This window comes from Saccharomonospora sp. CUA-673 (genome assembly GCF_001942305.1).
Classification (GTDB): Bacteria; Actinomycetota; Actinomycetes; order Mycobacteriales; family Pseudonocardiaceae; genus Prauserella.
Map to the genome: position 1 here is coordinate 1 of NZ_MKKE01000044.1, position 54,933 is coordinate 54,933.

Genomic DNA, 54,933 nt, shown 5'->3' on the forward strand with positions numbered 1-54,933 from the left:
TTCCCGGCCGACGTTGGCGCGTCGGCCATGCTTGGAACCTTCATCCGGTCACCGGGAAGGTACGCCCTCCCGGCCATCCACAGGTTTCAAGCATTGCTCGTGAGTGGTCCGTTGTCGGCATGGCGGCGCGCGGCCTTACCGTGGACAGCATCGAACGACAGTCCGGGGGTTTCCGGCGACCAGCGAGGACTCGGCAGGATCACCATCGCGTCCGCCTTCGTGTCCGGCTCCTCACTACGGTTCACCGCTCTGCGGCAAGCCGGTCGGACTCATGACGGGTTCGGGTCGGTCGTCATCGGGCCAAAAACGGGTGCCACGCAAGACCCGCAGGAAGGGCAGCAACTCGTCGCGAAGTCCCGGCGTGGTGGCGATCGCGCACCGGGAACGGGTGGTGTGAGGGCTGGCGTCGGCATCCAAGACGAGGGCTCCCGCCTCGCGGGCGATGACTGCCCCGGCCGCGGTATCCCAGGTCCGGTTGCCGAGCAGGACGCAGGCGTCAAGGGTGCCGTCGGCGACCCAGACGAGGTCAAGTGCGGAAGAGCCGTAGCGACGAAGCCCTTGTGCCCGTGCGGTGAGTTCCCGGTCCACAGTAGAGCAGAGCACGTCTCGCAGGGCAGTGTCCTGGCCGCTGCCATAGTCGCTGAACCCGATCAGGGCTCGATCGAGCGACTCGGTGGCCGAGACGGCGATGAGTTCTCCGTCGCGGTAGGCGCCTTGCCCGTCGGTCGCCCAGTAGCGGTGCCCGAGAAAAGGAAGCGCGGTGACGCCGAGGATGGGCCGGTGGTTGTGCACGAGCCCGAGGGCGATCGCACACAAGGGACTGCCGTGGTGGTGGTTGATCGTGCCGTCGATGGGATCGAGAACCCAGTAGGTCTTCTGGCTACCAACCGCGCCGGTTTCCTCTCCGAGGAACCCGATCTCGGTGTGCCCGTCGGCAATCAACCGTTGGCGGACAACGTGTTCGACGTCCTCGTCCACTTCGGATACAGGGTCGCGGTCGCCCTTGTACCGGATCGAGCGAGGACGGTGGCTGAGGACATGCTCGACCGCAAGATCGATCGCGGCCTGTGCCGCGGGCAGGGCAGTGGTGAGGTCGGGTGCCGACAGCATGGTTCCTTCGGTTCTTCGGGCATACCCGGCTCGCATAGCAGCGCCGAATGGACCGGGCCGTGGACGGTGAAGGTCAGGAGTGGTGCGGCCACCACGGGTGTTCGACGGTCAGCGCGTCGCTTCGCAGTCGTTCCGCGATGACTGCGGGGCGCAGCTCGATTTGGTGGAGGTCCGCTTCGGTGAACCACCGCAGTTCGTGTTCGCTGGACCGGGCGGCTTCGGGGTCGGCGAGAGTCACGTCGAACAGCAGGGCCAGTTCGTAGAGGGCAGGCCCGTTTGGTGAGGTGTGGTCACGCAGTTCGACGGTGGCGCAGAAGTCGAGGTAGGCGAGGTCGACGTCGGTCTGTTCCCGCAGGGAGCGCCGCAGGGCGTCCTCAACGGATTCACCGGGTTGTACTCGACCACCGGGTAGCCGGAAGGCACTGGCGTCCCGGTCTCGGACGAGCAGGAGGCGCTCCTCGTGCCCAACGAGGCCGTATGCCCCGACAAGAGGACCGAGAGCTGGAGTGGTGGTGGAGGTCATCATGGTGCTCTCACGATCGATGGACAGGACGATAACCGAGGTGACGCCTCGAAGAGGCCAACGTGGTGGTCCTCATCGCACTACCGGGGCCACCAGGCTCGACTGGTTGTCGACCGGCGCGGGTGAGCGTGCTGGTTGCACCTCGCGCATATCCACTGAAGCAAGCTCACTTTCCGTAGCGAGATGTCGCTTCCGGCTGAATACTGACCCTCTGGTTCCGCGCGAACTTTGACCCACCCCATGACGATCATGAGGTGCTGAACGTGGAGGACTGGGCGGAGATTCGCCGGTTGCATCGGGCGGAGGGGATAGCGGTTCGGGCTATCGCCCGCCGGCTCGGGATCTCGAGGAACACGGTGCGGAAGGCGCTCGCGTCGCACGCACCTCCGAAGTACGAGCGGCCGGCGAAGGGCTCGATTGTGGATGCGGTGGAGCCGCAGATCCGGGCGCTGCTGGCGGAGTTCCCGGACATGCCCTCAACGGTGATCCTTGAGCGGGTGGGCTGGCAGCGCGGGAAGACGGTGTTCTTCGAGCGGGTGCAGCAGCTGCGGCCGCTGTTCAAACCGACCGATCCGGCCTCGCGCACGGAATACCAGCCGGGCGAACTGGCGCAGTGCGATCTGTGGTTCCCGCCTGTGGACATCCCGCTCAGATTCGGGCAGGTGGGCCGCCCACCGGTGTTGGTCATGGTCTCCGGCTACTCGCGGATCATGGCCGCCCGGATGCTGCCCTCGCGGCAGAGTCCGGACCTGCTGGCCGGGCATTGGGCGCTGATCAGCGACTGGGGCCGGGTGCCCAAGGCGCTGGTGTGGGACAACGAGGCCGCTGTCGGGCAGTGGCGCGGCGGCAAGCCGCAGCTGACCGAAGCGATGAACGCCTTCCGCGGAACGCTCGGCATCAAGGTGATCCAGTGCCGCCCGGCAGACCCGGAAGCCAAGGGACTGGTCGAGCGGGCCAACGGCTATCTGGAGACCTCGTTCCTGCCCGGCCGCGCCTTCACCAGCCCCGCCGATTTCAACACCCAGCTCGAGGACTGGCTGGTGCGGGCCAACACCCGGCAGCACCGTCGGTTGGGCTGCCGCCCGATCGACCGCTGGGAGGCCGACAAGGCGGCGATGCTCGAGCTACCGCCGGTCGCCCCGGTGGTGGGGTGGCGCAGCACCACCCGGCTCCCGCGCGACCACTACGTGCGGCTGGACTCCAACGACTACTCCGTGCACCCCAGCGCCGTCGGTCGCCGGGTGGAGATCAGCGCCGACCTCGACGCGGTCGTGGTCACCCTCGCCGGTGTCGAGGTCGCCCGGCATGCCCGTTGCTGGGCCGATCACCAAAGCATCACCGACCCGGTGCACGCCGCCGCGGCCGCCGAACTACGGCAGGCCCGTCGACTGGTCGCTGTCGCTCCGGTGCAGACCGCTGTCGAGCAGCGCAGCCTGGCCGACTACGACCGACTGTTCGGCCTCACCGACACCCCGGTCAGCGCCGAGGGGGTCGCGTGATGGCCAGCAAGACAAGCAACGGCAACGGCCGCAATGTGGCATCCGAGATCGCCTACCTGACCCGGGCATTGAAGGCACCCTCGCTGGCCGGGTCGGTGGAGCGGCTGGCCGAACGGGCCCGCGCCGAGACCTGGACCTATGAGGAATTCCTGGCCGCCTGCCTGCAACGCGAGGTCGCCGCCCGCGAAGCCCACGGCGGCGAAGGCCGCATCCGCTCGGCCCGATTCCCGTCGCGCAAATCGCTGGAGGAGTTCGACTTCGATCACCAGCGCTCGCTCAAGCGGGACACCATCACCCACCTCGGCACCCTGGACTTCATCACCGGCAAGGACAACGTGGTCTTCCTCGGCCCACCCGGCACCGGCAAGACCCACCTGTCCATCGGATTAGGCATCCGGGCCTGCCAGGCCGGGCACCGTGTCGCCTTCGCCACCGCCGCCGAATGGGTCGCCCGGCTGGCCGACGCCCACCACGCTGGCAAGCTGCAAGAGGAGCTCGTCAAGCTCGGCCGCATCCCGCTGCTCATCGTCGACGAGGTCGGCTACATCCCCTTCGAAGCCGAAGCCGCGAACCTGTTCTTCCAGCTGGTGTCCAGCCGCTACGAACGAGCCTCGCTGATCGTCACCAGCAACAAGCCCTTCGGCCGCTGGGGTGAAGTCTTCGGCGACGACGTCGTCGCCGCCGCGATGATCGACCGCCTCGTCCACCACGCCGAAGTCATCTCACTGAAGGGAGACAGCTACCGACTCAAGGACCGAGACCTCGGCCGCGTCCCAGCGGCCACCAAGACCAACGACTAACAACCTCCCGGGGTGGGTCAACCTTCACCCGGAACAACCGGGTCAGGATTCAAGCGGCGTTGACACGAGAGGGTGGCTGAGACCGGTATGGCCTGCGGTGGGCGGTCGGGGGTCGCCCACCGCAGGCCGAATCCCAGTCAACGACGCCGCCCTTGCCGATCACCAGAGCGGCCGTGCGGCGAGAACGAGGCGTCAACGGGGCGACCCAGGCGCTGACCAGCGCGCTGTTGGTCTGCTGGAGCGAGGGGCTTCACCCAGATGGGCATGCAACTGCGATTGGCGATCAGTCGGGTCGTCAGCCGTGGTCGAGAACGGAGCGGCCATGAGGCAGCGATGAGGCGACACCCTCCCTACGCTGCGAAAACCGGCGAGTACTGTGCGCTATGGAGGGTCTGGAAGGAGGGACAACGCGATGGCAGCACGGCCTCTCACCCCGCTCGCCGTTGCCCGCGAGGCCGCTGGTTATACCCAGGAAGCCCTCGCCGTCACCCTGAAGGTCGAACGGACCACCATCGGGCGTTGGGAACGTGGGGTCCAGTCACCTCAGCCTTGGCAGCGGCGCGGCCTCGCCACCGCCCTGCAGGTCTCGCTCGACGTACTCGACGACCTGCTGCGACGTACCCTTCGGCGACCTGCTGCCAACATCACGACGGTCCTGGTCTCACCTTCGTCGAGCCTGGTGACGGCCCCCGTCGAGCGGACCGTTCACGAGGACGGACCGGCGCCCGAGGCCGACGTCATCCATGCCGCTATCCCGCGCCTGCGCCGCGCGCTTGACCGGCTGGACCTGCCCGACGACGGACCAACCAGGTCTCTGGACGACCTGCACGGCGAGATCATCCGAGCCAGCGACGACCGGCTGCAGTCGCGCTACGGCAACCTCGCCCGCCGCTTGCCCGACCTCATCGCCGAACTCGCCCGCGCCGGTCAGCTCGGCGACGCGGCAGGCCAGCGCCACGCCGCCGCCCTGCTGACCTTGGCGTTGCGGGCTGCTGACGGCGTGGCGTTCAAGTTCGGCTACCTGGATTTGTCCGCCAGACTGATCGACTTGATGCGCTCGGCCGCCCAGATCGCCGAGGACCCGCTGCTACTGGCCGCTGTGGCGTACGTGCGCACCGAAACCTTCTTTGCCACCGGCGACCTGGACACCGCCGCCCGCGCTCTCGAACTTGCTGTTGACCACGTGCCCGATCTCGATACGACTTCCTCCTCAGCCGCGTTCGGTGCCTTGCACATGCGCGCCGCAGTCGTGGCCGGCCGGGCGGGCAAAGCCGACGTCGCAGCTGATCACCTGCGCGAGGCCCGCCGCGCTGCGGGCAGGGCGCCCGAGGGAATCTACGTCGGCACCGCGTTCGGCCCGGCCTCCCTACGCATCCACGAACTCGCAGTCGCCGTCGAACTTCGAGATCCACTGGGTATCGAACGCGCGGCGTCCTGGCACCCGCCCGACGAACTTCCCGCCGAGCGTCGCTCCCACTACTTCATCGATCTGGCCCGCGCCCAGCTCACCCTCGGTCGCCACGAAGACGCTTACCTGTGCCTTCAGGCTGCACGCCGTGCCGCGCCCGAGCACACCCGCACCCACCCGCAGGTCCGCCAGTCCCTCTCGTCCCTGCTGCGCACCCACAGCACGCCCAGCGCCGGCTTGCTCGACCTCGCCGCTTGGGCCCGCGCTCGCTGAGCCGCCACCAGCCGCTCAGCGCAGGGACAACAGATCCGGCAGGTCGTAAAGGGAGTCGATTACCCAATCCGCGTCGCGACGGACCAGTGGGTCGTCAGCCCACAGGTAGCCCCACGGGCCCCGCCGGATCAACGCCGTGCAGAAGCCCGCTGCCTTCGCGGCAACCACGTCGTTGTCCCGGTGGTCACCCACGTACACCGTCTCGCCCGGCCCGTCGGGGACCATCTCTGCCACGCGGGCGAAGAACTCGGACGACGGCTTGGCGGCACCCCATTCCCCCGAGGTCGCGATCCGGTCCACCGGCAGCTCCAGCGCACGCAACAGCTCGGCCGCGCGAGCGGTCTGGTTCCCAGCTACCCCGACCCACAAGCCGCGTTCTCGCAGCGCAGCCAGGCCGGGCCGCACATCGCTGTAGAGGTCGCTGTCCTCGATGCGCTCACCCAGGCCAGCCTCCTCGCGCAGCCGCCGTTCCCGTGCGACGTCGAAGCCCGGCTTGAAGTACTGGAACGTCTCGGCATTGTCCCGGCCAGCGGCGGTGACCGCACCCAGCACCGTCGAGAAGGTATGGCGGGAAACGCCGATCCAGTCGGCCCACGCACCCCACTCCCGCGAGTCGTCCAGCAACGTCTCGCCCACGTCGAACACCACCGCGGTCACCATGCTCTTACTCCTACGTCACGTACAGCCACCGCGCGACAGCGAGGCCCTTCGGCCGCCCAACCCACTGAGATTCGGGTCCTGGCACCCGCCCGGCGTCCGCTTCCCGGCAGCTTGGTCGACGCAGTTCGAACAAACGGTCAGCCCGAGCCTCGGCCTGACGTCCGCAGCAGCACAGCGGCAAGGAGACTAGCGGCTAGGTCACCTAGTCAGGTCGCCGTAGGTTAGGACAAACCTGCTGTGTGTCTTGTCGATGGCGGGCCCGCCAGTTCGCTGTCCGGGGTATCAGCCGGATAGACGATGAGCGATGGCGTGTGCTGGTTCCGCTCGGGCGCCCAGGATCGGATCTCGTCGCAGAGGTACTGGGTCAGCTCGGCGGCGGCTGGCCCGTGACCGATCGCGCCCAACTCCCAGTGCACCTCGTCGCCGGATTCCAGTCTGCGGGCGGTGAGGGAGACCAGCGTGTTGCCCTCGGCCAGCGCCATGCGCCACCAGTCCGGTGCCGGGTTGCATACCTGGGTGGACGTCGGCGCGGACCTTGAGCGCTTCGACGATCGATGGGGCATGTGGGCTCGATCAGGTGAGGGGAAGCCCGAAAAGTGCGGCGGTGGCGCCGAGACCGGCGCAGACGGCCAGGGTGCGCAGCATCGGCCAGCGCAGCGCGAACACCAGGACGAGGGCGATGGCGGTGATCGCGGCGGCCACGGGTCGGAAGCTGGCTAGTTCGGGCAGGTTCACCTGCACCGGCCCGAATCGGTGGACATCGCTGGTGGTGAAGAGGGTGTGCAGGGCGAAGTACAGGGCGAGGTTGGCGATCACACCGACGACAGCGGCGGTGATGCCGGTCAGTGCGGTGGAGATGCCGCGGTTGTGGCGGAGGCGTTCGACGTAGGGGGCGCCGAGCAGGATGAACAGGAAGCAGGGCACGAAGGTGACCCAGGTGGTCAGCAGCGCCCCGAGCACCCCGGCGACCCATGGGTCGAGGCTACCGGGGTGGTGGTAGGCGCCGAGGAAGGCCACGAACTGCACGACCATGATCAGCGGGCCGGGGGTGGACTCGGCCAGAGCGAGGCCCCGCACCATGTCTTGGGCGGAGAGCCAGCCGTAGACCTCGACGGCGCGCTGGGCGACGAAGGCGAGCACGGCGTAGGCGCCGCCGAAGGTGACCACGGCGGTGCCGGAGAAGAACAGCCCCTGCGTGGTGAGCGTGCTGCCCACGCCGGTGAACACCGCCACCGCGGCGATCGGGGCGGCCCAGAGCAGCAGACCGACACCGAGCACGGTCAGGCTCCGCCGTGTAGAGGGGGCTTCGTGGTGCAGGGCGTCGTCGGGGATCAACGGTGCTGGTCCGTCGGCGGCGCCGTTGGTGGGCGGGGGTTTGATCGTGCGGGGTGCGAACCGGCCGAGTGCCCAGCCGATGGCCGCTGCTGCGGCGATGACGATCGGGAACGGGACCGCGAACACCGCCAGCGCCACAAAGCCGGCGGCGGCGATCCCGATGAGCGCGGGGTGGTGCAGGACGCGTTTGCCGACCCTGGGTACGGCTTGGGCGATGATCGCGACCACCGCGGGTGCGAGCCCGGCGAAGATCGCGGTCACCAGGGTGGTGTCGCCGAACGTCACGTAGATGGCCGACAGCGCGAGCAGGGCAACCATGCCGGGCAGCACGAACAGGGTCCCGGCGATGATCCCGCCGCGGCGGCCGTTGAGTAGCCATCCCACGTAGATGGCCAGCTGCTGGGCTTCGGGGCCGGGCAGCAGCATGCAGTAGTTCAGCGCGTGCAGGAAGCGTTGTTGGCCGATCCAGCGTTTCTCCTCGACCAGGGTGCGTTGCATGACCGCGATCTGCCCGGCCGGGCCTCCGAACGTCTGCAGCGAGATCAGAAACCACGCCCAGGTCGCGGTACGCAGTGGGATGACGTCCCGGTTCGCGGTTTCGGACATGGGTGAGCGTCCCTCCTCGTTCAACTCCACGCGCAATGTAACCATGGTTGCACTAGTGCGGTGGAGGGGTGTCCAGGTGGCGGGATGCGGGCTGGCCGAGGCGGTGGGAGTGGTCGGTTAGTGGGGTTCGGGGAGTGGGATGAGGCGGTGGGCGTGGTCGAACAGGGCGTGTTCGACGAGCCGGGCTGCGGTGAGAGCGGCGAGTGCGGTGGCGGCGAGCAGCATGTACATGACCACGATCTGGTAGCGGATGGCGGTGAGGGGGTCGACGCCGGCGAGGATGAGTCCGGTCATGGCTCCGGGCAGGCTGATCAGGCCGACGACCTTGGTGGAGTCGATCGCGGGCAGCAGCGCGGTGCGCAGCGCGGAGCGTTGGTGGGGCAGGAAGCGTCGCGGGCGGGGAGCCCGAGGCAGAGCCGGGCTTCGATGGCTGGGCGGGCCTGCTGGGCGTCTTCGCGCAGGCGGCGCAGGGCGACCCCGGCGGCCTGCATGGCTCCGGAGACGATCATGCCGCCGATCGGGACGACGACCCGCGCTTGGGTGGAGATGATCCCGAGGCCCAGCAGCGTGGCGAGGGTGACGAGGCTGCCGACGGCGACCCCGAGGGTGGCTGCCCACCGGGCTCGGGGCAGGCCGGTGCCGCGGCGGCCGGCGACCTGTCCGGCGAGGAGGATCATGATCGTCACCCAGCCGAACGCGCCGGGAAGGCCGGTGTGGGCGAAGATCACCAGCAGCAGGACGCCGACCGCGGCCAGCTGTGCCCCGGCGCGCAGCGATGCGGTGATCAGCTCGCGGGTCAGGTGCAGCCGCTGCCGGTAGGCCACCGCGGCGGTGAGGGCGATCAACAGCAGGGAGGCGGCGACGCCGCCCCAGCTGGGCACGGACAGTCCGGTCATCACCCGGCCTCCAGGTAGTCGATGTGGTCGGGGTGCCCGTGGGCGACCAGGCGCCCGTGGTGCAGGACCAGCACGTGCTCGGCGATGCCGCGAACGAGGGGGAGGTCGTGGCTGACCAGGATCACGGTCCCGCCCGCGGCGGTGTGGTTGCGGGCGGCCTCGGTGATCACCGCTGTGGTCACGGCGTCCAGCGCGGCGGTGGGCTCGTCCAGCAGCAGGACCTCGGGTTCGACGGCCAGCGTCCGGGCCAGGCACACCCGCTGCGCTTCGCCGCCGGACAGGCCGCTGGTGCGGCGTTGCGCGAAGCGTGCGGGCAGGCCCACGAGATCGAGCAGGTGCTGGATGCGGTGCTCGGTCAGCTCCGCGCGTCCGACACGCAGCTCCTCGGCCACGTGGTTGGTGAGCAGCACCGGCTGTTGCGCGACCAGGCCGACCCGGCGCCGCAGTGCCAGCACTTCGAGCTCGGCGAGCGGGGTGCTGTTGAGCAGGATCTGGCCGGTACTGGGGTCCTCCAGCCGGTTGAGCAGGCGCAGCAGGGTGGACTTGCCGGCGCCGCTGGGACCGACCACCGCCGTGCACGCTCCGGCCGGGAGACGGGCGCAGACTCCGTCGAGCAGTCGGGTTGGGCCGCGGGTCACCGTGACCCGGTCCAGAAGAAAACCGGGCACGGTGCTCATCCGGGTGCGGCGGCCGGGGCGTCCGGAATGGTGGCGTCGGGATGGTTGGCGGCGGGGAGGGTGAGGATGACGGTGGTGCCGCCGTCGGGATGGTTGGCGGCAGTCGCGGCACCGCCGTTGCGGCGGGCCAGCGCGGCGACCAGGGCCAGGCCCAGTCCGGTGCCGCCGCCGGTGCGGGCGTCGTCGGCGCGGGTGAAGCGGTCGAACGCGTGCGGCAGGAACTCGGGGGCGATGCCGGAGCCGTGGTCACGCACCCGGATGCTCACCCCAAGCTCGGTGTCGGGCGGGCTGGCCGTGATGATGATGGGTGGCTGCCCGTGCCGGGCGGCGTTGTCGATCAGGTTGCTCACCGCCCGGTCGAGATCGCCGGGATCGGCGCGCACCGTGAGCTCCGGTGAGCAGTCCAGGATCACTTGGTGCTCGTCGAGGGTGCTGCGGTAGCGGGCGATCACTGACTCCAGCACGGGACGCACCGGGGTGGGCTCGCCGGGCCGGGCCGGCGGACCGGCCTGGTCGGTGCGGGCGAGCAGGAGGAGGTCCTGGGCCAGGCGGGATAGTCGTTCGGTTTCCTCCAATGCCGAGCCCAGCGCGGCGGTCAGTTCCCGTGTGGTGCGGGGTCGGCGCGCCGCGAGTTCGAGTTCGGTGGTCAGCAGGCTGAGCGGGGTGCGGAGCTCGTGGCTGGCGTCGGCGACGAACTGCCGTTCCCGCTCGACAGCGGCGTGCAGGCGGTCGAGTAGATCGTTGAACGTGGTGCCCAGCCGGGAGATTTCGTCGCGAGCCGACGGCACGGGTAGACGCTGCGTGGGGTGTGCGGCGGTGATGGTGGCGGCGCGAGCGCGCATCCGTTCCACCGGTCGCAGTGCGGCGGCGGCCAGCAGGTAGGCCCCGACCGCGGCGGCGAGCAGCGCCAGCGGCAGGCCGACCGCCAGTTCTTGGCGTAGGTCGGCCACCGCGGCGTCGCGGTCGGCGAGGGTCACCGCGGCCACGGCGATCCGGCCGTCCGCACCGGTGGGGGCGGCGGCGATACGCACCGGCCCGTCCAGCTGTCCGGCGGTGGCGTGATCGACCACGAGCTCGCCGCGCCGCGCGGTCGCCAGCTCCGCTGGAGTCAGCAGGGGCTGGTCGGCCACGTCCGGGGAGCTGGCGATGATCTGGCCTGCGTCGTCGAGGACCTGCTCGCCGGTGTCCCGGCCGCCGCTGGACAGCACTGGTGCGGCGGTGGTGGCGATCGGTTGGAGGTCGCGCAGCCGGTGCTCCAACGATTCGCTGATCGAGGCGTCGAGCGATTCGCGTGTGTGCGTCACGGTGACGATCCCGACTCCGAGCAGGACCAGCGCCATCATCACCGTGAACGCGGCGGTGAGCCGGATCCGGAGCGGCCACCGCCGGATCATCGCGCCCCCACCCGCGGCCGTCCACCATCCGGCCGGAGCCGGTACCCGGCGCCGCGCACGGTCTCCAGCGAGACCACCGCGAATGGCCGGTCGATCTTGTCCCGCAGCGCGCGGATGTGCACCTCGACGACGTTGGAGCGGGATTCGTAGGCGAAGTCCCAGCAGTGCTCCAGCAGCAGCTCGCGGGTGAGCACCACGCCGGGCTGGCGCAGGAACATCTCCAGCAGCGCGTACTCCTTGGCCGTCACCGCGATCTCGGTCTCGCCGCGCCAGCACCGCCGGCTGGCCGGGTCGATCCGCAGATCGCCCGCGGTGAGCACGGTGGGGCGGGCGACCGGGCCGCGGCGGGTCAATGCCCGCAACCGAGCGAACAGCTCCTCCAGGTGGAACGGCTTGGTCAGATAGTCGTCCGCGCCGCCGTCCAGGCCGCTGATCCGATCGGTCACCGCGTCACGGGCGGTGAGCATCAGCACCGGCACCCACACCTGCTGGCGGCGCAGTCGCCGGCACATCTCGAACCCCGACAGCCGGGGCAGCATCACGTCCAGCACCACCGCGTCGTAGTCGCGGCTGACCGCCGCCCCGAACCCGTCGGCCCCGTCTGTGGCGACATCGACGGCGTAGCCCTCCTCGACCAGGCCACGGCGCAGCAGGCCCGCCATCTTCGGCTCATCCTCCACCACCAGTACCCGCACCATCCATCACCTCTCTTCAGGCGCCACCCCCGAGCACCCTGCACAGGCGCCCCTTCACGGGCACGGTGCCACCACATCCGGGTGACCGCCGTCGTGTCTTCATCACGGCTTCATCTCCACCGACTACCCATACCCATGCAACCACCTCATGCAACCACGGTTACAGGAGCGTGGAGAATGGAGAAGGCATGAACCGCAAGACGAAGATCGGGATCGGGATCGCCGCCGGAGTGCTCGTCCTCACTGGTGGGGGCGTGGGCCTGGCCTCCGCGATGTCCGGCGACGGCGACGAGGTCAGCGGCCCCGCGGCCGACCAGGCACGAGCCGCGGCCGTGCAGTCCGTGCCCGGCGGGAAGGCCGGCGCTGTCGAGACCGAGACCGACGAGGGCGCCGCCGCCTACGGCGTCACCGTCACCAAGCCCGACGGCTCCACCGTCGAGGTCCACCTCGACAGCACCTTCCACGTCGTGGGCACCGAGGCTCCCGGCCAGGACCACGACGCCGACGGTGACGAGGGCTGACCGCGTACCACCGACCACGATCTACACCGACCACGATCGAGTTCGAGGAGGGCAAGGACATGCCGTTCACCCCCGCCCGCGCGGCCCGCGTGGTGTTGCCGCTGGCCGCGCTGCTGCTGGTCCCGCTCGCCGGCTGTGGCACCGACACCACCCCCGCCAGCGACACCGCTGCCGACGCCGAGCATCGGCGCCACCAGCCGATCCCCACCACCGAGGCGGACTGGAAGCCGGTCACCGACACCCTGGGCCGCACCGGGAAGTTCGGCGACAACAACACCGTCTACCGCATCGGCCTGCCCCGCACCGACCTGCAGGTCACCTCCGGCGGCGTCGAGATCAAACCAGGGCTGTCGCTGGGCGGCTACGCCGCCTTCGCGAAGTACCGCGACGGCGTCATGCTCATGGGCGACCTGGTGGTCACCGAGGCCGAACTGCCCAAGGTCACCGACGCACTCCAAGCCCACGGCATCGCGCAGACCGCGCTGCACAAACACCTGCTGCAGCAAACACCGCCGGTGTGGTGGACCCACATCCACGCCATGAGCGACGACCCCGCAGCGCTCGCCCAAGGCGTGCAAGCCGCACTGGACGCCACCGCCATCCCAGCCCCGGCGCCACCAGGTCAGCAGCCGCCGATCGACCTGGACACCGCCGGCATCGACCAGGCCCTGGGCCGCAAGGGCACCGCCGACGGCGGCATCTACAAGTTCAGCATCGCCCGCAAGGAGACCATCACCGACGACGGGCATGTCCTTCCGCCCACGTTCGGGGTGACCACCGCGATCAACTTCCAGCCACTCGGCGGCGGGCGGGCCGCGATCAACGGTGACTTCGTGATGACCGCACCCGAGGTCCAGAAGGTGATCCAGGCGCTGCGTACAGGCGGGATCGACCTGGTCGAAGTGCACAACCACAGCCTCACCGAGCAACCCCGCCTGTTCTACATGCACTTCTGGGCCGTCGACGACGGCGTCACCCTCGCCAAAGCCCTCCGCCCCGCGCTGGACGCCACCAACCTGCAACCCCCAGGCTGATACCACTCACGCCGACAGCGTTTCCGGCCCCGTCGTGACGATCGGCGGGGCCGGACAAGCACCATGACAACGAGCATGACAACGGGAAGGAGCGCAGGATGCGGCCACGCACCGTTTTGGACTGGATCGCTTTCGTGCTACTGCTGATCGGCGCGTTCGCCTGGGCGGCGTTCGTCACCGACATCAACGTGCTGGATCGGGCACTGGAACCCATCGCCGATCCGCTCGACGACATCGTGTTCGTGCTGATCGGACTCGCGGGCCTGTACTGGATCGGCCGCGTCGTCGTCGGAGACCGAACACATCAGTGAGCAACTCCACCGATCCAGCGCACGAGCGACCATCGACGGGATCGGCAGCGCCGCGGCAGGCAGGGCAGCGGGCAGGGCAGTGGGTGTTGCTGTCCTACCGCATGCCCCGCGAGCCGTCCACCCCGCGGATCACGGTCTGGCGCAAACTCAAACGCCTCGGCGTCGCCCAACTCGGCGACGGGCTGGTCGCGCTGCCCGCCGACGCCCGCACCCGCGAACACCTCGACTGGATCGCCGACGAGATCCTCGCCGCCGGCGGCACCGCCGGCGTGTGGCTGGCCCAACGAACCAGCCTGGCACAGGAACGCCGCCTGGCACAGACCATGGCCGCCGCCCGCGCCGCCGAGTACCGCGCCGTGCTCACCGAAGCCGAACAAGCGCGCTCACTCGGCGAGGCCGAGCGACGACGCGCCCTGCGCACCCTGCGCGCCGAGCTGCGGCGTATCCACCGCCGCGACTACTTCCCCCCACCCGAACGCGACACCGCGCAGGCCGCTGTGGACGCCCTGCACCCCGACCACCACACCGAGGAGACCGCATGAAGTGGGCCACCCGCGAACACATCCACATCGACCGCGCCGCCTGCGCCTGGCTCATCCGCCGCTGCATCGACCCGGACGCCGCCTTCGTGTTCGTCACCGACCCCGCCGACGTCCCCCCAGACGCCACCCCGTTCGACATGCGCGGCGTCGACCTCGGCCACCACGGCGACGACTGCAGCTTCGAAACCATCCTGCGCCGCCACAACCTCACCGACCCCGTGCTCTGGCGCATCGCCGAAATCATCCACGAAGCCGACCTCGACGACGAACGCTACGACGCCCCCGAAGCCCCCGGCCTCGACGCCATCCTCCGCGGCCTATCCATGATCGGCGACGACCAGCACACCCTCACCATCACCAAACCCATCTTCGACGGCCTCTACGAGTACTACCACCGCGCCCAGATGCTCGGCCGCGAACCCGCATGACCGCAGGGAACATCCGCCGCGCCACCCTCGGCATCCTGGCCGCCCTGCTCTGTGCAAGCCTGCTCGGCACCGATCACCCCGCGACAGCGACCCCCTCATCAGCGGTGCCCTTGCTGGAAGAAGCCACCCCACCAGCGAATGCCGTCCTCACCGAACCGGTCGACTGGGTGTACCTGACCTTCGACCGACTGATCAACACGTTCAGCATCCGGGTCACCGGCCCCAACGGCCACGACGTCGCCCGCGACAACGCCATCGTCAAGCACGACATGATCTCCCAGCCACTGCACACACTCACCCAGCCGGGCACCTACCGCGTCACCTGGCAGGTCATCGACCTCGACGGCCACCAGGCCAGCGGATCACACAGCTTCACCATCACCCCCGGCGTCACCACGACCCCCGAAAACACTGCCACCACACCAGCCACCACCCCCCACTCAGTACCGCCGACAGCGCCACCAGCCACCAACCAGTCCACGATCACCACGCCGCTGGCCGCCACGATCGCACTCAGCCTCCTGGCAGGACTAACCCTCCTCACCATTCGTCACCGTCGACGCGTCCGCGCATCACGTGCGCAGCGGCCAGACCGGACATGACGACAACCGCAGTCACGAGACATTCGGTCGGCATAGCTCCCGTAGTCCTGGCCTACCAGCGCGAAAGCCAATGCGGTGTCAGATTCCAACAACACCAGAGCCATCGACTCACCGCCAGCCTGGCCGTGAGAAGCTCAACAAGCTGACTTGACAGGGAACCGCAACGGGGCGACCAGCCGTTCTCCAGGTGCGAGCTGCTTCCACCACTGGGCGGGGATGTCCCACGGTGAGACCGTGGCGATCATGCGGTCGTACGGGGCGTGGTCGGGGTAGCCGAGCCCGCCGTCGCCAGTGATCACGTGCACGTCGCCGTAGCCGGCGGCGGCCAGCGCTTGTGAGGCTTTCGCGGTCACGTCCGGGTCGACGTCGATGGTGGTCACCAGGTCCGCGCGGCCGGTCAACTGGGCGAGCAGGCTGGCATTGTAACCGGTCCCCACTCCGATCTCCAGGATGCGGTTGCCCGGCTGGACGTCGAGTTGGTCGAGCATCGCGGCTACTAGCCAAGGTGCCGACGCGCAGGACAACGACCGGCCGTCCTCGAACCGGTGGGTGACCACCGCCTGCCACGGGTCGTAAGCGACCGCCAGGTCGGCGTCCGGCACGAACTCGTGCCGCGGTGTGTCGCGCAAAACCCGCTCGACGTCGCTGTGCTTTGCGTGCCCGGCCTTCTGGATCCTCTCGACCATTGCCGCACGTAGCGCTTCCGGCGAAGTAGTGGTGGTGTGCATCGTTCCTTCGTATCAACGATCGTCGGGTTGGCGGGCATCGTTAGTGATCGACACGGGCTGTTTCTCGGGCCGAGGAAGCAAACCCGTTGTGGTGCAACGGCTTCACTAGGACCCGCCCTACGGGTTCGCTGGAGCGTTGACGTTGCAGGACATCGTCTTCACGCTGCGTGCCATGGCCTCTTCGGCGCAGGCTAGTGCTGTCGTGAGGTCTGCCAGCAGTGTGGCCGGGAGCGTGCCGCTGCCGAGCGCGCACGCTTCGACCGAATCGGACAACTCGCGCGCTTGGGAGTCGGTGAGCAGCTCGCGGCAACCATTGTGGGCGAGTACATCGCGAGCGACGTATCCGTCTCGTGTCGCGGCGGCGTAGTCGATCAGATCAACGGCGATCTGGTGCACGGGTGGATCGTCAACGGTGCCGATGGCGTCGATGAAGGACAACCCGAGCCGTGTGTGGAAGACCGCCAAGCCGGGCGCGGAGGTGTCGAGTCGGTGGTACTGGTTCAGGAGCGTGGGCAGATCGGCGACGCCCGAGGCGCCGTGGCACTGGATGGTCAGGCAGGCGGTCACGGCGTTCTCCCAAGGGTCTCCTGGTGTTGTGTCGGCCAAGAGGGTGAGGGCGCTGTCGGTGTCCCCGGATACGGCGTGGGCGATGACCGCGATCTGGCGACCGTCAAGCATCCGTCGCCCGACGCCCTTGTACGCGTCGAGCCGGGCGCGTGCCTCCGCCCAGCGGCCGGCTGCGGCCAGAGCGCGGCCACCGGTGGCCAGCAGGACTGCCCACAGCCAGCTGCGGATGTGCTGGTGCGTCTCGGCGGAGTCGGTGAGGTCGGCCGGGATCTCGATGCCGTCGACGATGGCGTCAGTTCGGGCGGAGACCGCGGTGAACAGGGTGTCGATCAGCGCGAAGGCGCGCTCGCCCTGACCCTCGCGGATGTAGAGGCGGGCGAGGTTGGTGATCGGTTCGAGAGCGAGGCGGGCTACCTGCGCGCCCAAGGGGCGGGCGCGCAGGTAGATGTTCACCTGCTGGTGGCACCACCGCCGGGCCAGTTCGGGCAGGCCGCAGTCGGAGGCGATGAGCGCCGCGTTGTTGTGCACGGCGGCGGCTTCGGCGAGCTCGCCGCTGTGCTCGACTTGGCGTGCTCGGTCGCACAGCTCGGCCACCCGCCGGGCCAGCGGGAGGCAGGCCGGGCGGGTTCGGGCAACGAGGGGGAAGCGGCGGGCGAACTGGCCGGCGGGGTCCACGGGCGTCACTCCCAGGTGACGGTCATGGGCTTGGTGGGGCGGTCCAGGACCACGAAGCCGGGGTTGGTGTCCGGCTGGGGCGCGGTGTCGGGAATGGCGAATCGGACGGTGCTGGCGCGGAAGCCTGGTCCCAAGTCGAGATCTCGACCGAGACCTGCTCGGCGAGTTCCTGCGCGTTGGGGCCGTGGCCGATGACGCCGACCTCGTAGCGTCGGCCGCCGTCCGGATCGGGGTCCGCGGCGCGGATGGTGAGGTAGGCGAGGCTGCCGTCGGCGGCGGTGGTGGCCATCGCCACCGAGGGGAACATCGGCCGCACAAGGCCGCTTTCCTTCGCAGCGGGAGCGACCTCCATGCGCATCAGCGGGTTGGGCAGGTGGCAAGCCAGCCAGAGATCCAGCCATTCGAAGGATTCCATCGGGACGAAGTGCACGCCGGTCCACACTTCGCAGGCAGGGCTGTCGAAGACGCCGGTCAGGGTGTCCGGGTCGGTGGCGTGGTTGTTGTCCTTATGGATTTGCAGCGTCACCTCCCCGGTGCCGGTGAGGTCCAGAACGCGGCGAGCGTCGTCGCCAAGGCCACGCAGCGGCATGAAGATCGCCATCTCGCTGCCCAGGCTGCGCCAGCCGTCCTGGTCGCGTTCGAAGACGATGCTGCGAGAGGCACAACCACGCAGGCGCACCGGAGCTACCAGACGTCCGCCGGGTGTGAGCTGGTCGAGCCAGGCAGCCGGGACCTCGTGGGCACCGACGGTAGCGATGACGCGGTCGAAAGGCGCAGTTTCTGGGTGGCCGAGTGCGCCGTCGGCGGCGACCGCCTCGACGTTGTCGATGCTGGCTGCGGCCAGGTGCTCGCGTGCTCCGGCGACGAGGTCCTCGTCGATGTCGATCGTGGTGACATGCCCGTCGGCGCCGGTGAGGGTGGCCATCAGGGCGGCGTTGTAGCCGGTGGCCGCGCCGAGTTCGAGCAGCCGTTCGCCGGGCTGGATGCCGAGCTGTTCGAGCATCATGGCGACGATCTTGGGCTGGGACGCGGCGCTGATTCGGGTGCCGTCGCCTCGTGTTTGGTGTAGACGGGCTCGTCGGCGTACGCCTCGACCAGGGGGACGTCGGGCAGGAACAGGTGTCGGGGCACCTGCCGGAACGCGGCCTCCACAGCGTCGGTGCGGACGGTGCCGTCCTTGACGAGGCGGTCGGCGAGCTTGGTACGCAGCTCGTCGGCGGAGCCGGTGGAAGCGTCACTGACGGTGGTTGTCATTGCGGGAACCCTAACGGTGTTGGAGGTGGTCCCGGCTGGTGCCTGCCGGGTAGGCGTGCTGTAAAAAACGGTGTCGACGGCCAGCGCGGCGAGGGTGGCCTGGTCGGTGCCGGAGAGACCGGCGCGGTTGGCGTGGAAGATGAAGTGGTGCGCCAGGACGGCGCGCAGGCCCCGCTCGAGGTGTCCGGCGCGAGCGAGTTCGGCGAGTTGGCGACCGGCCGTGTCGAACGCTGTCCACCAGGTCTCGGGAACCACGTCGGGGCGACGTCGGCGACCTTGTGCGTGTTGGTGGTCATCAGTCGGCGCACGGCTTGGCTCAACCGCTCGGTGTGCGGAGAGTTGTTGGAGTGGGGTTGGGCGGTGGGCCGGAGCGCAGCCACCTTGTCCCAGACGTCGCCCTGCTCGAACCAGTCCAGCCCGGCGGCGCGCAGCATCGAGCTGAACAGCAGGACGGTGGTCTCTCTCTGACCCAAGGCAGCGGGTTTCGTGGCACGGGCGAGGCAGTGGCGACTGTCGTGGTGAAACAGCGAGTGCGCGATGTCCATCGCGGCGGGTCCACCGAAGGCAAGGGTTTCGGGTTCGTAGATGCCGCGAGTCCAGCGCGCGAGATGCCCATCGGCCTCCAGGTCGGACAGCAGCGTGTCGACCGCTTTCGTCTCGGGGTTGACCGGTTGGTAACGCAGCCGCCAGGCGGGTGTCTTGCGCAGGTGCCACCACGTGTCGAGTTCGCCGTCCTGTTGGGCCTGGTCGAGAGCGGGTACGAGCAGGGTCGCGGCGGTGTGCTCGGCCGTGGTCGGGTCGGCGAACTCGACCAGGTAGTGGTGCCAGCTGTCCGGCAGCATCAGCGCGGAATCTCCTCTCGGTCGGACGGATCGCGTTCGGACGGATCAGGTGATGAGCAGGCCGGTGCCCCAGCCTGTCGCGGGCTCGATCTCAGCGGCGAGGGCAGCTAGGCCGACCCCGGCAGCGCCTTCGAGGAAGCCGGGGCCTTCGGGAACGGCCTGGGCGCAGGCGCGGTGCAGCATCTCGGTGGCCAGCGCGCGGAGTCGGGAAGCGGCCGGCTCCGGTGTGTCGATGGCGGTATGAGCGGTGATCCGGGCGAGTCCGGCGTAGCCGTGGCACAGCGAAGCGTCGCTGATCAACGCATCCTGTTCCGGGTCGGATCATTTCGCTCGTGGCCGCGGCCGTGCTGATGGTGGCGATGCTCGTGAAGGACAAGCCGTTTTACGGCGGTATTGGTCTCTGTGTGTTGCTCGGGCCGGGTGCGGTGCTGACGTTCTGGTACACGACCTTGTCCTGGGGTTAGACGCGGCCCGCGCGCCGTCGTCGCGGTTGGGGCGTTCAGGGCGGGCCGTGGCCGGTGTTCAGGCGTGCCCACTCGTGTGCCCAGTGGGCGTAGCGATGCTGGTCAAGTCCTGCCCGCAGGAGCCAGAAGGCGGCCGACAACGCGCCGACCACAATCAGCCAGGTAGCGATGGCGGTGGCTGCGGCATGACCGGCGGCGTCCTGCGGCGTGGCGGGTGACGACGTCACCTCGCCAGCAGTGTCAATCCAGATCGGTACTCGCTGCCCGCGGACATCCCGGAACTGGCCGGGACAGCCCCCGTGAGCTCGATGCCCTCGGATGTGGTCCACCGGGCCTGCGCGCGCGTGCCGTTCTCACTGACTGGCCCGCGCCCAGCTCGGGGTCTCGATGGGGCGTCGGCGAGCAGGGTGGCCGTGGTTTCGTACCGGCTGGCCATCGCTTCCTCGGCGATCTGGCGGTTGTGTGCGTAGCTGCGCTGCCCGTGAGTAACGACAACGGGGATGGTCAGCAGCGACAGCAGCACAACGATCACGAGAGCAGCGGCCTCGATTCGGTCGGAGCCTCGCGCCACAGGGCTTCGCCCCGGGCGGAGACGCCGGGCGAGCCGCAACAGGTACATGGAGGTATCGGGCATGCCGGGCGACCTCCTCCGGTCCCGATCGCCGGTTGAAGCCACCTTTCAGGGTACGACTGACACGGGCATCGGACATGTTGATCACCGCTGCCCTGGGGAGATGCGTTCAGGTGACGGGAGCGACCAGGACGGGGGTGGGACTGCGCGTGAGCAGTTCAGTGGTGACGCTGCCCAGCAGGAGTCGGGTGAGCCCGGTACGGCCGTGTGTGGCGGTGATCGCGAGTGTGGCCGGGCGGGACTGGAGCAGCTCGGCGATACTGGCGGCGGGGTGGTCGCCGGTGAGCAGGGTGGCACTGGCCTGAACACCGTCATCGGCCAGTGTGTCGGCAGCTCGGGACAGGCCCGCTCCGAGAGCTTCCAGGTTTCCCGGGGTTTCTCTCGGAAACGCGACGTGCACGAGCTCGACCTCGGTAGCGAAGAGGCGGGCCCACGTGGTGGCGACGGCGAGGGCTGTTTCGGCACGGTCGGAGCCATCGAGACAGACCACGAGACGTTCATAGCGGCGGGGCAGTCGCGAAAGCTCGTAGCCGGGACCGACCACCAGGGTCGGCGCGCGGCTGGTGCGCAGCAGATGCGCCGAGACGCTGCCGAGGACGAGGCGGTCAACCTCGTCGCGGTGTTGCGCCGACATGCAGATCAGGGTTCCGGGGTTCTCGCCGGCCATGTCGGCGATCACCTCGCCCGGCCATCCGGCGCCGACGACAGCGACCTCGACCTGGTCGTAGGGCAGCTGCTCGGCGATGTCGTCGAGGTCACGGGCCCAGCGTCCGTTGACCGGGTCGTAGACCGTGACCAGCTCTATGGGGCAATCCAGCGTCTGGGCAACCCGCAGTGCGGGCAGGAGTGCCCGCTGCGCCTCGTCGGTGCCGTCCAATGGCACCAGCACACGGGAGACGACATGCTTATCGTCCGCCATCACAGCCTCCGACCTGCGCCGTTTGCCCGATTCGACCTGGTGTGTTGGGTAGGGTCGTGACCGTATGTGGAAACCGGAAACCGTGGAGCTATGAGCATTCAATTACCTGCCGACTGGTGGATCCTGCTGGTTGCGGTGCTGTTGGTGGGTGGTGTTCTCGCGGCCGGATTCGCCAACCGGCTGCGGTTACCCGGTCTGTTGCTGTTCCTCGTGCTGGGCATGGTCATCGGTGACGACGGGCTCGCGTTGGTCAGTCTGTCCGACCCGCGTGTCGCCCAGATCGGGGGGACCATAGCGCTGTTGTTGATCCTGTATGAGGGTGGGCTGACCACCAAACCCGGTGATCTGCGGCAGGCAGCGCTGCCTGGCTCACTGCTGGCCACCGTCGGCGTGCTCATCACCGCGGGCGTGGTGGGTGGCGGTGCGTATCTCCTGCTCGATGTGGAACTGTTGACCGCGTTCCTGATCGGCGCGGTGGTGGCCTCGACCGACGCCGCTGCGGTCTTCGCGATGTTGCGCCGGGCCCCGCTGCCGCGCAAGCTGGCCTCGTTACTGGAGGTCGAATCAGGCGCGAACGACCCGATCGCGATCATGCTGACGATCGGGTTGATCGAGACCTGGCGTGCCGATCCCGGAATTGGCGACTGGGTCACGTTCGCGCTGCTGCAACTGGGCGGTGGCCTCGGTGTCGGCGCACTGGCCGGCCTCGCCGGCACTTGGATGCTCATGCGCCCCAACCTCGGCCCCGAAGGCGCCTATCCGGTCCTCGCGCTCGGCGTCGCCGGACTGTCCTACGGTGCCGCCGCGGCGGTGGGCGCCTCCGGCTTCCTCGCCGTCTACGTCACGGGGCTGGTGGTTGGCGCCAGGGTACCGCTGCACCGCCGCGGGATCCGCACCTTCCACCAAGGACTGTCCAGCACCGCCGAAGTCGGGCTGTTCCTCATGCTGGGCGTGCTGGTCTTCCCCTCACAACTGCCGTCGGTCGTGGTTCCCGGACTGGCCGTGGTGTTCGTGCTTGTGTTCGTGGCCCGCCCGATCGCGGTCCTGCTGACCCTGGGTTGGCTGCGGTACCGATGGCAGGAACTGCTGTTCACCAGTTGGGTCGGGCTCCGCGGCGCGGTGCCGATCGTGCTCGCCACGTTCCCCTTCGTCGCCGGCCACCCTGACGGCCCGTTCATCTTCAACATGGTCTTCTTCGTGGTCCTGGTCTCCGCGGCCGTGCAGGGCGTCAGCATCAGCACCGTCGCGGGCTGGCTCGGGCTGCGCGGCGAGTCCCCTACAACAACCTCGGTGGCCGAGGATGTTCCCATCGGCGACATCAACACCGAACTCATCGAAGTCCGCGTCACCCCCGACCTGCACATCGCCGGCAAACAACTCAAAGACATCACCCCACCCCACGGACTCATCACCGCCATCATGCGCGGCAAACGAACACTGATCCCCACCCCACGCACCCGGCTCCGAGACGGCGACCTCGTCATCGTCGCGATCCCCCGCCAACCCGACGCCTCCAAACTCGTCACTACCTGGGCCCGCGGAGAATAAGCGGCGATCAGGCAACGCCCACACAGGCGGCGATGGCCAGGATGATCGCAATATCGCGGGAACACGTACAGCTCCAGGTCAGTCCTTCCGGGCCGGCACGACGAGCACATCCGATGACGCGTCCCGCAACACGTGCTGGGCAACGCTGCCGAGCAGGGTGTAGCCCAGCGACGAGCGGGCGCCGGTACCGACGGCGACCAGATCGGCGGCGTGGTGGCGGCTCAGCTCTGGCAAACGCGTCTGCGGACGCCCGGACGCGATCACCACCCGCGACGCAGCGGGCGTCAGCTCGGCGGCCACGCGCTCGATATCGACGCGAACCTGCTCGGTGCTCACCTCGCGCAACTCGGCCAAGTGTTGCTCGCTGGCGCCGTGCATGCGCATCAACGTCTCGCCGACAACTACGGCAAAGTGCACGACGATGTGGTCCGCGTACGGCGTGAGCGCGCCCGCCGTGTGCGCCGCCGTTGCCGAGACAGCTGTGCTATCGACGGCGAGCACGACCGTGCGGTACTCCCCATCGGGTGGACTCTTGACCACCAGAACCGGAACCGGGCTCGCCCGCACCAGGTTGCCGGGAGTGCTGCCCAGGACCGGGCTGGTCAGCCGGTGGCCGCCATGCGCGCCGACGACCAGCAGGTCCGCGTCGCGATCAGTGACCTCAGCGAGGATCTCGTAAGCCACGTGACCGTGGCGGACGACGGCCTCCGTGACCGTGGAGGTGATGAACCGGTCGAGGTGTGAGCGCAGGCGGGCGTGGGCGAACTCGCTCAGCTCCTCGTTCAACCCGGCCGGCTGCACATTGACGGCGCTCAGCCGGGCGTCGCGTTCGGCGGCCAGCTGCGCGGCCCTCCGCACAGCCAAGCCCGCCTGCTCAGACAAATCGGTGGCGACCAGCACCCGGCGGACTGGTGCGGCGGCCATCGACATCACACTCCCTCCCTGCGAATAATGCCCCCTCCGACCGTCCGGCGCCCACGACCGAAGTCGAACCGGGCCAATGCATCGGCAAGCCGATGGCGGCTGGCGACGGATGTTTCCTCGGGCATCCATAGTAAGGCGACGTCTGGATGGGCCGCCTGCGCGAGCGGCGCCCGCTCATGACCAACGGCGCCAGCGAAATTCACGCGCTGAACGAAGCAGCGTCAGCCCGCATATCGAATTGCCCAAGACCAAACGCGTCCTGCACGGACCGAAGAGATGATGTCGACGCCGCAGCTAGCCCTCGACGTGCGCGCCAGTTGAGACAGCAGAAGAGTGAGACCGCCAACTGTTCCTAACGCCCGGCGGAACCGTCGAGCCAGGCGAGACGCCTCGAGCCGCAGCAGCCCGTGAACTCTTGGAGGAGACCGGCCTGCTGGGCGAGCTGCTGTCAGTGCCGGCGGCCGTCGCTGTCCGCTCTTTCCGCGCCGACTGGACGCCAACGCTGAGCCTGTCCTACGGAGCCGTCATCAACCGCGACGCGCCACTCGGCGGGGAGAAGGGACAGCCGCCGAAGTGGGTCGACCTGGACGAATCGTGGGAGAGCGTGTTCCCCGAGGATCGCGACCGAATCCGCGCGTATGTGCGCAGGCTCGCGGCAGAGCACGCGGTCGAGGCGCGCTGATCCTGTCGGGCGGGGCTTTAGTGTCAACGGCGGGCGAATCTTGACCCCCTGGCGGCACCTGGGTTAGGCGCCACGCCGGGGTCAGTTTTCACGCGCCGTCGACAGCTTTAGTTGGTGGCGGCCCCTGCGGACATGCACAGATCGTCCCAAGCACCATCCCGCTCTGGCGTTTTCATGGGCGGTCTGGGTCGCACGTCCGGACGTGAACGTCCGCCGTTTCGTCGTTGACATGGCCGCTGATCAGGTCCGATCAACGCCGGGTAGCGTGGGTGCGCTAGCGAATCTGGGAGTGATTATGGCGATACGACGAGATGCTCTCGCAGCACGGCGCGAGGCTCTCGGCTTCACCCAGGAAACCCTCGCCCAGGAGCTTGGGGTGGAGCTCTCGACAACCTGACCTCGCCTGCGAGTGGGCCGCTCACCTGGAAGGGAGGGACGACCGACGAACGTTCAGCGGGGTCGCCGACGGTGCTCATCACGGGCTGCTTCCTGTCGTGCCCGTGACCCTACTTGGTCAGGGCGCGCAGGCGGTGGTGAGCGCGGCGGCTGATCGGCCCTGGCCTGCAGCCAGGCGGCTGGAGCACTGGTGAGGGTGTCCAGGGTGGCCGTCTGCAGGGTGGCGGCCAGGTCGGTGATGGCGCGGCCGATGTCGGTGTCGCTGGTGGTCGCGACCAGGTCGGTGAGCTCGGTGGCGGTGGTGTGCGCCTGGTCCAGTGCGGCCTGCGGTGCGCTGAGGTCGGGCGGGTTGGCGACCAGTGCCAGCGCGTCGCTACACACCTCGGCGGCGGCGACCGCGCCGGTCACGGTGTCCGCGGCCGAACCGGCGGTGTCGCCGGCCTGCTGGACAGCGCCGCAGCCGCTGATCGCCGCCACGACGCCCACGCCGAGCAGCACAGAGGTCCATCGAGTCGAGATGCGCATGAGCGGGTTCCTTTCCGGATGGGCTGGGTCTGTGGGGTGGTGCCGCCCACCGCTGGTGGGGGGAGTGAGCGGTGGGCGGCACCGGGGCGGTCGACGCGCGTCAGTCGCGCGTCGACAGGCCAGTGGGCGAGGACGGGGCCGTCTCGGCTGCGGCCGCCCCGGTTTGGGCTGGCTCGGTCGTGACCGTGTCGGGCTCCGCACCGGCCAGCGAATCGGCAGAGGCAGCCGCTGGGGTGGCCGGGGTGGTGCGGGTGCGGATCCAGCTGGCCGTGACGGCGACGGCGAGCAGGAGGGCGACCACGGCCAGCGAGAACCAGGTGGGGATCTTGTAGAGGTCGAGCAGCAGCATCTTGATGCCGACCCACACCAGCACCAGGCGAGGCCTAGCTTGAGGTAGATGAAGCGGTGCATCAGGTCGGCGAGCAGGAAGTACATGGCGCGCAGGCCCAGGATGGCGAAGGCGTTGGAGGTGAACACCAGGAACGGCTGCTGGGTGATGGCGAAGATCGCCGGGATGGAGTCGACGGCGAAGACGATGTCGGTGACCTCGACCAGCACCAGCACCGCCAACAGAGGGGTGGCCACCCAGCGCCCGGCCTGGCGCACCAGGAACTTCTGCCCGTGGTACTCCTCGGTGGTGGGGATGACCTTGCGGAACAGGCGCAGCACGACGCTGCGGTCGGGGTCGATGGTCTCGTTGCGGTGCACGGCCATCCGGACACCGGTGGCGACCAGGAAGGCGCCGAACACGTACAGGATCCAGGCGAAGGACGCGATGAGCACCGAGCCCGCGGCGATGAACACCGCCCGGAACACCAGTGCGCCGAGCACGCCGTAGAACAGCACGCGGTGCTGGTACTCGCGGGGAACGGCGAAGTAGCCGAAGATGATCGCGAAGACGAACACGTTGTCCACCGCGAGGGACTTCTCGATCACGTAGCCCGCGAAGTACTGGGCGGCGAACTCGCTGCCCCACGCCCACCACACGATCGCGCCGAACCCGAGGCCGAGCGCGACCCACACCGCCGACCAGGCGGCGGCCTCGCGGACCCCGACCACGTGTGCGCGGCGGTGGGCGAACAGGTCGATCGCGAGCATCACCAGGATCACGCCGAGCACCGCGGCCCACGCCCACAACGGAACAACCACAGTCAAGCACCTCCGGTCACGTCGAGTGAAACCGGAGGTCTCCCCAACCGCCAGAGCACGTGCGCTGGGTCCGGTGGCGCCGGGACCGGGCAGCCATCGAACTGCCGTAATGACGATCCCGGACGTGGTGGGTACTCCCCTCCGCACCACCAGAATGACGAAATACGGTTCGCCTGTCAAGGCTTGACTGGCGAACCGTACTTCGTCAATCTGGAAATGAGGCCAGCGCGCGGCCTCCTCGATCCGTGCCGTGGAAAGCAGGTCCGCTGATGCCCGCCCAGTGCACAACCCTCGTCTGCGTCGTCGACGCCACCGATCCCGCGCCGGCCGCCGAGCTGCCCGCGGCGGTCGAACTGATCGCCGACCACGGCCACCTCGTGCTCGCCGTGCTGCACCCGCCGCCGGGGCTCACGCTCAACGCGCGGCTGATCGCCTGGCAGCAGGTCCGCCGGGAGCAGGTCACCGCCGCGGCGCTCGCTCCCGCGCTGTCACGGCTCCCGTCATCCGGGCTGGCCGAGCGGGGCGTGCGGATCCACACCACCGCGTGGCATCACCGTCGCGGGCCGGGCGGCCGGCATCGGCGCGTGGCCGCCGCCCTGCTGCGACTGTGCCGAGTGCACGACGCCGACGTGCTCGTGTTGCCCGCCCATCCTCGCGCCGAGCTCCTCACGCCTGCGACCTGCCAGTACCTGCTCGGCCTCACTCAACCTCGGCTGCGGATCCGCCGCGCAGACGAGCACACCCTGCCCGACGCGATGCTGGTCTGATCACACCCGGTCGAGCAGCTCCCCGCCGATCCGGACCCCGCGCCGACAGCGGCATCGAGAGTGGAAGGAATGCCTTATGGTCGGCCCCATGCGGCCTGCCGAACCCCCACCCGACCACGCCCTCCCCACCCCAGCGGGCTCGGATCCCACCGACTCCGGCACGGTGGATTCTGGCGTGGTGGATGCTGGTGCGGAACCGGCCGACGCCGCCGCGTCGCAGACGCCAGGGTCGTGGATGTTCCTGAGCAACCACGCCCACGTGCTGCTCTGCCTGGCCGCCGACCCGCACCAGACCCTGCCCGTCATCGCCCAGAAGGTCGGCATCACCACCCGCGCCGTCCAGCTCATCCTCACCGACCTCATCCAGGGCGGCTACATCGAGCGCACCAAAGTCGGCCGCCGCAACCACTACCGCATCAACCCCGACGGCCATCTGCGCCACCCGCTGGAAGCCCACCACCGCATCGCCGACCTCATCACCGCCGTCGGTCCCGCCACCCCTGACGATGCTCGTGATGCTTCGGCTGACGGCGCCTCGACTCCTCCGCGTCGTCGCCGCACCGGATAACTCGCCACCCTTGGTAAACGAACCACAGTTCGTCATTCTCGACGTTGAGGGGGAGTACCTCAACGACCAAGCCCCGCGTCGTCAACACGATCTGGCCGACCCGGATCCGGCGCAGGCACCCGCCGCCCCACCGCGCGGGTCCAGGAAACCTCACGCCACCGACGCCAGCACCACCAAGCACGCCCTGGCAAGGGCTACGTGGCGTGGCCGGGCGGTGTGCGGACAGGACCTCGCGACGACCAGCGCCCCTCTCGCTTCGCACCCCACACTGACACGCCACCCGGGACGGCGTGTGTTCATCGTGGCGGGCGGGGCGGCACCAACGCTGCGCAGGTGATGACCAACGCCAGCAGAATGAGTGCCGTGACAGCGATGTCGATGAGGAATCCGGTGAGCATGGTGAACATGGTCAGTCCTTCTCAATCACGTGCTGCTCGGCCTCAATCACGTGCTGCTCGGCTCGGCGGCGGGTGCGCAGGCTCGCCGCGATGACGACGGCGAGGATGGCCACGATGACAGCGAGGGAGACCGGCGTGGGGATCTGCGGGGTGGCCGGCCAGATTCCGTGGGCCCAGTGCAACACCAGTTTCAGACCGATGAACGCGAGAATGACCGCCAGGCCGTGGTTGAGATAGACGAGCTTGGCCAGCGTGGCGTGGAGCACGAAGTAGAGCGCGCGCAGGCCGAGCAGCGCGAAGGCGTTGGTGGCGAATACCAGGTAGGGGTCCGCGGTGATGCCGTAGACCGCGGGGACCGAGTCCACGGCGAACACCACGTCGGTCACGAACACCGCGGCGACCACCACCGCAAGCGGCGTGAGCGCGCGTCGTCCGTGCTCCCGTACGGTCAGCCGGGTGCCTCGGTAGTCGTCGGTGACGGGCATGAACCTACGGAGCAGTCGCACGATACGCATCTGGGATACGTCGCGGCCCGCGAAGGCCGAACCGGTGTGCACCTCGTGCAGGATCTTGCCCGCGGACACGAGCAGGATCAGGCCGAAGAGGAGGAACGCCCAGGTGCCTGCCTGCAGCAGCGCCGCGCCCGCCGCGATGAAGATGCCCCGCAGGACCAGGCACCGGCGATGCCGTACAGCAGCACCCGTTGCTGAATGGGGGACGGGACCGCGAACCCGGCCAGGATCAGCATGAACACGAACAGGTTGTCCACCGACAGTGACTTCTCCACCACGAAGCCGGTGATGAACTCCAGTGCCGGCCCGCTGTCGAACACCGCCCACAGCCAGATCCCGAACAGGACGGGCAGCGTGAGATAGAACACCGACCAGCCAATCGCTTCCCGTATCGACACCTCGTGGGGACGGCGGGTGACGGCGAAATCGGTGACGAGGAGGCCGAGTATTACGGCGATGCTGGCGACCCACAACCAGGGCGACCCGATCGACGAGGACCCCACCGAGTCGGCGGGCGCGGCCACGGACAGAGACGACACCACGGGATGAAAGGGCACGAAGACCTCCGCGCACGGACGACGTTCGAGGTCTCCTTCACCCTGGTGAGGGCGGTCGCCCGGGGACACCATGGGGTGTCCGTATTGACCAGGCAGACACTTAGGGAAGTACTCCCCTCTGCACGCAGTGTCACTGGCCGGAATGTGGCTGTCAAGGTTGATCGGGGGTGGATCTAGGATCGGTGGCGTGAGGCGCGCCGGGGTATGGCAGTGGCTGGACGGTCACGTCGACCATGAGCGGGGGGTGGGGGTCGCTGCTGGTGGGGTGGTGTCGCAGGCCCCGACGACCGTGGTCATCGAGCGGCTGCTGCGCACGCTCGGCCGGCCCGAGCAGCGGGTGCCGGTGATCCTGGTGGCCGGCACCAACGGCAAGAGCACGACCGCCCGGATCCTGGCCGCGGTGCTGGCGGGCAGTGGACTGCGGGTCGGGTTGTACACCAGTCCTCATCTGCACCGGCCGCAGGAGCGGATCACCATCGATGGTGTCACGATCACCGACGACGAGTTGGCGGCGGTGCTCGACCCGCTGGTGGCGGACGAGCGCACCGCGTCAGAGCTGGGGCGGCCCAGTTGGTTCGAATTGATGACCGCGGCCGCGGTGGGCTGGTTCGCCGACCAACGTGTTGATGTCGCGGTGGTCGAGACCGGTCTGGGTGGCAGCGGCGACGCGACCGCCGCGCTCGGCGCCGGCCTGGTGGTGGTCACGTCGGTGGGCGTCGACCACGTCGAGTACTTCGGTGACAGGCGGTGGGACAACGCCGTGGCTGAGGCTGGCGCGGTTCCTGAGGGCGCGACCGTGGTGCTAGCCGAAGCGGACCCGGCCATGCACCCGCCGTTCCTGGGCCGCCGCCCCTCGCGCGTGGTGACCGTGGATCGTGACTTCGGCGTGGCCGCCGACGCGCCGGTCGCGGATGGCCGGACGGTGTCGCTGTTCACGCCCGGGGCGACTTATGACGACGTTTTCCTGCGTCTGCTGGCACCGTGGCAGGCGGCGAACGCGGCGACGGCGTTGGCCGCCGCCGAGGTGTGGCTGGCCCGGCCGGTGGCCGACCAGGTGGTGCGGGCGGTCTGCGGGGCGCTGCGGGCTTCGGGCCGCTTTGAGCTTGTCCACACCCCCGGCCCTGTGCTGATGGACGGCGCCCACAACGAGGAAGCGGCCACCGCGCTGGCACGGGCGCTGCGGGAGCGGTTCGACGGCGTCTCCCGCACCGTGGTGGTCGGTATGACCGGGACCCGCGCGCCGGAGGCGTTTCTGAGTGCCCTGGGGGTCGGGGCTGGTGACTGGGTGATCTGCACCTCGCCCCGGACACCGCGAGCGGTGCCGCTCGCCAGGCTCGCCGCCGCCGCGCGGGCGGTGGGCGCAGGATCGGTCGCGGTCGAGGCGGATGTGGGTGATGCGGTGCGCCGCGCGGCGGCGGCGAATGATAGCACGCTCACGGTAGTTACCGGGTCGCTCTATGTGATCGGCGAGGCGCTGCCCGTCGTGCGAGCGCTGGTGACGTGACCACCCGTGCTGCCCGGGCTGAGCGCCGCGCGTGCTGATCGGGAAGAGAGGGTACGAGATCCGGTCTCGAAATGGGTCCGGCGGCGCGGGGGCAACGGTGATCGCGCGAGCCGGTGGTGTGTCAGACTGCAGTGGTGAGGGGTGAACGGGTGATGTCGGATCAACCAGGCATCGCGCCTGAGCGCGTGGGACTCGATGTGGAACGCGCTGCTGGCACCCTGCGCGCGGGTGGGCTGGTCGCGTTCCCGACCGAGACCGTGTACGGGCTCGGCGCGGACGCGGAGAACGTCGACGCGGTGGAGCGTGTCTTCGCCGTGAAGGGGCGGCCCTCGACGCACCCGCTGATCGTGCACCTCAGCGGGGCGCGTCAGCTCCCCGACTGGGTCGCGGAGGTGCCCGACGCGGCGCGCCGCGTCGCTGACCGTTTCTGGCCTGGCCCGGTGACCCTGGTTCTTCGTCGGGGCCGCCGTGTTCCCCGCGCGGTCACCGGCGGTCTGGAGACGGTCGCGCTGCGGGTGCCCGACCATCCGGTCGCCCGCGCGCTGCTCACGGCGTTCGGTGGCGGTGTGGCGGCGCCATCGGCCAACCGTTTCGGCTCGGTCAGTCCCACGGCGGCTGCTCATGTTGGCGACGGGTTGGGCGCCGACGTCGACTACGTGCTGGACGGCGGCCCCTGTGCGGTGGGTGTCGAGTCCACGATCGTCGACCTCACCGGCGCACCTGCGATACTGCGCCCAGGCGGCGTGACACGAGAGGATCTTGAGCGCGCACTGGGTTGCTCCGTGCCGGTGCGGGCGAGGAGTGCCGTACGCGTTCCGGGCCAGCATCCGTCGCACTACGCGCCGAGGGCACGGGTTGTCCTGGTCGAGCCGGGCCAGGTGATCGGCCACGCCGAGTACCTGGCAGCGCAGGGCCGGCGCGTCGGCGTCCTGCTGCCGCCCGAGTTCGCGGACGGTGCCGGTGCGTGTGCCGGGCAGCGCGTTATCGCGGTGCCGGACTCGGGTGCGCAGTACGCGCGGCGGCTTTTCGAGTTCCTCCGTGACTTCGACCGGCATGAGTGCGAGGTCGTGGTGGCCTCGGTTCCTACCCCGGACGGGCTCGGATTGGCGATCGCGGATCGGCTCCGCCGAGCGGCCGGGTCGCGCAGCCAGACGGCCGCGACTCCGGGCTGCTCAGCGGTTGCTGAGCGCGGCGACGAGGTGTTCGAGGTGGGCGGCGCGGGATGCTTTGATCAGGACGAGATCGTCGGGACGAAGGATTCGACTTAGCACGTCGTGGGCGGCCTGGCTGTCGGGAACGGCGATGATGTCGAGGGTGCTGTGCTCGGTGTCGGCCGCGTCGGCGATCAGAGGCGCGGTCCGGGTGCCGATGGTGATCAGGACGTCGAGGCCGGCGCGTGCGGCGAGCACGCCGAGGTGGTGGTGGGCGCCAGCGGCGTGGTCGCCGAGGTCGGCCATCTCGCCGAGGACGGCGATCCGGCGGCGGGCGGACATGGTGCTCAGGGTGGTCAGCGCGGCGGCCATGGAGTCGGGGTTGGCGTTGTAGGCGTCGTGGAGGAGCGTGACCCCGTCGCCCCGCACGATGGTTTGCATGCGCCCGCCGCTGGCGGGTTCAGCGGCGCTCAGGGCATCGGCGATGGTGTGGTGGTCAAGGCCGAGGCCGAGGGCGAGGGCGGCGACGGCGAGGGCGTTGCCGACGTGGTGCCGGCCGGTCAGGCGGAGCGTGACGGGTGCCGTGCCTCGGGAGTGTGCAGGGTGAAGCACGCCCGGCCGCGCGGCGTGACGTGCACATCTCGGGCGTATACGCCGTTGGGGTGGGGGCGCTGGCTCCACCAGCGGGTGCGGGCGGGGGTGAGCGGGGCCATCGCGGCGACGAGCGGATCGTCGGCGTTGAGGATGGCCAGCCCACCGTGGTCTGCAGAGGGGAGCCCGGTCAGTAGTTCGCTTTTGGCCGCGGCGATCCCGGTTTGCCCGTCGGGGTATTGACCGAGGTGGGCGGTGCCGACGTTGAGCACGACCCCGACGTGGGGGGTGACCAGGCCGCACAGGTAGCTGAGGTGTCCACGGCCCCGGGCGCCCATTTCCAGGATGAGGTAGCGGGTGTCGGGGGTGGCGCGCAGGACAGTGAGGGGAAAACCGAGCTCGTTGTTGAAGGAGCGGTCTGTGGCGGCGACCGGGCCGTGGTGTGCCAGGACCTGGGTGGCGAGATCTTTGGTCGTGGTCTTGCCGTTCGACCCGGTGATGCCGATCACGGTGGCCGGCAGTCGGTCTGCCACGTGGCGAGCCAGGTCGCCGAGCGCGCGGGTCACGTCGGTGACCTGGACGGCAGGGGCGGGCACCGGGCGTGCGGCCAGCACCAGGGCGGCTCCCGCGGCGAGGGCCGCTGATGCGTGGTAGTGCCCGTCGGTGCGCCGGCCGGGGAGGGCGGCGAACACGCCGCCGGGGTGGACCTGGCGGGAGTCGATGCTGGCGGGTGCGGTCACCAGCAGCGACGGGTCGGTCCCCGGGACGAGGTGACCGTCGGTGGCCGCGGCGATCGCGGCGGCGGTCAGGGGGATCATCGTGGTGACGCTCCTTCGGACGTGCAGTGGCTGGGGCCGGCCGGGTGGGTCTGCGGGGGTGGTGTCCGGGGGTTACGGGTTGCAGCATTCGCAGAACGTGGGATCGGCACGTCGTTGGCCGTCATCGCGAGGGTGGCGGCCGCGGTGCGGGCAGCGGGCACACCCGTGGATCGTTGCCAGGGTCAGGCGGGTGGGCTCGCCACACGTGCCGCAGGGCAGACCAGGTTCGCGGTCCACCGGGCCGAATCCGGGGGTGCCGCAGGCCGGGCACAGGGTGGCCAGACGCGAGGCGAGTTGGTGGGCGAGCACGCTGATCTCCCGCATGCGGGTGGGGTTGACGTGCGCGCGCATGTCGGTCTCCAGTCGCGCCAGGCCATCGGTGGAGTGCGCGGTGCACCGGCTGATCGCCGCATCGAGGTCGGCACGGGTCTGGATGCCCTTGCAGATGGGGCCTGGAGCCCGCACGTCGGCGGGGCTGTGGGGACGGACGATGACCGCGTGGGCACCGAAACCGACGCGCGCCAGGTAGGCGTCGGTTTCCTCGTCGAGGCGGCGGGTCGTGGTGTGGCTGAAGTTCGTCGGTGTGGTTCGGCGCTCCAGGATGCAGACGTCCCGCACCGTGTCGAGGAAGGCGAGGATCTCCTGGCCGGCGCTCAGCATTGGCGCGACCGGGTGCGGGCCGAAGGAGCCTTCGCTGGCCACGGCGAGTCCGAGGCCGGTCGACTCGATCGCGAGGCGCGCCTTGCGGACCGCGGTCTCGGCCGCCGACCCGGCGCGGGGGATCTCACCGGTGAAGGTGCCGAGCTGATCGGTGTCCACATCGTGGGCGAGCACAAGCCGCATGCCGGGGATCCGCGCCAGGGCGGCAGCGAGGGCTCGCTGCTTGCCGTGTCGGGTGGCCATCGCGACCGGTGCGCCCGCGTAGGGGTGCACGGCGAGCATTACACGAGGTTGCCGGATCGGGCGTCGATGCCGGTGAGCAGGGCCACGAGCTGCCCGATGGCGGTGTCACGGTCCATCGGGTGCCGCAGCGGCAAATCCGGATGCAACCGGTACCGGTTGCGCCGCCCCTCCCTGGTGCGTTCCAGGTAGCCCGCCTCGACGAGGTCGGCCACGATGCGCTGCGCCGCCCGCTCGGTGATGCCCACCACCTCGGCCACATCCCGCAACCGAACTTGTGGATCCCGCACCACGCACAGCAGTACGTGGGCGTGATTGGTCAAGAACGTCCACTCCTGCATGGCCGCAACTGTACCTCGTCGGGGGTAACGCATGTCACGCTTGCCAAAGCACGTCATCAATGTCGTATGATTCATATCGCGTATTAGAACACAGGTCATTGGTAGCGTGCTTGGGAGGTGGGTGTCATGGGCGACGAGGAGATGGCGCTCCCGTGGGAGAACCTGCTGCGGGAGGTGGGCGCGGTGGTCGACGCCGAGATGGCGGGCGTACTGACCGGCGAGCGCGCGGCCGATGAGGTGGCGCGGCGCTGGGCGCACCGGTGGGCCTCGCCGCCGCCGGACGTGGTGATCGACACCAGCCCGCCGGGCGTGCGGCGGGGGGCCGCGCAGAGCGTGGGTGCCTACATCGCCCGCGAGCTGGAACGGGGGCGGTCGCTGTACTGCGTGGTCCACGACGAGTTCGTCCGGGTGCGGATCGGGGGTTTCGACGGGCGTGCGTTGCCTCCGCATTGCCTGGAACACCTCGGTTCGCCGCCCGAGCCCGCTGCGGGCACCGGTGCTGAGCCGCGCGCCACCGACCTCGCCGGAGCCCCGGCGACGCGCGGCGCGGCGGCGCGCGCGGGTCAGGAAGGTACGACGGCGTGACAGGGGTGACGCTGCTCGTTTTGGTGGCCCTTCCCGCTGTTGCGGCCATGGCCGGGTCGATCCGGCGGCTACGAAGCTTGGCGCCCGCGTTGGGTGCGGGTGCGGCGCTGGTGGCCACCGCGCTGGCGGGGACGCTGGCCGTGACGGTGGTAGTCGGCGGGCCGGTGGCGATGGTGCTGGCCAACCCGGACGGGCGAGCCTGGACCGGGCTGGTGGTCGACCACGTCGGGGCGATCGTTCTGCTGCTGGTGTGCACGGTCAGCGCCGTGGTCCAGGCGTTCGCCCGCCGCTACCTGCACGGCGATCCGGCCGCGGCCCGCTTCGCTGTCGCGGCGGGGGCGCTGACCGCCGCGACCACGGTGATGGTGACCGCGGCGACTCTCGTCACCCTGGCGGTGGCGTGGACGCTGACCGGGGTGATCTTGTGCCGTCTGGTGGGGATGTATCGGCCGGCGCCCTCGGCCGTCGATGCCGCACGGCGCACCACCCGTGCCGTCGTCGCCGGGGACGCCGCGTTGTGGACTGGGGTTGTCCTCGCGGTCACGGTCTGGGGGGATCTCGACCTGCGCCACCAGGGCGACGCGGCCCTCGGCGGTGCGGTGGGCACGGTGGTGGCCTGTTCGCTGGTGGTCGCCGCGGCCGTGCGGTGCGCGCAGCTGCCCTGGCACCGATGGCTGCCGGCGACCTGGCGGCACCGACCCCGGTTTCGGCTCTGCTGCACGCCGCGTGGTCAACGCCGGCGGGGTGCTGCTGGTGAAGCTGTCGCCGATCGTCGGTGCCGCGCCGGTGGCGACACACCTGGCGTTCGCCATCGGAGCCGCCAGCGTCGTGGCCGCCACCGCGATCATGCTGACCCGCCCCGACATCAAAGGGGCGCTGGTGCACTCCACGATCGGGCAGATGGGGTTCATGCTCATGACCTGCGGGCTCGGCCTCTACGCCGCGACGGTGGTGCACCTGGTGGCGCACGGGCTGTTCAAAGCCACCCTGTTCCTCGGCTCGGGGTCGGCCGTGCAGCGGCACGCTGGCCACACTGCGGCTCCTCCCGCGCCTCGGTTGGCTCCTGCCCGCGCAGCGCAGGTCGCTGTCCTCGCCGGGGTCGCCGCCGTCGCGGCGGTCGGGGTGGCGGCCTGGTTGCTACCCCTTCATGCCGGTGGCGTCGCGTTGTCGCTCTTCGCCGTGGCCACCGCCGCGCGGCTGGCGTGGGGCTGGCTGCGTCGTCACCCGACCGGCGGCGCGCTGGTCACGGTGGTGATCGTGCTGCCGGGCGTGGCGATCGGGTACCTGGCCCTGGTGGGCGCGGTCACCGAGCTCCTGGCCCCGAGCCTGCCCGCAAGCGGGCCCGCCGCTGTCTCGGCCTGGGTTCTCGCGACCGTGGTGGCGGTGCTGGCGGCCGGTGCGCTGCTGCTCCACCTGGCACCCGCGGTCGGTCTGGGCCGGTGGCGCGACCGGCTGTACGTGGCGGCGTTGTCCGCCGGGCAGCAGCGCACGTACACCGCCGCCTGGGGTCACCCGCCATGGCTGGTACCGACACCGCGTCCGCGGCCGGTTCCCCAACTGGAAGGAGCTCGGGCGTGACTCGCCCCCACGCGCTCGACGGCATCCCGCGCAAGCGGGTCGCCGCCATGACAGGTGAGTCACCGGCTGTCCCGCACGCGTGGCTTCCCCTGTTCTCCACGGTCGCACGTTCCGCCACTTGTCGCGTCGTGCTCGCGCAGGAGGGTTCACACTCATGACCACCGGCCCCGCCACCAACCTCGCCCCCGATGCCGTCTCTGACGTCGCCACACAGCAGGCGGCAGTGCGCGCCGAGATCGCCGACGCGGCCGGATTCCTGGCTCCGACCTGGCCATTGGCGGACTTCATCGCGGTCAACCCGTTGTCCGGCCTGCTGGACCGCCCGTTCGCCGACGCGGCCACCACCGCCGCGGATCTGCTCGGAGCACGAGTCACCCCAGACGAGACCTGGCTACGTGCCGCCTGGCAGCGCGGCCGGATCACCGACGACGACCTGCGCGCCGCGCTGGCCCGCCGCCACCCCACGGCGCTACAGCGGGGCCCGCTCACTCTCGGCAACCGCGCCTACGACCCGGTCGACCTGCTGGTGGCCGATCTGCACCAGGGCATCGCGTGTCCACCGCCGCGCCGTCAGGCACGCACCGCGGCCGAAGCACTGGCCCCGGAGGTGGCCGCCCTGCTCAACACCCACACGATCCAGTGGTGCGCGGCCTACCTGGACGAAGGCCAGTCCACCTGGCGGATGCCGGGTCGTGACCGCGGCTTCTACTCGGCGTGGCGGGCGCTGGCCGCCCATGACGGAACCTTGCCGCGGCCGGTGCGGGCGCGGCTGCGGCACCTGCCCGAACGCGCCGAGCACACCATCCTGGACGCGCTGGCCGCGCTCGGTGTCCCGGACGACCAGCGGACCCGCTACCTGCAGGCCCACCTGGCCTGCTTGCCCGGCTTCGCCGCCCACGTCCGGTGGCGCGGCGAGCGGCCCGACAGCGGCATCGACCTCGTCGACTACCTCGCGTTGCGGTTGGCCGTCGAAGCCGCCGCGCTCGCCGGCTCCCACGCTCCCGGCACAGCGTGGTCCTGGGCCTCCGCGAGCCGGTTCGACACCCGGCAGGCCACCGTCGACCCGCACGACCGGGCCTACCACCTGTTGGGAGCGCTGGAAGTCACCGACACCGATGCCGCCCAACGGAGCGAGCTGGTGGAGCTGCTCGACCAGCTGCCGATCCAGCAGCGGGCGCTGGTCTGGCTGGACGCTACGAGGACCACTACCGGAGCCGGCTGCTGCTGCGCATCCTCGGCCGGCCCCAGCCCGAACTGCCCGAAGCCCCACCGCGGGCGCAGGTGGTGTGCTGCATCGATCCCCGCTCCGAAGGACTGCGCCGCCACCTGGAGGTCCTCGGCAGCTACCAGACCCTGGGCTTCGCCGGTTTCTTCGCCGTCGCCATGCGCTACCGCGACCTCGCCGGGGGTGCCGCTCGCACCCAGTGTCCCGGCCCGATCACGCCTCGCCACACCCTCACCGAGCACCCCGCCCCTGGTCGGCGCGCGCGGCCGAGCGGTCACTGGCCGGCCGCAGGGTGCTCGCCGCCGCCGAGCACTCCCTGCACGCCGCCAAGGACGACCTGCTGGCGCCGTTCGCCCTCGCCGAAGCCGCCGGCTGGCTGGCCGGGCCGCTGGCCGCGGCCAAGACCTTCACTCCCCGTGCCGCCGGCGCCACAGGCGCGTGGTGGGCCCGCCGCATCACGCCCGAGCCGCAGACCGAGATCTCCATCGCCGAGGCGCTCACCCCCGAGGAGCGTGCCGCGACCGCCGAAACCATCCTGACGTTGATGGGCCTGACCCGCGGGTTCGCGCGGCTGGTCGTGTTCTGCGGGCACCGCGCCCACACCGACAACAACCCCTACCAGGCCGCGCTGGACTGCGGCGCCTGCGGGGGACATCCCGGAGGTCCCAACGCCCGCACGGCCGCCGCCCTGCTCAACGATCCGCAGGTCCGCCTTCACCTGGCCGACCGCGGCATCACCGTTCCCGACGACACCTGGTTCGTCCCGGCCGAACACGACACCACCACCGACACCGTACGCCTGCTGGACACCCACCTCCTGCCCGCCACCCACCGCCGCGACGCTGACAGGCTCACCGCCGACCTCCGCACGGCCGGCACCCGGCTGGCCGCCGAACGCTGCGCCATCCTGCCGGGCGCACCCACCCGGCCCCGCCCGCGGCACGCGGCGCGCCACACCCGCGCCCGGGCCCGTGACTGGGCCCAGGTCTTCCCGGAATGGGGTCTCGCCGACAACGCCGCCTTCCTCATCGCGCCCCGCGCCCTCACCCGCGGCATCGACCTGCACAGCCGCGTGTTCCTCCACGACTACGATCCCGACCTCGACCCGACCGGCACCGTCCTGGAAACAATCCTCACCGCGCCGCTCGTCGTCGCACACTGGATCAACAGCCAGTACTACTTCGCCACCGTCGACCCGCAGTCCTTCGGCGCCGGCAGCAAAACCCTGCACAACGTCACCGGTGGGGGCCTGGGCGTCATGACCGGCCACACCAGTGACCTCCAGCCCGGCCTGCCCTGGCAGTCCCTCACCGACGGCCACCACGCCCGACATGAACCGCAACGCCTGCTCGCCATCGTGCAGGCACCCCTGCCCAGGCTGGACACCCTCATCGCCCGCCACACAATGCTGCACCACATGTTCAGCCACGACTGGATTGGACTCGCCGCACGGGAACAGCCCGACGACCCGTGGCACCGCTACACCCCCACCGGGTGGCAGCCCTGGCACCCCAGCACCGACACGCCAGCACCGACATCCCGGCAGGCGCTCCCGTGACCGCTCCACACCACCCGATGGCGGCGTCCCACCCGGAACGACCTGTCCTAACTCCCCACGTAACAGAGCCGCTTGGAAAGAGAGGTACCCGATGAGCGCGCTTCTACTGATCTCAAGTGTGGACCACGCCGAGGTCGCCGTCGAGCAGGCGAGCGACTACCTGGTCCACCACCGGCGCTACGGCGGCGATCCAGCTCAGCGGGACGCCCTGCTCGGGATTTGGATCCGCCGCGAGCTTGACGCGGACCTGCCCACGTTGTTCCCGTGCGGCGAGCATGTGCAGACCTGCGGATGCGCCGTCGGGGACCCCACGGAAGGGCGCCCGCCAGCAGTGCCGGTGGGGATCCGGACCTCCTCCTCGGTGTCCGGGCTGTGGTCGCTGTGCTGGCTGGACGGTTCCGCCCTGCGCGAGGCACACAACCCCCACCAGCGACGGCGCCTGATCCTCGATGTCCTGGTGCAAGGCGCGGCGCCCGCAGCGAGCCTGCCGGGAGCGTTCTTTCCGGTCTTCGCGCACACCGACTCCCGCGACACCGTCCACGCCACCCTGACCGAACTCGGCAGCCGCTACCCGCGCCTGGTCGCGACCCACTGGTACATCGATGACCCAGAGCAGGGCATCAGTGGACCGTGCGGCACGACCAGCGCCGGATGCCGGCTCGCACGCGGCACCGCCACGACTCGCCCCTAGCCCATCCAGCGTCCCGTCCCGTCACGTCCTCGGTCTCAGGAGCAGCATGACCACGCATTCCACATCCGCACCGATCACCGTCGCCCACGGAGACGGAATCGGTCCGGAAATCATGGAAGCCACCCTTTCGGTGCTCAACGCCGCAGGCGCGGCCCTTGACATCGACACGATCACCATCGGAGAGTCGGTCTATCAGGCTGGCAACCCCGCCGGCGTCACTCCCGAGGCGCTCGAGTCGATCCGCCGCACGGGTGTGTTCCTCAAGGCGCCCATCACCACCCCGCAAGGCGGAGGGTTCAAGAGCCTCAACGTCACCGTGCGCAAGACGTTCGGTCTCTATGCCAACGTCCGGCCATGCGTCGCCTACGCACCGTTCGTCGCCACCAAGCACCCTGGCATGGACGTCGTCATCGTTCGGGAGAACGAAGAGGACCTCTACGCCGGCATCGAGCACCGCCAGACCGACGAGGTCGTGCAGTGCCTCAAGCTCATCTCCCGGCAGGGATGCGAGCGGGTAATTCGCTACGCCTTCGAGTACGCCACAGCCTATCGGCGAACCAAGGTGACAGCGTTCACCAAGGACAACATCATGAAGATGACCGACGGCCTGTTCCACCGGGTGTTCGACGAGGTCGCCGCCGACTACCCCGATATCCAGGCAGAGCATTGGATCGTCGACATCGGTGCGGCCAAGCTCGCCGACACCCCCGAGGCGTTCGACGTCGTCGTCCTGCCGAACCTCTACGGCGACATCCTCTCCGACGTCGCCGCCCAGATCGCCGGATCTGTCGGCCTCGCCGGAAGCGCGAACATCGGCGAGCGAGTCGCCATGTTCGAAGCCATCCACGGATCCGCCCCCCGGCGAGCCGGCCAAGACGTTGCGAATCCTTCAGGGCTGCTGCTGGCCGCGGTACAGATGCTGGTCCACATCGGACAAGCCGACGTCGCGAGCCGAGTCCACAACGCCTGGCTGCGGACCATCGAAGACGGCATCCACACCTACGACATCTACGAGCCCGATACCAGCACCTCCAAGGTCGGCACCACGGCGTTCGCGGCATCGGTCATCGACCGTCTCGGCCAAGAACCCACCCGGCTGCCGGCAACGCACTACGCCCAGCACAGGCCGATCACCGTCAAGCTCGCGGGCCGATCCGCTGCCGCCAAGACCCAGCTCGGCGTCGACGTGTTCGTCCACAGCCCAGACACCACCCCAGACGAACTCGCCGCCAAGCTTCGTCCGTTCGCCGCACCCCTGCACCTTGACATGATCTCCAACCGGGGACAGAAGGTCTGGCCAGGCGGCGCGCCCGAGACCCTGCTCACCGACCACTGGCGATGCCGCTTCCTCGACCCGCGCGGGACCACCACCGCCGCCGAGGTCGTCGCCCTCCAGGCCCGCATGGTCGAGCACGGCATCGAACCGATCAAGACCGAAGGACTCTACGCCTTCGACGGCGAACCCGCATTCACCCGAGGCCAGGGCCAATGAAGGGCCGAGCTGACCAAGCGAAGCCGGGAGAAGACATGGACCCGCGTCACCGTAGCCGAATCGTCACCGACGGCGTCACCCGAGCACCGGCCCGGGCGATGCTGCGGGCAGTCGGGTTCGCCGACGAGGACTTCACCCGGCCGCAGATCGGTGTGGCCGCGGCCGCCAACGACCTCACACCCTGCAACATCGCCCTGGACCGCCTGGCAGGCGCGACGGCCGACGGGGTCAGGAAGGCGGGCGGGGTGGCGATGCGGTTCTCGACCATCGCCATGTCCGATGGGATCGCCATGGGGCACCGCGGCATGCGCGCGTCCCTTCCCAGCCGGGACCTCATCGCAGACTCGGTCGAGTGTGTCATGGAGGCCGAACAACTCGACGCGATGGTCACCATCGCCGGCTGCGACAAGAGCCTTCCCGGGATGCTCATGGCCGCCGCACGCCTCAACGTACCCACGGCGTTCTTGTACGGCGGCTCCTCCCTCCCCGGGAGCTGGCAGGGTCGGCCGGTGACGATCCAGGACGTGTTCGAGGCCGTCGGCGCGCAGGCAAGCGGCCTGCTCAGCACCGACGACCTCGACGAGCTGGAGCGCGCCGCGTGCCCAGGAGCCGGATCGTGCGCCGGCATGTACACCGCCAACACGATCGCCGCCGAAGCCGAAGCCTCGGTATCGCACTGCCCGGCTCGGCATCCGCCCCCGCCATCGACCCCACACGCCCCGGCATCGCCCACGACACCGGAGCGGCCGCCGTCGCCGCCCTGCGCGCCGGGATCCGCCCACGCGACATCCTCACCCGCGAAGCCTTCGAGAACGCCATCACCGTGGTCATGGCCCTGGGCGGGTCGACCAACGCCGCGCTGCACCTACCCGCCATCGCCCACGAAGCCGGCGTCCGCCTGACCCTCGACGACTTCGACCGGATCAGCCGACACACCCCCCACATCGCCGATCTCCGTCCCGGTGGGCGCCACGTCATGGCCGACCTGCACCAGGTCGGTGGCGTGCCCGCAGTGCTCGCCGCGCTGCTGGACGCCGGACTGCTCCACGGCGACTGCCTGACCGTGACCGGAGCCACCCTGGCCGAGAACCTCGCCGAACTCGCAGCCCCGAAACCCGACGGTACGGTCCTCCGAACGCCAGATGACCCGCTCCGCCCCGACGGCGGCCTGGCCATCCTCCGCGGGGCACTCGCCCCCAGCGGCGCGGTGGTCAAGATGGCCGGCCTGACCGTCGACCGCTTCCACGGCACAGCCCGGGTTTCGACAACGAAGACGCCGCCATGGGCTACGTCTCAGGCGGTCGCCTCACCGCAGGCGAGGTGATCGTGATCCGGTACGAAGGCCCACGCGGCGGACCGGGAATGCCGGAGATGCTCGCCGTCACCGCCGCTGTCCGCGGCACCGGCCTGGGTGACCAGGTGGCGCTGGTCACTGACGGCCGCTTCTCCGGCGCCACCACCGGCCTCTGCGTCGGCCACGTCGCCCCCGAGGCCGCTGCCGGCGGGCCGCTGGCGCTGGTCGCCGACGGCGACCCGATCATGATCGACATCCCGGCACGCACCATCGATCTCGACGTCAACCCTGCCGAACTCGAACGACGCCGTCACCGCTGGCACCCACCCCCTGCCCCGACCGGCAACGGCTTCCTAGCCAAGTACAGCCGCCTCGTCGGCTGCGCCTCGCAGGGGGCGCTCGTCGGCGCCACCCCACGATGAGCAGCCCCACCCGACGCAAACACCATCATGTCACGCGAGCGATCCGGCTTTTCTCCCATCGCCGTGCCGGCGGCACGGCCTGCGGGGCGCATCGGCGGTGCCGCCAGCGCCGACCGCCCTGTCGAAGGAATCACCGCCACGACCGGACCCTGCATCCGCCGGGCCATCGACGTCCACCAAGCGGTCACGACCCACGCCTGCCGGGCCGCACACACCAACCCCCGCGAAGGAGCCGCACTGTGTTGGACGGCAAGCACATCCTGGTGACCGGGGTCGTCACCACCGACAGCATCGCCTTCGCCGTCGCCCGCCGCGCCCAACAACTCGGCGCCGAGGTGCTGCTCACCGGGCTCCCCCGCGATCTCGATCGGGCCCGTGCGGCGGCAGCGCAGCTCACCGGCGACATCGACGTCATCCCCTTCGACGCCACTGCCTCCCACGACACCGCCCGGCTCACCGCAACGATCGCTGAGCGGTGGGAGAGACTCGACGGCGCCCTGCACGCCATCGCCTTCGCACCCGCCGACGCCCTGGAAGGCCCCCTACTCAACGCCCGCCCCGAAGGGATCGGACTGGCGTTCCAGACCAGCACCGTATCCCTCGCCGCGCTCGCCGCGGCGGTGAACCGGCTCGCCCCACCCTCCGGCGCCAGCCTGGTCGGGCTCGACTTCGACGCCAGCGCCGCGTGGCCGGTCTACAACTGGATGGGCGTCTGCAAAGCCGGACTGGAGTCGCTCAACCGGTACCTCGCACGCGACCTCGGGCCTGCCGGAATCCGGGTCAACCTCGTCGCGGCCGGGCCGATCCATACCCGGGCGGCCACCGGCATCCCCGGCTTCGAAGCCCTGCTCGACGCCTGGGCAACCCGTTCGCCCTTGCGGTGGGACCCAGCCGACTCGACCCCGGTGGCCGACGCCGTCTGCTTCCTGTTCTCCGACCTCGCCCGCGCTATCACCGGCGAGATCCTCCACGTCGACGGCGGCTACCACGCCATGGCCGCGCCCCTGCGCCAACAGGGATCATGATGGAGGTTGGGGGAGCTTACTCGAACACAAAGGACCAGGTCAGCGCCCTGGAAACACTGCGAATGAAGCTGCCGGACCTGGCTACACCGTCCCAACCGACACCGAAGCGGACAAAGCCCGGCCGCACCCGGCGACTCCCCGACGACCTGGTGCAGCAACTGATCGAGGGCTACAAGTCCGGTGCCACCGTCTACGAGCTGGGTGATCAGTTCGGCATCGAACGTCGCACTGCGTCCGCGATCTTGCATCGCCACGGTGTTCCGATGCGGCGGCGCGGTCTGTCCGAGGAGCAGATCGACGACGCGGCCCGGCTCTACCAACAGGGGTGGTCGCTGGCCCGGATCGCCGCGCGTATGGATGTCGCCGCGGGCACCGTGCGCCAGCGCTTGTATGAGCGTGGCGTCCCGATCCGCGACATCGAGGCAGCCCCGGCCAGGTGACGCCCGATGACCAACACACCATCCACATCAAGCCCCCGTTACCGTTTTCGCGGCTCCTGATCAAGGGGGCTCCTGGTCGCCAGGTCCGGCATGACTGATGCCCCCAGTCGAGCGCATGATCCGGGGGGTGGTGTCACCGGGCTTGGTGCATCGCTGGATCGCTGATAGGGACACGGCCGCCCGAGTGCAGGTCTCGTCGCAGGCGTGGATGCCGACCACCGGTGCGTGACTGGTGACCAGGACCGACGCGGCGAAAGGGCCTGGTATATGGCGTGTGAGCACGGTTACGGCGTGTTCCTTGGGTTCGATGTCGGCAAGGGCGAGCATCACGCGGTGGCCCTGGCTCCGGACGGTACGCGGTTGCACGATGCGGCGCTGCCCAACAGCGAACCCAAGCTGCGGGAGGTCTTCGACAAACTCGCTGACCATGGGCGCGTGCTGGTCGTGGTGGATCAGCCGGCCTCGATCGGCGCGCTGCCGGTGGCGGTCGCGCGGGCGTGCGGGCACGACGTGGCCTACCTGCCCGGGCTGGCGATGCGGCGTATCGCCGACCTCTATCCGGGCAATGCCAAGACCGACGCCCGTGATGCCCTGGTCATCGCCGACGCGGCCCGTACCCTGCCGCACACGCTGCGCCAGGTCGATCTCGGCGACGACACGCTAGCCGAGATGGAGGTGCTGGTCGGCTACGATGATGACCTCGCCGGAGAGGCCACGCGGTTGTCGAACCGCATCCGGGAGCTGCTGACCGGCATCCATCCGGCGTTGGAACGTGCGATCGGCCCGGACATCACCCACCGAGCGGTGTTGGAGATCTTGGCCCACTGCGGCGGGCCGGCCGGCATCCGCGCCGCCGGTCGCGAGCAGGTCGCCGCGATCGCGGCCGAGCACGCGCCGCGTAAGCACGCCAAGCTTGTCGATCGTGTCTGGGCCGCGTTGGACGAACAGACCGTCACCGTGCCCGGCACCACCGCAGCCGACACAGTGCTGCCGCAGCTGGCCGAGAGCTTGAAAACCGTTCTCGCACAACGGAAAACGCTAGCCGCCCAGGTGGAGGAGTTGCTTGATGCGCACCCTCTTGCCGGGGTCCTGACTTCGATGCCCGGCATCGGGGTCAGGACCGCCTCCCGCATCCTGCTCGAGATCGGCGACGCATCCAGCTTCGCCAGCTCGGCCCACCTGGCTGCCTACGCCGGCATCGCCCCAGTTACGCACAAATCGGGCTCCTCGATCAAGGGCGAACATCCGACGCGAGCAGGCAATCGCAAGCTCAAGCGAGCCTTCTTCCTCGCCGCGTTCGCTGCCCTGTCCGACCCCGTCAGCCGCGCCTACTACGACAAGAAACGCGCCGAAGGGAAGAAACACAACGCGGCGCTGATCTGCCTCGCCCGCCGCCGCTGCGACGTCCTGTTCGCCATGCTCCGCAACGGCACCTACTACCAACCACCACAACCATCGAAGGAGAACGAGAAACTCGCGACCGCCGCTTGACCTCACCCATAGGGACACCTCCCGATCGATCGTTGCACCTGCAGTGCGCGTGCACACTGCTGGTAGCCGTGGGCGCGGCCTACGTCTCCTACCGACACGGCCGCGAATTCGCGCTGCGGTTCGGCGCCGACGAGACCACCGCCACCCTCTGGCCGCTCATCGTCGACGGGTTGTTGACGATGGCCACGATCGAGCTGTGGAAGGTCGGCCTGAGCTTCCCCCGGAATCGTGGAGGCATGGACTGTAAGGAGTTTCATGTCTGAGTCACGACGGAAGTTTGATCCGGAGTTTCGGGAGGGTGCTGTTCGCCTTGTCCTGGACACGGGCAGGCCGGTCGCCGAGGTCGCCCGCGAGCTGGGTGTGAACGCTGGGACGCTGGGTAATTGGGTGGCCAAGGACCGCGAGCAGCGCGGCGTGACGCCCGCCGATCCGGCCGCTGAGGTGCAGCGGCTGCAGGCCGAGCTGGCCGCGGTGCGGATGGAGCGTGATCTGCTCAAGCGATCCGTGGTCCTGTGGGTGAAGGAGGCGACGAAGTGAGTGTGGCCCGCTTCATCGCCGACCAGAGGACCAATTTCGGCGTGCCACTCACGTTGACCTGCGCGTTGCTCGAGGTGAGCGTGTCCTGGTACTACAAATGGATCAAGCGTCAGCCCACCGTCCGCGAGCGGCGCCGCGCCGACCTGGACTCGACGGTGCGGTCGTTCTTCGACGCGTCCGGCGGCACGTACGGGTCGCCGAGGGTGCATGCCGATCTACTCGAGGCTGGTTGGCGGGTGAGTGTGAACACCGTCGCCGACTCGATGCACCGGCAAGGATTGGCTGGTCGGAAACCTAAGCGGCGTAAGGGATTGACCAAGCAAGATCGGACGGCACCGACGTTTCCGGACCTGCTGAAGCGGGACTTCGCCGTGTCCGCGCCGAACCACACGTGGTGTGGCGACATGACCCACATCCCGACCGATGAAGGACCGCTGTACATGGCTACGGTGCTGGATCTGTTCTCGCGCCGGCTGCTCGCCTGCCCGATGTCCGAGCATCCGGACGCGGAGCTTGCCTGCGATGCGATCAAGATCGCCGCCGCTGTGCGCGGCGGACGCCAAAAGATCGAGGGAGTGATCTTTCACAGCGACCGCGGCTCCACCTACACCGCATCATCATTTTCGCTGCTATGCAAGAAGAAACTAGGTATCCGGCAGTCGATGGGCCGGGTAGGATCGTGTTTCGACAACGCGGCAGCCGAGTCGTTCTTCTCCACTCTCGAACACGAGGTACTGTCCAGACATCACTTCGCCACGCGCGCCGAAGCCAGAAACATCGTCACGGCATGGTGCCACGAGTTCTACAACAACCGGCGCCGCCACACCACGGCCCGGCTGCTACCCCCCACCGAATACGAGAAGACCACCGCTGACCAACCGGCAGCGGCATAGAGGAAGCCTTCACGGTTTCAGGGGAATCTCAAACCGCTACGCTAACCACCGCCCCGAGTGGGGAATTCCAGCGAGCAACTCTGGCCAAGATCATTTAGCGGCGTCAACCGGCGACACGCCCGGCGGGAAGTGTCCGAAACCCGTGTCCGAAACCTCGGCGAGCCTGAGCGGGGTGTCAGGCCTTTTCGAGACGATTCGAGGCATGGCGAAGATCGGGTACGCGCGGGGTGTCGACCCCGCTGCAACGGCTGCGCTCCCAGCAGGACGCGCTCGAGGGGGCCGGCTGCGAGCGGGTGTTCACCGACAAGACGAGCGGCAAGCTCGCCCGCCGGCCGGGGTCGGAACAGTGCCTCGACTACCTCTGACCCGGCGACCAGCTCCACATCACACGGTTGTCGCGGATGGCGCGCTCGGTCACGCACCTGACCGGCGTCGCGGCGACGCTCGCCGAGCGCGAGATCGACCTCGTCGTCATTCACCAGGGCATCGACACCAGCGCCCCGCACGGGCGGCTGCTGTTCCACCTCATCGCCGCGATCGACGAGTTCACCGCTGACCTGATCAGCGAGGGAACGCAGGAAGGCCTCGCCGCCGCACGGGCTCCCGGCCGCGTCGGCGGCCGGCCCACGGTGATGACACCGACGATGGTGCAGATGGCCCGCGCCATGTACGACGACGGCAAGAAACCGGCCGAGATCGCGCGCGAGCTGCGCGTCGGCCGCGCCACGATCTACCGGCACCTCGACCTCGGCCGGGACACGGCCGCGTAGGCACGGCCCCGGCCGGTCGGGTCAGGACGCGAGAGCGGCCAGCTCGGCGCCGGCGGACACGCCCAGCTCGCCGGCGTCCAGCCCGGCGAGGAACGCATCGCGCTGCCGGCAGTGTAGTGCAGCTCGACGCCCGTGTCGCGGTGGCGCAGGTGCCAGACCGTGCGGACCGGCCCACGCGGGAAGGTGATCACCTCGGGCGCGGTGCGCACCGTCAACGGCTGGCCGGCGTCGACCCCGGCCGGCGCGGACCGACGCGCGGAAAAGGCGCCACTGCTCGACGGTCACCGCCAGCACCGGCGATGCGTCGCCGAGCTTGCTGTCGCGGACACCGACCGAACCGCGAACCTCGTCGGTGATCTCGACACAGTCGTTCTGACCCTGCGAACGGGTCGACTTCCGCCACTGGGGTTCGCGGTATTGTTGAAGTTCTTCGAGATCGAGGGCGCGGTTCCCGCGTAGGCTTGCGGGGACTACGGCCCGTTGAACGCGGTCGCGCGCAACAAGGTGGACTTGGCCCGCGTTCCGCAGCTGAGGTGCGTGTTGGGAGCCTGGATACGCGGGCATAGCTCGTCGTCGGTTTCCAACTGGTCGATGGCGGCTTCCCAGTTCGGCGGCCATGGCCGCGTTCACCGCGTTGCGAGCATGCGGCCGCGCCAGTGTTATCACGAGCACCCGTCCAACACGGTCGACGCGTACGGGAGCGGTGTCGTGTCGTTCAGGCATCGCCGCCCGCCCGGGCGTAGAGGTCGCGGTAATTCGCCACGATCGCTTTCTTGTTCGTCTTGCCGACGCTGGTCTTCGGGATCTCGGAGACGAAGAGGATCTGGTCCGGCAGTTGCCACTGGGCGAAGGTCTCAAGCAACAGGGTCCGGACGTCGTTCTCGGTGACGGTGGCGCCGTGCCGGACGACCACCAGTGCCAGCGGCCGTTCCTGCCATTTCTCGTGTGGTAGCCCGACGACCGCCGCGTCCAGGATATCCGGGTGGCCGATGATCGCGTTCTCCATGTCGATCGAGGAGATCCATTCGCCACCGCTCTTGATGACGTCCTTGATCCGGTCGACGACTTTCAGGTAGCCGTTCGCGTCGATGGTGCCGGCGTCACCGCTGCGCCAGTATCCGTCGGCGAAGTTGCCCTCTGTGCCCGGAGCGTTGTGGTAGCTGCCGGCGATCCACGGGCCGCGCATACAGACCTCTCCGACGCTCACACCGTCCTGCGGTACCTCCTCACCGTCGGCGTCGACGACCCGCACGTCGATGCCGTTGATCGGTAGGCCCTGCTTGCGCTTGAGATCCCACCGCTGGTCCTCGGTCAGGGTCGATTGCAGCGACGGCTTGAGCCGGTAGTTGACCGCGACCAGCGGTGTCGTCTCGGTGGCGCCGTAGGCGTGGATGATCTCCGCGCCGGTCAGTTCCTTGAACCCACGCATCATCGACAGCGGGGGTTCGGTCGCGCCGGAGAGGAAGCGGGCCCGGCCGAAATCCGGCTTCTGGTCCAGGGTGCGGATATACTCGAGCATGGGCTGGAAGATCGCCGGAGCACCACCGGCGATGGTCACGTTCTCCTGGATCATCAGGTCCACTAGAGGGTTGAGCTCCTCCGCGCTGTAACGGCCGGGGAAAACGAGCTTGGCGCCCATCATGACGCAGGCGTAGAACAGTCCCCAGGACTGCCCGTGGAACATCGGCACGATCACTGCCGCGCAGTCGTCGCTGTTGATCCCGATGTTGGCCGCCATCGCCATCGAGTGAAGATAGATGTTGCGGTGCGAGTAGTACACGCCTTTCGGTCGACCCGTGGTGCCCGTGGTGTAGCAGGCGCTGTAGGCGCTGGCTTCGTCCACCATCGGCCAGTCGTAGTCGGCGTCGTGCTCAGCCAGAAGCTCCTCGTAGCCGCGCACCGACGGCAGGGTCGTCTCGATCTGGCCAACCGCGCGGTCGGACATCACGACATAACCCTTGACGTTGTTCAGCCGCGGCGCGATGGCCTCGGCGACGGGCAGCAACGACTCGTCAACGACGACATAGGAAACCTCGCTGTGATTACCCACGTAGGTCAGGTCCTCGGGCGAGATGCGCAGGTTCATCTGCAGCAGCACGGCACCCGTTCCGGGAATACCGAAGTACAGCTCGAAATGCCGGTGGGTGTTCCAAGCCAGCACCCCGACCCGATCACCCGGTTGCACGCCGAGCGTCTCGAGCGCGTTGGCCAAGCGCATGATCCGCTGGTATGCGTCCCGATAGGTGTAGCGCTGCAGACCTGACGACGTGCGGTAGACGATCTCCTGCTCCGGGTAGGTCCGCGCCGCGTGCCGGATAAAGGTGGTCGTATTCAGCTGGTAGTCGTTCATCGAGGTCGAAGGGTGCCCGGTAATGCGCCTCATGGGTAACTCCTCTCAATGGGGCTATTCGGTTTTAGCCGGGCAATGCTGCGGTGATTCACGCTGGCACCCGGCGCCGTTTGGGCTGTCTGGTTGATCGGGTGCAGTGCAACCGTACTCGGGTGCGGTAGTTGTCGCGGTTGCGGAATCCTGCTGCAACGCGACCTCTCAATTTTTTTGAGCAGACACTCACGTTGCTGTGTTTCCTCGCGAGGCCGTCACCGTACCTTGACAGTGACTGGTTTGTCTCCATGCAGGTCCACGTTGACGGATACGCGCCCTTGTTTTCCCGCAGTGACGGAGTGTTGTGACCGTTGCCCGTCGTGAGAAGAGATGGTCACTGTGTAGGTCTGGCCGGGTTCGAACTTGTCGGGAGTTGTCACGGTTGCGCTTCCCGCCCCGGCGAGAGTGAAGCTCCGACCATCCGTACGCGCCTTACTCATGGAGAGGAATACTGGCTTCGTTCGTTCAACAGCAACGTCGTAGCCCCAGATCGAAAACTGCGGTATTGCCGTTTTATAAAAGAACGTTTCAGGCTTCGTTGTCTGACTGCTGAACTTCTTGTTCGCCCCCGGGATAACATACTTCGCGAACATTTCCGCATTGTTGGCACCGTGCGTCCCAGGCGTCTGTACCGCCTGGAAGTCGATACCTTTCGATTTTAGGTCACGTACCGCAATCATGCGGTTGAGACTGAGCTCGCTTTCGACAACAAGGCCGAGTGGGGCGCGTGTCGGCGAATACTCTCCCTGACACTTCTCTTCTGTAAGCAGATCGAGTGGGTTCACACAGCCGTTGCCGCTACTCAGGAATAGTTTTACGTCAGTGTTTTTAATGTTCTGGACGATCCCCTTAGGGTTGTACTGCCTCCACCAGACTGGGTGAGTCACGCTTGTCCCGTACCCCTGGTCGCGAAGATATCCAATAGGGTTGGCGAGCGTGGTCTGTATAACTGGTTCCTTGATGTCATATACACCGCTAACCGATGCGCCGTAGGCATATTTGTCCGGATGGATCATCCCTTGCAGTAACGCGGCCCAGCCGCCCATAGAAAACCCAATTACGCCCCGGCCGCCTCGATCGTTTCGTACGTTGAATAGCGTTTCGACTAGCGGATACAGTTCCTGATGGAGGAATGAGTCTGTCGGTAGTGTCTTCGCCGTAATCGGGTGGATGTTCGGGAGGAGGTCGTCTCGCCCGTCAATCCATACGCACGTCTCGCAGATAGAATTTTGCGGATTGGTGTCAGGGGACACCACCATAAAGTTCATTTCGCTTAATTGCGAGGGAACATTGTAGAGCTTGTCTTGCAAGTATCCACCGCCGCAGGCCAGCATACGAAGCAAGGTTAACTGACCAGTGACCTGATTCAGTGCACAGTTATCGATGGGTGAGAATACCGTGCCATGCAAGGAGTACATGACTGGTGTCTGAGGGCCGGTGCGGCGGTACCTGTCCGGCACATGGACAGTGTTAGTGATGCGTTGCCCAAGTAGCGGACTGTTGAAGGTCAGATGCAACACCTGTTGGTTACCATCCACCGGCGTCACTTGCACATCCCAGTCGGCGTACGGTTCTGGAAGCTCGTTTAGTGGCACCGTCATAGGGACTGTCATGGGTGGTGGTTGCGTTGCCGATGCCGAGTCGGGAGAAACCAACACGGAACCCGTGACAGCCAAGACACCAGCGATGAGACAAACAAACCCTCGGAAATTTAGTTTTTGCAACACGTTGAGTCCTTCCGCATTGGCCTGGCCAGGATGTGGACGCTGGCGGCGCCGGCGTCCAGGCCGGTGGCGACGCCGCCGAGCATTTGCGCGAGTCCGACCTGAGCGTTGGGTACTTGTTGGTCGCCGCAGCGACCGCGGAGTTGGTTGGTGATGTCGCCGATGACGCGGACGCCTGATGCTGCGAGGGGGTGTCCCAGAGACTGTAGGCCGCCGCTGGGGTTGACGGGGATTCGGCCGCCGAGTGCGGTAGCACCGGATCGCAGGAGGCCGACAGCGTCTCCTCGGGGACAGAGACCGAGGTCTTCGTAGTGGATGAGTTCCTCGCTGGCGAAAGCATCGTGGATCTCGAGCACGTCGAGGTCCTCGGGTCCGATGCCTGCTTGTTCGTAGGCTTCGCTTGCCGCGCGGGCACCGAGCTCGAAATTGGTGAGGTCGGCGCGATGGAAGGAATAACCCCCGGAGGTGAGTGAGGATCCGATGATCCGTACGGGGGTGTCGGTGTATCTGCGGGCGAAGTCGGCTGAGGTCATCACGACCGCTGCTGCACCGTCGGTGTTGGGGCAACACTGGAGGAGCGTGATGGGGTCGGCGATCATGCGTGAATGCAGCACTTCCTCGACGGTGAACTGCTTGCGGTACTGGGCCATCGGGTTGAGTGCGCCGTGGTCGTGGGCTTTGACGGAGATTCGGGCGAAGTCTTCGGGTGTAGCGCCGTGGGTTTCCATGAGACGCTGTGCCTGCAGGGCGAACAACACTGGCATGGTCAGACCGAGCTGACCGTCTAGGTCGTCTTTGTCTGGCGGGATGAGCTTGCCGGCGATGGGGCTGGTCGTCATCGATTCGACCCCGATGGCGATACCGACGTCGATGTAGCCTGCGGCGATGTCCTTGTAGAGACTGCGTACCGCCGTGGAGCCACCTGCGCAGGCGTTTTCCACGTTCACCATTTCGATGCGGGTGATACCGAGGTCCTTCAGGATGGTCTGGCTGGTAATCGTCGCATCGTAGACGCGTGATCCGAAGGCTGCCTGTAGCTCACTGGCGTCGATCCCAGCGTCGGTGATGGCGGCACGCGCGGCTGTTGCTCCCATTGCGGCGATGGTGCGTTCGGGGAACTTGCCGAACTCGCTTTGTCCTACTCCGAGGACGGCCACGTCACGCATGGAAATCCACCCTTCCTCAGGCCGGGTCCGGAACGAATCGATGGGCCACGATGTCTGTTCCGTCGTCTTGCCACATCGCAGCGATCTCAAGTTTCAGGGGCATGCCGGGTGTCAGTGGCGTGTCGTCGGCGGGCGCAAGCGGGGTGAAGATCCGTTGCCCGCCGGGCATCGTCACGTACCCGACTGTGTATCCGGCGGCGAAGTGTTCGCTGGGCATGTGCACGGTGGTCGAGCACAGCAGCTCAGCCCGGCCACCGAGGTCGATGGGCTTGAGAGCTTCTGCGCGGCAGGCCACGCAAAGGGTGGCCGGGGGGAAGGACACGTGGCCGCAGTGGTGGCAACGGCTGGCTAGCAGGGTGAAACCATCCGGGGTTTCCCGGAAGGTGTCCTCGCGGAGCGCGGTTTGGGTCGTCATGGGAGCAGTCTTGCCTCGTTGCTGGTATGGGTGGTGGGCGGCGTCGAGTCAGGTCGGACTGAGGATGGCGCCGGCATCGAGCCGGATGGTTCGACCGTTGTGCATGGGGTTACGCAGAATCTCCTCGATCAAGAGAGCGAATTCGGCTGCGTGACCCATTCGTTTCGGGAAGAGGCACTGGTCGATGATGCCGTCTTTCACCTGCTGGGGAACCTGAGAATAGATCGGGGTGTCGAACGCGCCCGGCGCGATGGTCATCACCCGGATACCGTGGGTGGACAGTTCCCGCGTCAGCGGCATGGTCAGTCCCACGAGTGCTCCCTTGGAGGCACTGTAGGTGACTTGTCCGGTCTGGCCTTCGAACGCGGCACCAGAAGACACGTTGATGATGACGCCACGCTCACCGTCCTCGGTGGGTACGTTGTTGGCCATGCTCGGCACGATGCTACGCATCATGTGGATCGGTCCATAAAGGTTGACCTTGATTCCTGTGTCGAAGACGTCCATGGGGATGGGACC

General features: G+C 68.7%; 58 protein-coding genes and 8 pseudogenes (1 of these 66 only partly in view). 33 read left to right on the top strand and 33 right to left on the bottom strand.

The window, feature by feature from the left end:
* Nucleotides 1-234: 234 nt before the first annotated feature.
* Entirely contained in the window at nt 235-1,110 is an 876-nt protein-coding gene (locus tag BJF85_RS18285) for an inositol monophosphatase family protein (RefSeq protein WP_075849285.1), read from the bottom strand.
* Nucleotides 1,111-1,183: 73 nt separating this feature from the next.
* A complete protein-coding gene (locus tag BJF85_RS18290; protein WP_158056995.1) occupies nt 1,184-1,633 on the bottom strand; it encodes an NUDIX domain-containing protein in 450 nt (149 codons plus the stop codon).
* Nucleotides 1,634-1,887: 254 nt separating this feature from the next.
* Between BJF85_RS18290 and istA the strand changes: the two genes are divergently transcribed.
* From istA to BJF85_RS18305, 3 genes are all read left to right on the top strand, one after another.
* Entirely contained in the window at nt 1,888-3,132 is a 1,245-nt protein-coding gene (gene istA, locus BJF85_RS18295) for an IS21 family transposase (protein WP_075849289.1), read from the top strand.
* Nucleotides 3,132-3,932, top strand: a complete 801-nt coding sequence (gene istB / locus BJF85_RS18300; RefSeq protein WP_075849291.1) for an IS21-like element helper ATPase IstB — start codon at nt 3,132-3,134, stop codon at nt 3,930-3,932. The genes istA and istB overlap by 1 nt, the downstream gene beginning before the upstream one ends.
* Nucleotides 3,933-4,344: 412 nt before the next feature.
* A complete protein-coding gene (locus tag BJF85_RS18305) occupies nt 4,345-5,613 on the top strand; it encodes a helix-turn-helix transcriptional regulator (RefSeq protein ID WP_075849293.1) in 1,269 nt (422 codons plus the stop codon).
* A 15-nt stretch (nt 5,614-5,628) separates the two neighbouring features.
* Here the strand turns inward: BJF85_RS18305 and BJF85_RS18310 are convergent, their stop codons facing one another.
* The 8 genes from BJF85_RS18310 to BJF85_RS18340 form a co-directional block, all read right to left on the bottom strand.
* A complete protein-coding gene (locus BJF85_RS18310) occupies nt 5,629-6,273 on the bottom strand; it encodes an HAD family hydrolase (protein WP_075849295.1) in 645 nt (214 codons plus the stop codon).
* A 221-nt stretch (nt 6,274-6,494) separates the two neighbouring features.
* Nucleotides 6,495-6,836 carry a hypothetical protein gene (locus tag BJF85_RS28075; protein WP_158056997.1) on the bottom strand — a complete coding sequence of 114 codons (342 nt, stop codon included), beginning with the start codon at nt 6,834-6,836 and terminating at the stop codon, nt 6,495-6,497.
* A gap of 10 nt (nt 6,837-6,846) precedes the next feature.
* Entirely contained in the window at nt 6,847-8,214 is a 1,368-nt protein-coding gene (chrA, locus tag BJF85_RS18320; RefSeq protein ID WP_075849299.1) for a chromate efflux transporter, read from the bottom strand.
* Between the two features lie 117 nt (nt 8,215-8,331).
* On the bottom strand, nt 8,332-8,628 hold the full coding sequence (locus BJF85_RS29025) for an ABC transporter permease (RefSeq protein WP_222844600.1): 297 nt from the start codon (nt 8,626-8,628) through the stop codon (nt 8,332-8,334).
* Nucleotides 8,526-9,110 (bottom strand): ABC transporter permease, encoded by a 585-nt coding sequence (locus BJF85_RS18325; RefSeq protein WP_222844580.1) that lies wholly within the window; start codon nt 9,108-9,110, stop codon nt 8,526-8,528. The genes BJF85_RS29025 and BJF85_RS18325 overlap by 103 nt, the downstream gene beginning before the upstream one ends.
* Complete coding sequence (locus BJF85_RS18330; protein WP_075849301.1) at nt 9,110-9,787, bottom strand: ATP-binding cassette domain-containing protein; 678 nt, start codon at nt 9,785-9,787, stop codon at nt 9,110-9,112. Before BJF85_RS18330 ends, BJF85_RS18325 begins: the two co-directional genes overlap by 1 nt.
* The gene (locus BJF85_RS18335; RefSeq protein WP_075849303.1) at nt 9,784-11,181 is read right to left on the bottom strand and encodes a cell wall metabolism sensor histidine kinase WalK; all 1,398 of its coding nucleotides are present in this window, start codon (nt 11,179-11,181) and stop codon (nt 9,784-9,786) included. The genes BJF85_RS18330 and BJF85_RS18335 overlap by 4 nt, the downstream gene beginning before the upstream one ends.
* On the bottom strand, nt 11,178-11,876 hold the full coding sequence (locus tag BJF85_RS18340; RefSeq protein ID WP_205215529.1) for a response regulator transcription factor: 699 nt from the start codon (nt 11,874-11,876) through the stop codon (nt 11,178-11,180). Before BJF85_RS18340 ends, BJF85_RS18335 begins: the two co-directional genes overlap by 4 nt.
* A gap of 188 nt (nt 11,877-12,064) precedes the next feature.
* Between BJF85_RS18340 and BJF85_RS18345 the strand changes: the two genes are divergently transcribed.
* The 6 genes from BJF85_RS18345 to BJF85_RS18370 all read left to right on the top strand — a co-directional run bounded on the left by BJF85_RS18345 (nt 12,065) and on the right by BJF85_RS18370 (nt 15,314).
* Nucleotides 12,065-12,397, top strand: coding sequence for a PepSY domain-containing protein (locus BJF85_RS18345; RefSeq protein ID WP_075849307.1), 333 nt, complete (start codon nt 12,065-12,067; stop codon nt 12,395-12,397).
* Nucleotides 12,398-12,456: 59 nt separating this feature from the next.
* Nucleotides 12,457-13,431 carry a DUF1259 domain-containing protein gene (locus BJF85_RS18350; RefSeq protein ID WP_083666521.1) on the top strand — a complete coding sequence of 325 codons (975 nt, stop codon included), beginning with the start codon at nt 12,457-12,459 and terminating at the stop codon, nt 13,429-13,431.
* A gap of 98 nt (nt 13,432-13,529) precedes the next feature.
* Nucleotides 13,530-13,742, top strand: a complete 213-nt coding sequence (locus BJF85_RS18355) for a DUF378 domain-containing protein (RefSeq protein WP_091679556.1) — start codon at nt 13,530-13,532, stop codon at nt 13,740-13,742.
* A gap of 83 nt (nt 13,743-13,825) precedes the next feature.
* Nucleotides 13,826-14,284, top strand: coding sequence for a Chromate resistance protein ChrB (locus BJF85_RS18360; protein ID WP_083666544.1), 459 nt, complete (start codon nt 13,826-13,828; stop codon nt 14,282-14,284).
* Entirely contained in the window at nt 14,281-14,712 is a 432-nt protein-coding gene (locus BJF85_RS18365) for a chromate resistance protein ChrB domain-containing protein (RefSeq protein WP_075849311.1), read from the top strand. Before BJF85_RS18360 ends, BJF85_RS18365 begins: the two co-directional genes overlap by 4 nt.
* Nucleotides 14,709-15,314, top strand: a complete 606-nt coding sequence (locus BJF85_RS18370) for a copper resistance CopC family protein (RefSeq protein WP_075849313.1) — start codon at nt 14,709-14,711, stop codon at nt 15,312-15,314. Before BJF85_RS18365 ends, BJF85_RS18370 begins: the two co-directional genes overlap by 4 nt.
* Nucleotides 15,315-15,448: 134 nt before the next feature.
* On the opposite strand, the gene BJF85_RS18375 is transcribed toward BJF85_RS18370, so the two are convergent.
* The 6 genes from BJF85_RS18375 to BJF85_RS18400 form a co-directional block, all read right to left on the bottom strand.
* Nucleotides 15,449-16,000, bottom strand: coding sequence for a methyltransferase domain-containing protein (locus tag BJF85_RS18375; protein ID WP_205215079.1), 552 nt, complete (start codon nt 15,998-16,000; stop codon nt 15,449-15,451).
* 159 nt (nt 16,001-16,159) lie between these two features.
* Entirely contained in the window at nt 16,160-17,062 is a 903-nt protein-coding gene (locus BJF85_RS18380) for a hypothetical protein (protein WP_233520183.1), read from the bottom strand.
* 244 nt (nt 17,063-17,306) lie between these two features.
* A complete protein-coding gene (fxlM, locus tag BJF85_RS27450; RefSeq protein ID WP_255375734.1) occupies nt 17,307-18,290 on the bottom strand; it encodes a methyltransferase, FxLD system in 984 nt (327 codons plus the stop codon).
* The gene (locus BJF85_RS29030; protein ID WP_222844581.1) at nt 18,287-18,538 is read right to left on the bottom strand and encodes a hypothetical protein; all 252 of its coding nucleotides are present in this window, start codon (nt 18,536-18,538) and stop codon (nt 18,287-18,289) included. The genes fxlM and BJF85_RS29030 overlap by 4 nt, the downstream gene beginning before the upstream one ends.
* On the bottom strand, nt 18,535-19,380 hold the full coding sequence (locus tag BJF85_RS27455; RefSeq protein WP_139320706.1) for a thiopeptide-type bacteriocin biosynthesis protein: 846 nt from the start codon (nt 19,378-19,380) through the stop codon (nt 18,535-18,537). Before BJF85_RS27455 ends, BJF85_RS29030 begins: the two co-directional genes overlap by 4 nt.
* 45 nt (nt 19,381-19,425) lie before the next feature.
* Nucleotides 19,426-19,680, bottom strand: a complete 255-nt coding sequence (locus BJF85_RS18400; protein ID WP_255375735.1) for a lanthionine synthetase LanC family protein — start codon at nt 19,678-19,680, stop codon at nt 19,426-19,428.
* A gap of 32 nt (nt 19,681-19,712) precedes the next feature.
* Here BJF85_RS18400 and BJF85_RS30400 point away from each other — a divergent pair, with 32 nt between their 5' ends.
* Complete coding sequence (locus BJF85_RS30400; protein ID WP_255375736.1) at nt 19,713-19,844, top strand: hypothetical protein; 132 nt, start codon at nt 19,713-19,715, stop codon at nt 19,842-19,844.
* Nucleotides 19,845-19,879: 35 nt separating this feature from the next.
* Here BJF85_RS30400 and BJF85_RS26720 read toward each other — a convergent pair whose 3' ends face one another.
* The 3 genes from BJF85_RS26720 to BJF85_RS18410 all read right to left on the bottom strand — a co-directional run bounded on the left by BJF85_RS26720 (nt 19,880) and on the right by BJF85_RS18410 (nt 21,394).
* Nucleotides 19,880-20,071: a hypothetical protein gene (locus tag BJF85_RS26720; protein ID WP_083666523.1), complete on the bottom strand. Its 192-nt coding sequence runs from the start codon at nt 20,069-20,071 to the stop codon at nt 19,880-19,882.
* Nucleotides 20,068-20,478 carry a hypothetical protein gene (locus tag BJF85_RS18405; RefSeq protein ID WP_083666524.1) on the bottom strand — a complete coding sequence of 137 codons (411 nt, stop codon included), beginning with the start codon at nt 20,476-20,478 and terminating at the stop codon, nt 20,068-20,070. Before BJF85_RS18405 ends, BJF85_RS26720 begins: the two co-directional genes overlap by 4 nt.
* Before the next feature lie 106 nt (nt 20,479-20,584).
* Nucleotides 20,585-21,394, bottom strand: coding sequence for a universal stress protein (locus BJF85_RS18410; RefSeq protein WP_075849315.1), 810 nt, complete (start codon nt 21,392-21,394; stop codon nt 20,585-20,587).
* Between the two features lie 90 nt (nt 21,395-21,484).
* Between BJF85_RS18410 and BJF85_RS18415 the strand changes: the two genes are divergently transcribed.
* Nucleotides 21,485-22,942 carry a potassium/proton antiporter gene (locus BJF85_RS18415; protein ID WP_187346933.1) on the top strand — a complete coding sequence of 486 codons (1,458 nt, stop codon included), beginning with the start codon at nt 21,485-21,487 and terminating at the stop codon, nt 22,940-22,942.
* Nucleotides 22,943-23,020: 78 nt separating this feature from the next.
* On the opposite strand, the gene BJF85_RS18420 is transcribed toward BJF85_RS18415, so the two are convergent.
* The gene (locus BJF85_RS18420; RefSeq protein WP_225949947.1) at nt 23,021-23,872 is read right to left on the bottom strand and encodes a universal stress protein; all 852 of its coding nucleotides are present in this window, start codon (nt 23,870-23,872) and stop codon (nt 23,021-23,023) included.
* A gap of 340 nt (nt 23,873-24,212) precedes the next feature.
* Between BJF85_RS18420 and BJF85_RS18425 the strand changes: the two genes are divergently transcribed.
* Nucleotides 24,213-24,548, top strand: a complete 336-nt coding sequence (locus BJF85_RS18425; protein ID WP_281245774.1) for an NUDIX hydrolase — start codon at nt 24,213-24,215, stop codon at nt 24,546-24,548.
* A gap of 450 nt (nt 24,549-24,998) precedes the next feature.
* Here the strand turns inward: BJF85_RS18425 and BJF85_RS18430 are convergent, their stop codons facing one another.
* Nucleotides 24,999-25,469 carry a bacteriophage spanin2 family protein gene (locus tag BJF85_RS18430; RefSeq protein WP_139320707.1) on the bottom strand — a complete coding sequence of 157 codons (471 nt, stop codon included), beginning with the start codon at nt 25,467-25,469 and terminating at the stop codon, nt 24,999-25,001.
* Between the two features lie 100 nt (nt 25,470-25,569).
* Nucleotides 25,570-26,618, bottom strand: a pseudogene (locus BJF85_RS18435) (TerC family protein).
* Nucleotides 26,619-26,887: 269 nt separating this feature from the next.
* Between BJF85_RS18435 and BJF85_RS18440 the strand changes: the two are divergent.
* Together BJF85_RS18440 and BJF85_RS18445 are read left to right on the top strand one after the other, a co-directional pair.
* Nucleotides 26,888-27,385 (top strand): hypothetical protein, encoded by a 498-nt coding sequence (locus tag BJF85_RS18440; RefSeq protein WP_005456773.1) that lies wholly within the window; start codon nt 26,888-26,890, stop codon nt 27,383-27,385.
* Nucleotides 27,386-27,461: 76 nt separating this feature from the next.
* Complete coding sequence (locus BJF85_RS18445; RefSeq protein ID WP_255375737.1) at nt 27,462-27,953, top strand: winged helix-turn-helix transcriptional regulator; 492 nt, start codon at nt 27,462-27,464, stop codon at nt 27,951-27,953.
* Between the two features lie 409 nt (nt 27,954-28,362).
* Here the strand turns inward: BJF85_RS18445 and BJF85_RS18450 are convergent.
* Nucleotides 28,363-29,393, bottom strand: a pseudogene (locus tag BJF85_RS18450) (TerC/Alx family metal homeostasis membrane protein).
* 214 nt (nt 29,394-29,607) lie between these two features.
* Here BJF85_RS18450 and BJF85_RS18455 point away from each other — a divergent pair.
* Together BJF85_RS18455 and BJF85_RS18460 are read left to right on the top strand one after the other, a co-directional pair.
* Complete coding sequence (locus tag BJF85_RS18455) at nt 29,608-30,924, top strand: folylpolyglutamate synthase/dihydrofolate synthase family protein (RefSeq protein ID WP_158057000.1); 1,317 nt, start codon at nt 29,608-29,610, stop codon at nt 30,922-30,924.
* Between the two features lie 152 nt (nt 30,925-31,076).
* Nucleotides 31,077-32,192 (top strand): L-threonylcarbamoyladenylate synthase, encoded by a 1,116-nt coding sequence (locus tag BJF85_RS18460; RefSeq protein WP_075849516.1) that lies wholly within the window; start codon nt 31,077-31,079, stop codon nt 32,190-32,192.
* On the opposite strand, the gene BJF85_RS30405 is transcribed toward BJF85_RS18460, so the two are convergent.
* From BJF85_RS30405 to BJF85_RS18475, 4 genes are all read right to left on the bottom strand, one after another.
* Nucleotides 32,097-32,687: a glutamate ligase domain-containing protein gene (locus tag BJF85_RS30405; RefSeq protein WP_255375738.1), complete on the bottom strand. Its 591-nt coding sequence runs from the start codon at nt 32,685-32,687 to the stop codon at nt 32,097-32,099. The two genes, BJF85_RS18460 and BJF85_RS30405, sit on opposite strands and share 96 nt — an antisense overlap.
* Nucleotides 32,636-33,484, bottom strand: coding sequence for a UDP-N-acetylmuramoyl-tripeptide--D-alanyl-D-alanine ligase (gene murF / locus BJF85_RS30410; protein ID WP_255375739.1), 849 nt, complete (start codon nt 33,482-33,484; stop codon nt 32,636-32,638). The genes BJF85_RS30405 and murF overlap by 52 nt, the downstream gene beginning before the upstream one ends.
* A gap of 72 nt (nt 33,485-33,556) precedes the next feature.
* Complete coding sequence (locus BJF85_RS18470) at nt 33,557-34,426, bottom strand: DUF6671 family protein (RefSeq protein WP_005456780.1); 870 nt, start codon at nt 34,424-34,426, stop codon at nt 33,557-33,559.
* On the bottom strand, nt 34,426-34,707 hold the full coding sequence (locus BJF85_RS18475) for a winged helix-turn-helix domain-containing protein (protein ID WP_255375740.1): 282 nt from the start codon (nt 34,705-34,707) through the stop codon (nt 34,426-34,428). Before BJF85_RS18475 ends, BJF85_RS18470 begins: the two co-directional genes overlap by 1 nt.
* A gap of 144 nt (nt 34,708-34,851) precedes the next feature.
* Between BJF85_RS18475 and BJF85_RS18480 the strand changes: the two genes are divergently transcribed.
* The 17 genes and pseudogenes from BJF85_RS18480 to BJF85_RS30435 all read left to right on the top strand — a co-directional run bounded on the left by BJF85_RS18480 (nt 34,852) and on the right by BJF85_RS30435 (nt 48,726).
* Entirely contained in the window at nt 34,852-35,310 is a 459-nt protein-coding gene (locus tag BJF85_RS18480) for a hypothetical protein (RefSeq protein WP_005456782.1), read from the top strand.
* A gap of 170 nt (nt 35,311-35,480) precedes the next feature.
* Nucleotides 35,481-35,939: pseudogene (locus tag BJF85_RS30415) on the top strand (sodium:proton antiporter); the annotation flags it as partial.
* 97 nt (nt 35,940-36,036) lie between these two features.
* On the top strand, nt 36,037-36,888 hold the full coding sequence (locus tag BJF85_RS30420) for a proton-conducting transporter membrane subunit (RefSeq protein WP_255375741.1): 852 nt from the start codon (nt 36,037-36,039) through the stop codon (nt 36,886-36,888).
* Nucleotides 36,889-37,042: 154 nt separating this feature from the next.
* A pseudogene (locus BJF85_RS18490) lies at nt 37,043-37,999 on the top strand (putative inorganic carbon transporter subunit DabA); the annotation flags it as partial.
* A pseudogene (locus BJF85_RS31555) lies at nt 37,900-38,301 on the top strand (putative inorganic carbon transporter subunit DabA); the annotation flags it as partial. The pseudogenes BJF85_RS18490 and BJF85_RS31555, both read left to right, overlap by 100 nt.
* Nucleotides 38,302-38,405: 104 nt before the next feature.
* Nucleotides 38,406-39,671 carry a putative inorganic carbon transporter subunit DabA gene (locus BJF85_RS30425; RefSeq protein WP_255375742.1) on the top strand — a complete coding sequence of 422 codons (1,266 nt, stop codon included), beginning with the start codon at nt 38,406-38,408 and terminating at the stop codon, nt 39,669-39,671.
* Between the two features lie 91 nt (nt 39,672-39,762).
* Nucleotides 39,763-40,362, top strand: a complete 600-nt coding sequence (locus BJF85_RS18495) for a hypothetical protein (RefSeq protein ID WP_005456790.1) — start codon at nt 39,763-39,765, stop codon at nt 40,360-40,362.
* Between the two features lie 46 nt (nt 40,363-40,408).
* Nucleotides 40,409-41,854: an NADP-dependent isocitrate dehydrogenase gene (locus tag BJF85_RS18500; RefSeq protein ID WP_005456797.1), complete on the top strand. Its 1,446-nt coding sequence runs from the start codon at nt 40,409-40,411 to the stop codon at nt 41,852-41,854.
* A 35-nt stretch (nt 41,855-41,889) separates the two neighbouring features.
* Nucleotides 41,890-43,570, top strand: a pseudogene (ilvD, locus tag BJF85_RS18505) (dihydroxy-acid dehydratase).
* Between the two features lie 239 nt (nt 43,571-43,809).
* Nucleotides 43,810-44,595, top strand: coding sequence for an enoyl-ACP reductase FabI (gene fabI / locus BJF85_RS18510; RefSeq protein WP_005456799.1), 786 nt, complete (start codon nt 43,810-43,812; stop codon nt 44,593-44,595).
* A 149-nt stretch (nt 44,596-44,744) separates the two neighbouring features.
* Nucleotides 44,745-45,035 (top strand): helix-turn-helix domain-containing protein, encoded by a 291-nt coding sequence (locus BJF85_RS18515; protein WP_083666545.1) that lies wholly within the window; start codon nt 44,745-44,747, stop codon nt 45,033-45,035.
* Nucleotides 45,036-45,302: 267 nt separating this feature from the next.
* Entirely contained in the window at nt 45,303-46,526 is a 1,224-nt protein-coding gene (locus BJF85_RS18520; RefSeq protein ID WP_075849325.1) for an IS110 family transposase, read from the top strand.
* A pseudogene (locus BJF85_RS18525) lies at nt 46,523-46,762 on the top strand (DUF2637 domain-containing protein); the annotation flags it as partial. The gene BJF85_RS18520 and the pseudogene BJF85_RS18525, both read left to right, overlap by 4 nt.
* A gap of 19 nt (nt 46,763-46,781) precedes the next feature.
* Nucleotides 46,782-47,063 carry a transposase gene (locus BJF85_RS18530; protein WP_075849327.1) on the top strand — a complete coding sequence of 94 codons (282 nt, stop codon included), beginning with the start codon at nt 46,782-46,784 and terminating at the stop codon, nt 47,061-47,063.
* Nucleotides 47,060-47,956, top strand: coding sequence for an IS3 family transposase (locus tag BJF85_RS18535; protein WP_075849329.1), 897 nt, complete (start codon nt 47,060-47,062; stop codon nt 47,954-47,956). Before BJF85_RS18530 ends, BJF85_RS18535 begins: the two co-directional genes overlap by 4 nt.
* Nucleotides 47,957-48,183: 227 nt before the next feature.
* Nucleotides 48,184-48,507 (top strand): annotated as a pseudogene (locus tag BJF85_RS30430) (recombinase family protein); the annotation flags it as partial.
* A 114-nt stretch (nt 48,508-48,621) separates the two neighbouring features.
* The gene (locus BJF85_RS30435) at nt 48,622-48,726 is read left to right on the top strand and encodes a helix-turn-helix domain-containing protein (RefSeq protein WP_369822234.1); all 105 of its coding nucleotides are present in this window, start codon (nt 48,622-48,624) and stop codon (nt 48,724-48,726) included.
* Nucleotides 48,727-48,747: 21 nt separating this feature from the next.
* Here BJF85_RS30435 and BJF85_RS18545 read toward each other — a convergent pair whose 3' ends face one another.
* The 6 genes from BJF85_RS18545 to BJF85_RS18570 form a co-directional block, all read right to left on the bottom strand.
* Nucleotides 48,748-49,449, bottom strand: a complete 702-nt coding sequence (locus BJF85_RS18545; RefSeq protein ID WP_369822217.1) for a DUF397 domain-containing protein — start codon at nt 49,447-49,449, stop codon at nt 48,748-48,750.
* Nucleotides 49,442-51,076 carry a long-chain fatty acid--CoA ligase gene (locus tag BJF85_RS18550; RefSeq protein WP_255375743.1) on the bottom strand — a complete coding sequence of 545 codons (1,635 nt, stop codon included), beginning with the start codon at nt 51,074-51,076 and terminating at the stop codon, nt 49,442-49,444. The genes BJF85_RS18545 and BJF85_RS18550 overlap by 8 nt, the downstream gene beginning before the upstream one ends.
* 248 nt (nt 51,077-51,324) lie before the next feature.
* Nucleotides 51,325-52,836 carry an esterase family protein gene (locus BJF85_RS18555; RefSeq protein WP_139320708.1) on the bottom strand — a complete coding sequence of 504 codons (1,512 nt, stop codon included), beginning with the start codon at nt 52,834-52,836 and terminating at the stop codon, nt 51,325-51,327.
* On the bottom strand, nt 52,821-53,999 hold the full coding sequence (locus tag BJF85_RS18560) for a thiolase family protein (protein ID WP_075849336.1): 1,179 nt from the start codon (nt 53,997-53,999) through the stop codon (nt 52,821-52,823). The genes BJF85_RS18555 and BJF85_RS18560 overlap by 16 nt, the downstream gene beginning before the upstream one ends.
* 16 nt (nt 54,000-54,015) lie before the next feature.
* Nucleotides 54,016-54,414, bottom strand: a complete 399-nt coding sequence (locus tag BJF85_RS18565) for a Zn-ribbon domain-containing OB-fold protein (protein ID WP_075849338.1) — start codon at nt 54,412-54,414, stop codon at nt 54,016-54,018.
* A 48-nt stretch (nt 54,415-54,462) separates the two neighbouring features.
* A protein-coding gene (locus BJF85_RS18570; protein WP_075849340.1) for an SDR family NAD(P)-dependent oxidoreductase crosses the window boundary here: on the bottom strand, nt 54,463-54,933 show its 3' portion. 300 nt of this gene lie beyond the right edge of the window; the window shows 471 of its 771 coding nt (coding positions 301-771); the start codon falls outside the window, past its right edge; its stop codon occupies nt 54,463-54,465.

Coding starts and splice junctions, on each gene's coding strand:
- BJF85_RS18285 (WP_075849285.1), bottom strand. CDS start 1,110: ATGCTGTCGGCACCCGACCTCACCACTGCCCTGCCCGCGGCACAGGCC.
- BJF85_RS18290 (WP_158056995.1), bottom strand. CDS start 1,633: ATGACCTCCACCACCACTCCAGCTCTCGGTCCTCTTGTCGGGGCATAC.
- istB (WP_075849291.1), top strand. CDS start 3,132: ATGGCCAGCAAGACAAGCAACGGCAACGGCCGCAATGTGGCATCCGAG.
- BJF85_RS18305 (WP_075849293.1), top strand. CDS start 4,345: ATGGCAGCACGGCCTCTCACCCCGCTCGCCGTTGCCCGCGAGGCCGCT.
- BJF85_RS18310 (WP_075849295.1), bottom strand. CDS start 6,273: ATGGTGACCGCGGTGGTGTTCGACGTGGGCGAGACGTTGCTGGACGAC.
- BJF85_RS28075 (WP_158056997.1), bottom strand. CDS start 6,836: ATGCCCCATCGATCGTCGAAGCGCTCAAGGTCCGCGCCGACGTCCACC.
- chrA (WP_075849299.1), bottom strand. CDS start 8,214: ATGTCCGAAACCGCGAACCGGGACGTCATCCCACTGCGTACCGCGACC.
- BJF85_RS18325 (WP_222844580.1), bottom strand. CDS start 9,110: ATGACCGGACTGTCCGTGCCCAGCTGGGGCGGCGTCGCCGCCTCCCTG.
- BJF85_RS18330 (WP_075849301.1), bottom strand. CDS start 9,787: ATGAGCACCGTGCCCGGTTTTCTTCTGGACCGGGTCACGGTGACCCGC.
- BJF85_RS18335 (WP_075849303.1), bottom strand. CDS start 11,181: ATGATCCGGCGGTGGCCGCTCCGGATCCGGCTCACCGCCGCGTTCACG.
- BJF85_RS18345 (WP_075849307.1), top strand. CDS start 12,065: ATGAACCGCAAGACGAAGATCGGGATCGGGATCGCCGCCGGAGTGCTC.
- BJF85_RS18350 (WP_083666521.1), top strand. CDS start 12,457: ATGCCGTTCACCCCCGCCCGCGCGGCCCGCGTGGTGTTGCCGCTGGCC.
- BJF85_RS18355 (WP_091679556.1), top strand. CDS start 13,530: ATGCGGCCACGCACCGTTTTGGACTGGATCGCTTTCGTGCTACTGCTG.
- BJF85_RS18365 (WP_075849311.1), top strand. CDS start 14,281: ATGAAGTGGGCCACCCGCGAACACATCCACATCGACCGCGCCGCCTGC.
- BJF85_RS18370 (WP_075849313.1), top strand. CDS start 14,709: ATGACCGCAGGGAACATCCGCCGCGCCACCCTCGGCATCCTGGCCGCC.
- BJF85_RS18375 (WP_205215079.1), bottom strand. CDS start 16,000: ATGGTCGAGAGGATCCAGAAGGCCGGGCACGCAAAGCACAGCGACGTC.
- fxlM (WP_255375734.1), bottom strand. CDS start 18,290: ATGATGCTCGAACAGCTCGGCATCCAGCCCGGCGAACGGCTGCTCGAA.
- BJF85_RS29030 (WP_222844581.1), bottom strand. CDS start 18,538: ATGACAACCACCGTCAGTGACGCTTCCACCGGCTCCGCCGACGAGCTG.
- BJF85_RS27455 (WP_139320706.1), bottom strand. CDS start 19,380: ATGCTGCCGGACAGCTGGCACCACTACCTGGTCGAGTTCGCCGACCCG.
- BJF85_RS18405 (WP_083666524.1), bottom strand. CDS start 20,478: ATGCCCGATACCTCCATGTACCTGTTGCGGCTCGCCCGGCGTCTCCGC.
- BJF85_RS18410 (WP_075849315.1), bottom strand. CDS start 21,394: ATGGCGGACGATAAGCATGTCGTCTCCCGTGTGCTGGTGCCATTGGAC.
- BJF85_RS18415 (WP_187346933.1), top strand. CDS start 21,485: ATGAGCATTCAATTACCTGCCGACTGGTGGATCCTGCTGGTTGCGGTG.
- BJF85_RS18420 (WP_225949947.1), bottom strand. CDS start 23,872: ATGTCGATGGCCGCCGCACCAGTCCGCCGGGTGCTGGTCGCCACCGAT.
- BJF85_RS18430 (WP_139320707.1), bottom strand. CDS start 25,469: ATGCGCATCTCGACTCGATGGACCTCTGTGCTGCTCGGCGTGGGCGTC.
- BJF85_RS18440 (WP_005456773.1), top strand. CDS start 26,888: ATGCCCGCCCAGTGCACAACCCTCGTCTGCGTCGTCGACGCCACCGAT.
- BJF85_RS18445 (WP_255375737.1), top strand. CDS start 27,462: ATGGTCGGCCCCATGCGGCCTGCCGAACCCCCACCCGACCACGCCCTC.
- BJF85_RS18460 (WP_075849516.1), top strand. CDS start 31,077: ATGTCGGATCAACCAGGCATCGCGCCTGAGCGCGTGGGACTCGATGTG.
- murF (WP_255375739.1), bottom strand. CDS start 33,484: ATGATCCCCCTGACCGCCGCCGCGATCGCCGCGGCCACCGACGGTCAC.
- BJF85_RS18470 (WP_005456780.1), bottom strand. CDS start 34,426: ATGCTCGCCGTGCACCCCTACGCGGGCGCACCGGTCGCGATGGCCACC.
- BJF85_RS18480 (WP_005456782.1), top strand. CDS start 34,852: ATGGGCGACGAGGAGATGGCGCTCCCGTGGGAGAACCTGCTGCGGGAG.
- BJF85_RS18495 (WP_005456790.1), top strand. CDS start 39,763: ATGAGCGCGCTTCTACTGATCTCAAGTGTGGACCACGCCGAGGTCGCC.
- BJF85_RS18500 (WP_005456797.1), top strand. CDS start 40,409: ATGACCACGCATTCCACATCCGCACCGATCACCGTCGCCCACGGAGAC.
- BJF85_RS18520 (WP_075849325.1), top strand. CDS start 45,303: ATGGCGTGTGAGCACGGTTACGGCGTGTTCCTTGGGTTCGATGTCGGC.
- BJF85_RS18530 (WP_075849327.1), top strand. CDS start 46,782: ATGTCTGAGTCACGACGGAAGTTTGATCCGGAGTTTCGGGAGGGTGCT.
- BJF85_RS30435 (WP_369822234.1), top strand. CDS start 48,622: ATGTACGACGACGGCAAGAAACCGGCCGAGATCGCGCGCGAGCTGCGC.
- BJF85_RS18545 (WP_369822217.1), bottom strand. CDS start 49,449: ATGCCTGAACGACACGACACCGCTCCCGTACGCGTCGACCGTGTTGGA.
- BJF85_RS18550 (WP_255375743.1), bottom strand. CDS start 51,076: ATGAACGACTACCAGCTGAATACGACCACCTTTATCCGGCACGCGGCG.
- BJF85_RS18560 (WP_075849336.1), bottom strand. CDS start 53,999: ATGCGTGACGTGGCCGTCCTCGGAGTAGGACAAAGCGAGTTCGGCAAG.
- BJF85_RS18565 (WP_075849338.1), bottom strand. CDS start 54,414: ATGACGACCCAAACCGCGCTCCGCGAGGACACCTTCCGGGAAACCCCG.